The organism is Paenibacillus sp. LS-5 (assembly GCF_056121505.1).
The window spans coordinates 1-57,671 of sequence record NZ_JBWAVA010000020.1 but is presented as its reverse complement, the minus strand read 5'-3'; the positions used below and the strand labels follow the sequence as shown (position 1 = coordinate 57,671).

Here is a 57,671-nt window from a genome sequence, read left to right as displayed (position 1 = left end):
GTGAAATAGATATGGTTGGATTTTTTATCTTGGTAATTCGATAAGTGTTGTGGTTCTAAATGATCGCCAATGTTTAATTCGGCTTTTGTCCCGTGGAAAAATGGCCCCATATCCAAGACATCTTTCTTGTCCTCCATTTTAATACACCTCTTTTATTGGATTTGTATACAACAGTATAAGTTAGGAATTTCCAAAAGAGTAGTCTACAAATCATTGTTATAAAGCGTTATAATGAAAGTAGAGGAAAGGTTATCGGACGACGATAACGATTCAAACTTAATGAGTGAGGAACGAAAAGCACGGCGATGGAACCGAACCATTGCTTTTTTTTTGCGTTCTTTAAGGCGGCTCCGGCAAGCACCCTGTGCACATTTGGCAGATACCTGGGATATAGCAGGATAATAAAAAGCACAGGGCAGCTGTTATAAGCTACCTTGTGCTAATTGCAGTTGGAAATGAAGATACTATTCTTCCAATCTCCAGATATGCTTATCCGCCCGGAACGGCAGGCAAGAACATGCGCCAAAAATTCCGATCGCAAGAAATAGCAAGGCTGCTCCAGAGCCCTTTCCTGTTCCGACTAGTGCGACCCACAGGCTGTCTATCGGTTGCACGGCCATAAAGGGTTCAAACACCCTGTCAACCAACACACCACCGCACAGATATCCCACAGGAATGGTAAAGAACTGTAAGGTATTCCTCGCCGAATAGACACGCCCTTGCATCTCAATCGGGATTGTGGAGCGGAAAAGTACGTCCATGTTAGCGTTCATCACAGGAATGAATACCCATCCGAGGATGGCGCCCAAACACCACACAGGTGTACTTCTGCCGAAGGCAAGGATGAAATTCTCGGAGCTCATGGAGAAAAGCAGGCAATTCAAAATGACCCGAACCCGGCTTTTAGGCGGCGGTAGAATAGCAACCGAAAGGCTTCCGACCATCATGGCTATCCCAGTAACGGTGTTGACCATACCCAGCGCGAACTCGCCGCCGCCAACACGTGAGAGCATCATTGCGGGCAGGGCAGCATTGAAGATCGAGGCGGTAAAATTGATCACGGCCAAAAAAAGGATCAAATCCAGGATGCCCCGGTTGTCCCGGAGATACCGCAAGCCGCTTTGGGCAGATTGTAATATTGTCTCGCTTCCCGCGCTGCTCCGGGTTGGAACTGGCGGGATATGGACAAAGCATAGCAGCGCCATGAATGCCGTGGCAAACGTAATCAGATCAAACAGAATAACAACCCGGATACTGGTAAATGAAAGCACTGAAGTGGCGAGTATAGGCGTCAGTATGGTAACCAGCGAATTGGAAAAGGAGCGCATCCCGCTAACCTTCTGGTAGTGTTGTTGCGGAGCCAACAGGCTGATCGCTACATCCGACGCCGGCTGCTGTACAGTGTTCATCAGTCCAGTTAAGGTATTGATCAAATACAGATGCCAAATCTGGAGTGTACCCGTTATCAGTAGAATAAGGACCGTAATGGTACAAAGTGCAGCAAAGCTGTCACTGATCAGCATGGTGGCCTTCTTGTTCCACCGGTCGCTCAGTGCACCTGCGAAGATACTCAGCAGGACATAGGGTGCGTAAGAACAGATGGTCAAAAGCGAGCTGGTAAGAGCTGACCCTTGCTGCTGATAAGACCAGATCACCAAGGCGAAGGCGGTCATTGCACTACCCAGTGCTGAAAAAGACTGTGTAATCCATAAAATCAGGAAAGTCCGAAGCTCCCTGATGTTCGTTTTAAATGTTTGTATCATGACTCTGCTCCTCTTTCAAAGAATTCTTAACGATTCAATGAAAGTGCAAAGCCGAACGGACGAACTGTAATCCGCTCCGTGCAGTTTCGTCCGGTTCAGACCTTGCACGGAGCAGTGCCACTGCATATTTTCATGTGTATTCTCCTTCTTTATCGCCCGAATTTGAATTTACCTAATAGTAAATTCTTCTTTATTTTACCATGTGCAATCCCTGAAAATAACTATATAATTGCAATTCAAAAGATGCACATTTATTGGCTGCGCATGCTTCTCACGGGGTTATGATATACTTTGTTTTACAGGTTAGTTTACTACTTCGGGATAAAGAGTTGTCCCGGTATAAATAGAGAGGTTTTGAATATGACAAATAACTTTTGGCGTGATTTACCACGGCCATTTTTCATACTGGCGCCCATGGAGGATGTGACGGATGTGGTGTTTCGTCATGTCGTAAGTATTGCTGCCAGACCGGATGTGTTTTTTACGGAGTTTGCGAATTCAGAGAGCTATTGTCACCCGGAGGGGCACCATGCGGTACGCGGGCGTCTGACTTTTACAGAAGATGAACAGCCCATTGTAGCGCATATCTGGGGAGATAAGCCGGAATACTTCCGGCAGATGAGCATCGGTATGGCCGAGGAAGGCTTCCGGGGAATTGATATTAATATGGGTTGTCCTGTAGCGAATGTAGCAGAGAACGGGAAGGGAAGCGGCCTGATCTGCCGTCCTGAACTCGCAGCGGAGATCATTCAGGCCGCCAAAGCCGGGGGACTGCCCGTAAGTGTCAAAACAAGGCTCGGTTTCACGGACATCGACGAATGGCGCGGCTGGTTAACCCATATTTTGCAGCAGGACATTGTGAATCTGTCCATTCATCTGCGCACCAGAGAGGAAATGAGCAAAGTAGATGCCCACTGGGAGCTGATTCCGGAGATCAAGAAACTTCGTGATGAGGTGGCCCCCCATACCCTGCTGACCATTAACGGGGATATTCCCGACCGTCAGACTGGCCTGAAGCTCGCTGAAGAGTACGGTGTGGATGGGATTATGATCGGGCGCGGTATTTTTCAAAATCCGTTTGCCTTTGAGCAGGAGCCTAAGGAGCACAGTAGTGAGGAATTGCTTGATCTGCTGCGGCTGCATCTGGATCTCTATGATCAATACGCAGGACAGGCACCACGTTCGTTCAGCCCGCTTCAGCGATTCTTCAAAATCTACGTCCGCGGATTCCGCGGGGCCAGTGAGTTAAGAAATAGCTTAATGAACACCAAGTCGACTGGTGAAGTACGTGCGCTGCTTGATGAGTTTGGGAGTAGGGAGCAGGACGGGGCGGAGGAACTTGGAGATTAAGCTGCTGTATATTCAGCATTGTACTCGGAACGCCTCTACGAGAAGCTCTGCCAGCGGAGGTAAATAGTTAAATAATAGAGTCAGGGCTGTAGCAGCCTTGGCTCTTTTTACTTTTTCACAGAATGGTCTGTCTTAATAACATAAGATCGCCTACTCAGCGTTAGAATTATCTAAATTTTTATAAAAAATTTAAAGGAACACAAAGCTTTATGTCGAAACTGTAGACTTAGTTAACTATGAAAGGACGGATATCTATTAATACTATGAAATTTCTAAAAAAGTCATTGATGTTGCTCCTTTGTATGCTCATTCTATCTGGAGGACTCACTAATTTTCAAATGATGGGGGTTGTATCCGCAGCGGCATCAACAGTGACTTTTAACGCGACTGAAACTAACGCAGGCATATGGGACGACGGGATTGCTGAGGATGGCGATGGAGGTTCGTATAATATTCCTAACCTTACTTTACAATTTTTTAATATCAGCGATACTAACGGAACAATAATTCCAAAGACATTAGTACATGGAGATTCGTATGCGCATGACTTTTTCAATGCACTTTCAAGCTATGATATTGACTTAAGTAATAATGGCTGGAAAGGAATGGGGATAAAATCAGCAGATGGAGCAGAGTTTCAGATCAATGGTTTCCTGTATTCAAATTATGGTGAGATGACTCCGATTACAATTGCCGTAGTTGGATACCGCGACGGGATTATAGTTGCGAATGCTTCATTTCAAACAGATGAGATGATGGATGGATATGTAGCCAAGAATGTCTCCCTGAATGAGAATTTTGATAACGTAGATAAAGTCCTTCTGTATTCAAGTACTCCAAGTTGGCACGGGATTAATAATATCGTGATTGACGGCGCAGTTGTTCCAGTGCCAATTACAGACTTTGCAAGTATAGCGAAGACGAGTACAAGCGCAACGTTTGGCTGGACGGCAGCAAGTGGAGCGACAGGTGTAATCATTCAGCAGTCGCCAGCCGGAGCGAATACCTGGACCACAGCGACGACGGGTGCCATTGCAGTGAATGCGGGAACAGCTGCTGTGACGGGATTAAGTCCGGCAATGAGCTACGACTTCCGGCTGGTGGTCACAGGCGGGGCAAATGCGGGGAACTCGAACACGGCAAGTGCGACGACTGACGCAGCACCCATTACCAACTTCGCAAGCACAGCGAAGACAAGCACGAGCGCAACGTTTAGCTGGACGGCAGCGAGTGGAGCGACAGGGGTAATCATACAGCAGTCGCCAGCCGGAGCGAATACCTGGACCACAGCGACTACGGGTGCCATTGCAGTGAATGCGGGAACAGCTGCTGTGACGGGATTAAGCCCGGCAATGAGCTACGACTTCCGGCTGGTGGTGACAGGCGGGGCGAATGCGGGGAACTCGAACACGGTAAGTGCGACGACTAACGCAGCACCCATTACTGACTTCGCAAGCACAGCGAAGACAAGCACGAGCGCAACGTTTGGCTGGACGGCAGCGAGTGGAGCGACAGGTGTAATCATTCAGCAGTCGCCAGCCGGAGCGAATACCTGGACCACAGCGGCGACGGGTGCCATCGCAGTGAATGCGGGAACAGCTGCTGTGACGGGATTAAGTCCGGCAATGAGCTACGATTTCCGGCTGGTGGTCACAGGCGGGGCGAATGCGGGGAACTCGAACACGGCAAATGTAACAACTGACGCAGCGCCAATTACTGACTTTGCAAGCACAGCAAAGACGAGCACGAGCGCAACGTTTAGCTGGACGGCAGCGAGTGGAGCGACAGGTGTAATCATACAGCAGTCACCAGCTGGAGCGAATACCTGGACCACAGCGACGACCGGTGCCATCGCAGCGAATGCGGGAACAGCGACCGTGACGGGATTAAGTCCGGCAATGAGCTACGACTTCCGGCTGGTGGTGACAGGCGGGGCGAATGCGGGGAACTCGAACACGGCAAGTGCGACGACCGACGCAGCGCCAATTACCAACTTTGCAAGCACAGCGAAGACAAGCACGAGCGCAACGTTTAGCTGGACGGCAGCAAGTGGAGCGACAGGTGTAATCATTCAGCAGTCGCCAGCCGGAGCGAATACCTGGACCACAGCGACGACGGGTGCCATTGCAGTGAATGCTGGAACAGCGACCGTGACGGGATTAAGTCCGGCAATGAGCTACGACTTCCGGCTGGTAGTCACAGGCGGAGCGAACGCGGGGAACTCGAACACGGCAAGTGCGGCAACTGACGCAGCGCCAATTACTGACTTTGCAAGCACAGCGAAGACGAGTACAAGCGCAACGTTTGGCTGGACGGCAGCGAGTGGAGCGACAGGTGTAATCATTCAGCAGTCGCCAGCCGGAGCGAATACCTGGACAACAGCGACGACTGGGTCCATTGCAGTGAACGCGGGAATAGCGACCGTGACGGGATTAAGTCCGGCAATGAGCTATGATTTCCGGCTGGTAGTGACAGGCGGAGCGAATGCGGGGAACTCGAACACGGTAAGTGTAACAACTGACGCAGAACCAATCACCGACTTTGCAAGCACAGCGAAGACAAGCACGAGCGCAACGTTTAGCTGGACGGCAGCGAGTGGAGCGACTGGTGTAATCATTCAGCAGTCGCCAGCCGGAGCGAATACCTGGACCACAGCGACGACGGGGTCCATTGCAGTGAACGCGGGAACAGCGACCGTGACGGGATTAAGTCCGGCAATGAGCTATGATTTCCGGCTGGTAGTGACAGGCGGAGCGAATGCGGGGAACTCGAACACGGTAAGTGTAACAACTGACGCAGAACCAATCACCGACTTTGCAAGCACAGCGAAGACAAGCACGAGCGCAACGTTTAGCTGGACGGCAGCGAATGGAGCGACAGGTGTAATCATACAGCAGTCACCAGCTGGAGCGAATACCTGGACCACAGCGACGACGGGGTCCATTGCAGCGAATGCGGGAACAGCTGCTGTGACGGGATTAAGTCCGGCAATGAGCTACGATTTCCGGCTGGTAGTGACAGGCGGAGCGAATGCGGGGAACTCGAACACGGCAAATGTAACGACTGACGCAGAACCAATCACCGACTTTGCAAGCACAGCGAAGACAAGCACGAGCGCAACGTTTAGCTGGACGCCAGCAGGTGGAGCGACAGGCGTAATCATTCAGCAGTCGCCAGCCGGAGCGAATACCTGGACCACAGCGACGACGGGTGCCATTGTAGCGAATGCGGGAACAGCGACCGTGACGGGACTCACCGCAGCAACAGACTATGACTTCCGATTGGTAGTCACAGGCGGGGCGAATGCGGGGGACTCGAATACGGTAAGTGTAACTACAGCTACGATTCCAGCGGCCCCGACGAATGTATCAGCAGTTGCTGGAAATGGGCAAGCCGTAATTAGCTTTACAGCCCCAACCGATAATGGTGGAATGGCAATTACGGGATACGAAGTGACAGCTTCACCGGGAAACGTAGTTATGGGCGGAACTGCAAGTCCGATTACAATAACAGGCTTAACCAATGGAATAAGTTATACCTTTACGGTGAAGGCGATTAATGGAGTGGGCAGTAGTGTACCTTCTGGTGCATCTAATGCTGTTATCCCAACGGCACCAACACCAACACCAACACCAACACCAACACCAACACCAACACCAACACCAACACCAACACCAACACCAACAGCGACAGCGACAGCGACAGCAACAGCGACAGCGACAGCAACACCAGCAGCAACACCAGCACCAGCAGCAACACCGGCTCCAACATCATCACCAACACCAACACCACAGACCGGAACAGGCGTTGATGTGCTCGTTAACGGTAAGGTGGAGAATGCGGGAACGGCAACAACAAGTAACCGAAATGATCAAACGGTGACGACAGTTACCATTGACCAGAAAAAGCTGGACGACAAGCTTGTCTCTGAAGGCCTAAATGCGATTGTAACCATTCCGGTTAATGTGAAGTCCGACATAATTGTAGGCGAACTGAATGGTCAAATGGTTAAAAATATGGAGAATAAACAGGCTGTATTAGAGATGAAAACGGATCGGGGAACGTACGTCCTGCCCGCACAGCAAATTAATATTGACTCGATCTCCAATCAAGTTGGTAAGGCAGTTGCACTGAAGGATATCACCATTCAGATTGAAATTGCAGTGCCTACAGCAGAAAGTATGAAAAAGGTAGCGGATGCGGCAGCAAATGGATCGTTTACTTTGGTAGCACCACCCCTTGATTTTACAGTGAGAGCAACAAGTTCTGGTACAACAGTTGAAGTATCTAAATTTAATATTTATGTAGAACGCACTATCGCTATTCCAGAAGGAATTGATCCTAATAAGATTACGACAGGCGTTGTAGTTGAACCGGACGGAACAGTTCGTCATGTACCCACTAAGATAGTTACAATCGACGGTAAATATTACGCCAAGGTCAACAGCTTGACGAATAGTACCTATTCGATTGTCTGGCATCCGCTTGAATTCAGTGATGTCTCGGACCACTGGGCAAAAGCTGATGTCAACGACATGGGGTCAAGAATGGTGGTTGAAGGCACAGGAAACAGCATGTTCAATCCCGAACAAGATGTTACACGAGCTGAATTTGCAGCGATCATCGTTCGTGGACTGGGGATCAAGATGGAGAATGGTGTGAGTGGCTTCTCGGACGTGAAGGCTGCAGACTGGTTCAACAATGCCATAAATACAGCTAAGGCATATCACTTGATCGACGGGTTTGAAGATGGAACCTTCCGTCCGAACGACAAAATTACCCGCGAACAGGCGATGGTGATTATTGCCAAAGCGATGACGATCACGAATTTAAAAGCAAAGCTATCTACTCCATCGGTAGAAGCAGCACTTCGTCCTTATGCTGATATGGCCGAGGTTTCCAATTGGGCACGGAGCAGTATTGCTGACACCATACAGGCTGGCATTGTATCGGGAAGAAGCAGCACAGAGGTTGCACCAAAAGACTACATGACTAGAGCTGAGGTCGCAACGATCGTGAAGCGGCTTCTTCAAAAGTCAGAATTAATTTAGTATCCTTTCAAAAGCGGGGGTAATCCTATTGATGTCCTAAGAGACATGAAAGGATTACCCTTTTCTTTTTGTGGGAAAATTAACGTAGAATATAAGAGGATCGAGCTGAATGGAGAGGGAGAGTAACCGGGGCCAACAAACCGTTCATCTGTTTGTATATGGAGGGGGATCACATGTCCTGGAGCAAACTGAAGCAACAACTGGAGGGCTTTCTTAGTCCTGCGTTAGAGGGAAGAGTAGAATACCGTGCACCGGGTTACCGTTATCTGCCTGATAAATCAGGGATTTGTTATATCTCGGTAGATAAAAAGAACGTACTCAACATGAGTGATAAGACAAACCCTATTAGATGGTATCAATCGGAGCTGGACATTAAGAATGATCCGGATATCCAAATTCCTATCACTAGTGGCGACATTGAAGCGGTCAGACAAGCCACTAAGGGGCCAGTGCCAGAGGATCGCCTAATCGTAATGGCCAGAAGCAGGAAAAGTACAGAACACGCCAAAGAGCTAATGGCAGCCCAGGCTGCACTCGTTAAATCGAATTTTATCGTGGTGGCTAATAAGTTTCTGACTACTCCTATAGAGCAGAGCTTGGAGAGCAGTGATATGGTACTCAATATTCTGGCATTGATGGATCGACGGGTTGGGAAAAAGCGGATTGTAGGTATGGCAGAGAAGATGGAGTTGAAGCATCCGGTTGTGCGGTGGTTTTATGAGTTGCGGCAGGGGACGTTGTGAAGTGAAATGCGATGCAGCACCAGTAAGAGAATGGTTTGACTTAGGAACGGTATTCCATGGAATATTATCAGCTTTGATAGCTCTGCTGGCGGTGGATGTCAGTGGGGCTATTTGTTATGGCGGCAATCCGTTGAAGTTTATCCATTATGGAATTAATTTCAAAAATGACAATAAAATATAATGCTTTGTGGATCGTCTCATGGGCGAGACCCGGATAAATAAAATTTAAGGAGGTTTAAGAGATTGAATAAAAATGTTTCAGCTAGAGCCGTATCACTTTTGGTAGTAATTGCAGTATTTCTATCCCTATTCTTCACAGCCTTAACGCCGGCACACGCTGCCACCAGAGGAGCATGGGCTCCAAATACGGCATATGCAGTAAATGATACAGTAACCTATAGTGGAAGTACTTATACCTGTCTTCAGGCACATACTTCCCTCGTAGGCTGGGAGCCGCCTAATGTTCCTGCTCTGTGGAAGAGCGGAGGAACACCCACACCGACACCAACACCAACAACACCCCCAACAACAAACGGAGTCACATTCTATGCAGATATCAACTATGGTGGAAAGGCAGTAACCCTTGGAGTAGGCAATTATGTACTGTCTCAGCTGAATGCTTCAGGAATTCCGAATGACTGGATGTCTTCGCTCAAGGTCCCTGGCGGCTGGACGGTTGAAGTATATGAGAATGATAACTTTGGAGGAACCAAATGGACCTATACTGCAGATTCATCCTGGGTTGGCGACACGGTCAATGACAAGATGTCTTCGGTTAAGATTTATACGGGTTCACCCCCTACTTCTGTAACCAAGCCTTCCGAGGTTCCCAGCCACATATGGACCTATGTAATGAATGTAGACAATCAATTCGGTAAAGGCGGAGATTTTGCTTTATTGCTGAGTGCCGTGATCAAAAAGGAAAGCAGCTTTGGAGCAGGTCTGCCGGGCAGTCCATCAGCCGGTGACGGATTGATGCAGGTAGAACCCAACACACGCAATGCCTATCTATCTCAATTCAGCGCCAAATTTGGCCGCGCCTATAATCACAGCAGTGAACAGGATCAAGTTTGCATGGGTGCACTGATTTTGGATGGGAAGATTGTCAGGTTCGGAAATATATATAACGGATTGCTACACTATAACGGTGGGGACAACTGGTATCCAGGCGCTACAGATTCATACGGCCGTCCGATTCTGGCAGATCAATATGCAGATGCCGTTTATGCTACTTATAAGGGGTATGGCGGTAAAAATTAAGAGATTACATTCCAGCCACATCTTATTCTATTCTATTCGATGCAACTAAAAGAAGGCAGAAAGACGCTCGGGATTCCCCCTCGAAGCGTCTTTATTTTTATCCCGGAATAGTTGTTTTCGTGAAAGATAAGGATCGATAAAGGAGAAAGCATAAAGGTATAGAAATACTTTAGAAAATGATACGCCTAGCCCGTTCAGGAATAGCTCCACTTAAGGTGAAGGAGGACTTATTTTGACAAATGTAGTGATAACAGGAAGCACCCGAGGGATTGGGTTATCTATGGCAACGGAATTTCTGCAAGCAGGCTGTAATGTTATACTGTCCGGCAGAGGAGACCTGTTACCGGAAGCGGCTGAGGCAACCCTTTCGCCCTTTAAGGGGAAATACATCTATGTCCCATGCAACGTTCAGAAAAAGGCAAGCCTGCAAAACCTCTGGGACGCCTCTTTGGATAAATGGGGCCAGATAAATATCTGGATCAATAACGCGGGGCAGAACACGCCGCACTTGTTTGCCTGGGAAACGGGCGAAGCTTACACGGAAAATGTTATAAACACAAATATTACAGGCATGATATATGGCTCACAAGTTGCGGCAGCGGGGATGATCAAACAGGGGCATGGCGCGGTATACAGCATGGAGGGTCTAGGCTCCAACAACATGATCCAGCTGAAGACCATATTGTACGGTACTACTAAGCACGCATTAACGTATTTTATGAAAGGGCTTTCTAAGGAGCTGGAGGGTACAGGAATCATAGCGGGGCGGTTATCTCCAGGCATGATGCTGACTGATTTTATCACCAAAACGCCCGACGGTGGGCAGTCTGAGGTCGTCGCAGATGAAAAGTTCAAAAAGGTATTTAATATCTTAGCAGACAAGCCTGACACGGTCGCCAAATTTTTCATACCAAGAATACTCAGCAACACCAAGAATGGTGCGCTAATCGCCTGGCTGACAAACAGAAAGGCTGCATGGCGTTTTTTGACAGCTGGTTTTCGTAAAGACAGGTTGATTTAGAACAAAGAGACTATGCCACGGAGGGAAGGCTGTTCCAATTGAGGGAATCTCCACCTGGCGAGCGCCAGGCAATTTAGCTGCCTGATGATTTGCGCCGTTGATGACCTCAAGGATGCTGATCACGAGTGGGGAAGGGGGATGGTGGGGATTTGAACCGTGGAAGCGAATGAGGGGTTTCGGATGGAGTAAACGACAGAGAAGTTAACAGGGATCGCCCTCCCTTCAGTGAATAGGATTCCAGGATATGGTACGATGGGAAAGAAGTTTAGTTGGAAGTTGCGGACGAAAGGGGAAGGAAGATGGAGGGAGTACACTCTCATAACTGCAATCTGAATATATGGGGCCATCTGCCTGATGAGGTATGGGATAAGGTTGCTGATATCTATAAATCTATGCCTGGTTGGATAGGGTATCGAAATGGGATTCCATATTGGTTTGGGCAAGAGGATGAAGCTGTGTTTATTGAGGCATCCGTTGAGCCGAGTGGATTATCATTTTATGCACAGATGAATCAGAGTGATTGGAGTTCTTGGATTGAAAGGTTTAAATCAGAGGCAACAAAAACATTAGGGTTTAATGTTGGTGAACCTGAGGATGGGTTTATATGAATAAAGAAAAATAACAAGAGAGAAGGATTAGATGGCATTAGAACATGAGTTTTATCTGATTCCTATTACAATTGATGTGGAACGCTTTTGGATGAATAGAGAAAATAACCTTGAAGTTATCGATTGTGTGGTAATTCATGATGACATTATTCTGTACATTATTGATACCTTAAAATGGATTCCAAGTAGAAATCCAGCGTTACATGAAGCACCGATGAGTGCAGGGATAAACTATCATGGCGTGACCCTTTTTGATAAGAATTCTGCCATCACTTTAAAAAGTATATTTTCCTCTTGGAGAGACTTATTTCTGAACTCATCGAATGTGTTAGAACTTACTGGAGAATTTGTTAGGGTCGAAGGTAATACACAATCGGGTCATTATGAAAAGTTAGTTTATAATCGGGATGAGATTATTAAGCAATTTGAAAAGATGATTTCATTTGCTGATAGATTGTCAGAAGGCGGATTTTATTTATACCATTGTGGGATATAGCTCTTTGCTTCTGTTGCATTCTGGGCTTACATAATAAAAGGGGCAGTAGTTCATAGATGACTCGAAAGCTGGTGAAAATCAGTGGCGACCACACCGTCACTCATATTCGCCAGAATGGAGGCCAGCTTCTCCTTCTCTTCTTCATTCTGAGACAGAGCTTCCCGTAACCGGCCTGTCATATAATTAAAGGCCTGGCTTAGCTGGCCAATCTCATCATTGCCGAATACCGGTATTTTACGGTTGAAGCGACCTTCAGCCACTGCCGTCGCATGCCGGGTCATCTCCTTGATCGGATGCGTGATCGTATGCGCCAGAGCCAGCAGCAGTCCTGAGAGGAATACACTGTTAATCCGGCTCATAGTGGCATAAAGATCTTTCATATCAGCAGCAATATAGATCGAGAGTCTGATAAAGGGTGTAGCGGCAGTGAAATTTGTCTCTATGGTTTCATTTACGATGAGATGTCGATTCGGCATAGATCCGGAGCTTCGGAAAATCCACGCAGACGAGCTGGTTGTCTATGATGTGGAGCTAAGTGAGTATCTCTCTAGGAAGCTGATCAGTTTGAAAACAGGAACTCCTGAACCTCCTGTTTCTGCGGCGCAAGCCCAAATGATATACGATCAGTTGGTTCAGGCTAATATCACAGATGCTGAGGTTCGCAAGCTTCATGTACAGAAAATAAAGGGGGATTCACTATGAAAAATATGTGGCTTGTTCGAGCGGGGGAAAGGGCCTATCTTATTAATGAATTTAAAGAAAAGCAAGCTGTGGCGATAGGTTGGGCCCAATTGGGAGATATCGGTGCGGTAAGTACACTACAAGAGATGAAGAAGCTGTTGAAGGCAGGGTATCCTGGATATAAAGAGGGTAAGATTAATATTACTGCTGGCCAGATTTTTCGTTTTGTAAGTGAATTTAAAATAGACGACCAAGTAATCACCTATAATCCTGAAGAGCGTCTCTATTACATAGGAAGAATCAAGTCTAATTATGAATTTAAGCCAAATTATATTACGGATAAACCCCATATTCGCAGATTAGATTGGGAGGGAACGGTATCTAGAGATGTTTTGACGGCGAGCGCCCGGAATACTCTTGGTTCCATAATGACTATTATCTCTATCCCGAATGAGGTTCAGAAGGAATTGCTCAAGCAAATGGTAACCGGACAGACAGAAGGTAATCAACCAAGTCAACCCATAGAGTCTGTGCAAGCTGAGACGGAGGAAGAAGCGGAAGAATTAGAGCTGATCAAGGAAGACGTCATTGAGAAGTCCAATGAATTTATCAAAGATAAGATTGCTAAGTTAGACTGGGAGCAGATGCAGGAACTTGTTGCGGGCATCCTAAGAGGAATGGGCTACAAAACACGAATATCACCCAAAGGGCCGGATCGGGGAAGAGATGTTTTTGCATCCCCAGATGGTCTAGGGCTTGAAGAACCCAGAATTATAGTGGAAGTAAAGCACCGTTCAGGCAGTATGGGATCTAATCAAATACGTAGTTTTACTGGAGGATTAAGGGTAGGGGATCGGGGTATTTACGTATCTACTGGCGGATTCACAAAGGAAGCGAAGTATGAAGCGGAAAGATCTAATATCCCTTTATCGTTAATAGACTTGGATCTGCTCGCGGAATTAGTAACGCAATACTATGATCAATTTGATTCAGAGACACGGACATTAATACCTTTAAGAAAAATATATTGGCCGTTATAAAATTCGAATGTTTTTATATAGACGTTCTTTTGAAGAAGAGCACAAAGCTTTTCAAGCGTTGTTTTCCTCCATGGATTTTGCACGTAAGCCAGAGTTTGAGTATTGGGAGGATAAGCTTTTTTTAAAGCAATCCGTAATTTATGAACGTCTATATCTCCAAGGACTTAAGCATGGAATGCAGCTGCTAACGCCTTAACTGCTCCTTCAGTTCTCTCAGACTAAGGCATGCCCTGTGGCTGCCGGAAAAGCACGTAGTTATTGGAACCAAGGGGGATAAACGCATACTTTATTTTGGGACTGTCCATGCGACAGTCTTTTTCTTATGTATATGTTTGAAAGGGATACATTCCCATTTGTCGAATAACCTATATATTGTAAATCTAGAGGATGCGAGGTTTTACTATGTTTAAAGCGCTATTGTCTCTCTTCAAAAAATCCGACCCTAAGCCGACTCAAGCTGTGCGCAAGCCAACGACTCCCAAATCGAAACCAAAGGTAGCTCCCACACGAATCGGAGAGCTGGGCGAGCATAAAATCAATATCCAACTTGACCAGCTACCTAAGGAGTGTAAATCGTTAAGCGATCTATTGATCCCTAATCCAAAGTCCCGAACTGGGTACAGCCAGATTGATCATATCGTTATTTCCCCGTATTGCTTATTTGTCATTGAAACGAAGAACTACAATGGTGAGATTAAAGGTGGACGAACGGATCAACAATGGTCAGTGAGCAACCGTTACAAGATGTATAATCCACTGAAACAAAACTATGGACATATCAAGGCCATCGAGAGTCTGATAAAGGGTGTAGCGGCAGTGAAATTTGTCTCTATGGTTTCATTTACGATGAGATGTCGATTCGGCATAGATCCGGAGCTTCGGAAAATCCACTCAGACGAGCTGGTTGTCTATGATGTGGAACTAAGTGAGTTTATCTCTAGAAAGCTGATCAGTTTGAAGACGGGAACTCCAGAATCCCCCATTTCCGCAGCGCAGGTCCAAACGATATACAATCAGTTGGTTCAAGCTAATATCACCGATGCCGAGGTTCGCAAGCTTCATATACAGAGAATAAAGCAAAAGACAGAGAAGCATCTATAAGTTACCTATCCTTGGACTAAGGGAGTTAACAGAAATGATCAAACAACTACGAAGCTGGTGGAAGGATACAGGGATTCCTAACCTAACCAAAACTTTCAGATGCAAAGATACTCACCAAGCTCGAATACATAGCGATTTGCCAGTCCAGAAGCAAGGGCAAAGTAAAGGTGCAGCTGGATCATGTGCAGTATGTGGATCTGGGTAAGGTTGTGGAAGTACGAAATATTTAAGTTTAGGCTGAATTTAGCACAGGCTAGGACAAATATGCGCATGAATTATCAAGAAAATAACAAAGGATTATTGTATTATTCTACATACAAGAAAACAGGGAGTGGTGCGGGAATGAACTTAGAGGCAGTTTTTGGGCAGTTTCCGATCCTGCAGTCTGATGATATCGTATTAAAAAAGATTGAAGATGATCATCTGGACGAAGTGTTTGAAATCTATAACAATGACCATGTGTTTGAATACTGCGGCATCATCCCGAAGCACAATAAAGATACTGTGAAGAACATGATCGGGCACTTCGAGAGAGACTATCATAAGAAATCAAGGGTCAAGTGGGGAATCTTCTACAATTCCGAGCCCGGCCGGTTGTTGGGGATTATTGAAGCTCAAGATTTCAATCAAAAGGTAAACGTGGTGACGATTGGATACTTTTTGGCGGAATCGCATTGGGGAAGAGGGATTGCTACTGGAGCGGTAAATCGGTTGCTCGATTTTTTGTTCAGGGAGGTCAACGTCAACAGAATTCAGGCTGAAGTCATGCCTCCAAATGAGAATTCCAAGAAGGTCCTATTGAAGAACGGCTTCACCAAAGAAGGAACGCTAAGACAAGCCACCTTATGGTCTGGTAAAGGGATTATCGATATAGAAATGTACAGTATTGTAAGAGAAGACTATATAAAATGATGAAGATTATTATTCGAAAAAATATGAAGTACATTCTATCTTCCTTCAAACGGATAAGTTTGGGGGATTTTTTGTAGGCTGACTTTTATTGTGAAAGAGAACTTTAAGTTTCGTTATCTAATTGTTCATTGGTGAACGCAGTATAATTTCGATGGTTCCTATTCAATATAATCGTTATACAAATAGAAAAATCTCTTTTATAATTAAAATTGTAAATAACTAGCTGGTAAGCTGGTGAATGGAGTTATCGAAAACTTCGAGGGGGTTCATTATGTCAAATGAAACAGGAAAGTTGTCATCAGAACAACGTGAAGAACTGCTCAGTGCATTGAAAGCCCGATTCGAGAAACATATGAACCGCCATCCAGGTATGGAATGGGATAAAATACAACTAAAGCTGGAAGCGAATACAGACAAACTGTGGTCACTGCATGAAATGGAAAGAACCGGCGGTGAACCAGATGTTGTCGGTTATGATGAAGCGACGGGTGAGTATATATTTTATGACTGCTCAGCAGAAAGCCCTAAAGGGCGCAGAAGTGTTTGTTATGACAACGAAGCGCTGGAATCTAGGAAAGAACATAAACCGAAAGATAGTGCACTTAATATGGCGGTTGACATGGGCATTGAGCTGTTAACAGATGAACAATACCGGGAGCTGCAGAAACTTGGGAATTTCGATTCGAAGACATCGAGTTGGGTGAAAACACCTTCGGACATTAGACAACTCGGTGGGGCTATCTTTGCTGACTTCCGTTACGGCAATGTCTTCGTGTATCATAACGGTGCGGAATCTTACTATGGCGCTAGAGGGTTCCGTGGCTCGCTCAGAGTCTGATTTTGCCCACAAATTCTACCACTGAGTCCAAGATGTATGCCGCCGAGCCGATTGAATATCAGGAATCTTCCTGATATTCAATCGGCTTTTCGCGCTCATTCCCAGAACCCGATTACAAGTTGAAGCATGCCCGGTTTCCGGGGGGATTTACTGGTTGAGTGCAAATTGCAAGCTGCTTTGCCATTGTTCTTCTGTTTGCTCCATCCATTGCATTACTTTTACCATACCTAATGTATGGGATATAATGGATGGGGCGTAGAGATCAAGAAGTAAAGTAAAGAATCGGAGAACGGGTATGCACTTCATGAGGAAGAAAATAACTAACCCGAGAAAGGAAGTGTATGTTGTATGAAGAAGAACTTCACTGTTCTAATCGTTGTCTTTCTATTTGCAGCCGCTATGGTGCTGTTGTTCGGATGGGTGTTGCCTGCAGTTTTACAATTCTATCTGAATAACTACTACATAAGGGGAATTACCCTGCTGGTGATTTTTACCGGGGTCGTGCTTTGGAGACGATTCTCGTGGAGTCATCATATTGTCTATATCATCGCCGTGTTTGCAATAGTGGGCATGATGATGGATACTGCAGGCAACGCCATTTATAATAAGCCGCTTGAATGGATCGTGTCTCCTGTCGGGGAATTGCAGGTCGTGCAGGATGTAAATAATTATGCACCCGGCGAATATGCTATTTCTGATAACATATCGATTCTAAAGCAGGACGGTGAGAGGATCGCGCTTAACACGGCATGGTTGTATCTATATCGCTGTGTGCAGTATCTGGTTGTCTATTCCATGCTCGGGACCCTGCTTGGGGCGGTGGCTAGAAAAATGCCGGAACGTGGACATACGCTCATTCAGACTATAGATGAGACTCTACCGCCAGAGCTGGAACAGAAAGTAGCCGCTGAGATGAAACGCAGAGAAGAAGAAGGCAATGCACGGCGTATTCTCCCCGAAGACATTCAGGCCTCTGTGCGGCAATTGAAGAAAGAAGGAAAGCTCATACGGGCGATTCAATTGGTTCGTATGCATACCGATCTGCCGCTGGGCGAAGCGAAGGAATATGTCGAGAAGCTACAGGGCTGACAAATAGCACAGTCGTACTGTTGAGTGAGTGGATCACGCATAATGAGAATGTAATCTCCGGTAAATACCTGTGACGGTCCGTTACGGGTATTTTGTCAGCTGTAAAATGTAACAAATTCCGCCCCGATCCTTTATACTGGATAAAGTCAGAACACATCTAAGGAGTTGCCAAATCAATTATGAATAAAAAAGAAGTAGCACACATACGCAAACAGTTCAAGCTGGATCATGATTTGCTGAATCTCTACGATATTCTTAACGTGTATATTATGAAGGAGACTAACGAGATTTATCACTGGGAGCGGTTGCCGTTTGGCCTTGTGGACAGAGAGAAGCAGGAACTCTATATGGGCAATTTCAAAAAACTGCTGACCGGCGATCTGGACCATAAGCTGTTCGAGTTGAAGTTTCAGGAGGATGCGGAGGATCCGGCGCGGGTAATGCTTCACCAAGGCTTGGTGACAGGGGATCCTGAAGAATGGCAGGACCTGATGATGCTGCTAGTGGATAAAATGCTGGCGGATGCCAAGTATGAAAAGGATATGGTGATCACTTTCGTACGTGGTCAGTATTACCGCCCGACTAAGGCCAGAAATGAAGAAACCGAAGAGAGTGAGAAGAATGAGATGTTCGCGCATCCGTTCATTCTGTGCAGCGTAAACTCTACGGAACAGCAACGCAAAAACCTCATGTTCGATTATGTGGAGCGGGAGTTTAAATACAATATCATCGTAGATCCCATTGTGAAGCTTAGTACGCCGGAGCAAGGGTTCTTTTATCCGAGTGTGACGGACAATTATTCCGATGTGAACCGCATTCTGTATTGTACGGGAAAATCGAATTATCCAGATCCGCAGTTCATCGAGCAAGTCTTGACTGCTGAGAGGTCCATAACGGCTTTGGAAGAGAGATCTTACTTCGAGGACATCGTGAAGGAAGTGGCGGGCGAACAGCTTGATACGACTACCCTCGCCCAGGTGTATGAGCATATCCAGCAGGTCATTGAATCCGATGAAGGGGAGGAAGAACCTCCTAAGCTGGATTACAAGGATGTGGAACGGGTCCTGGCAGCAAGCGGCGTAGAAGACGTGACGGCTGAAAAGGTGGAGCGGGCGTTCGAGACGGTCATTGACGATAAGTATTATGAAATGAAGGCAAGTAGTGTTATTCCAAAATTCACTACCAAATCAATCAAGATCGAGACCAAGGTAGCTACCATTTCTGTTAGCCCGCAGGATCTACGGTATGTGAAGCAGGTGAATCATCAAGGGAAACGTTGTATCATGATCGAGGTTGACGAGGATGTTGTGATCGAAGGCTTTACACTGAGTACGGAGACGTTATAGTTCAGGATGAATCTGGTGTAGCCGTCCCTTAAGGGACGGCTTTTTGCATTGTGGGATTAATTAAAAGTGATGGTGTAGGATACAGAAGGGTATGGCGTAGTGGACCCGGGAACTCGTTCTACTACAGTGACCAGTGTTCCGGGTTCGTAGTAGCCAGATCCGCCGTTGTAACTGGTGCTGTTGACGATGGCTGTTCCCAGGTCGATCGATGTATTGTTATAGCTCCAGTAGTAGTGCAGGCGAAGTGTATTTGCAACGGACGTCGTGATTTTTATGCTTGTGCCGGATGTTTTGGCGTTGGGAAGAATGTAGGCGTAGCCCTGACCTTCGGTGAGTGTGTTGGAATAGGTACCCCCATAGCTTACAATGCTAGGATTCGCTGATGCACTCAGGCCAAACAATAGAGATAGGCCCATCATCATGATGAATACTATACTGCTACGTTTTTTCATAGATTGCTCATCCTCTCAAAATGTAATTTATGATAGCGTTTACATGTATGTCATCTACAATATATACCATTTTATTACAGGTGTAAATAGCAGAGTAAATGGTAGGATGATCTTGTGGATTACGTTAGCAAAGCTGCTTTTGGATTCATAGATATGGTTCATTGGATTAAAAGATAAGGAGTGTGATAAGACCTTATGAAATCAAAAATGAGTGTGATTAAATTTGGCGGCATTTCATTGATCCTTGCGGGTGTTCTCTTTTTTGCCCAGTATCTATTTGTTCTTCCGATGCCGGGTCCGCCGCTCCCGGATACAGAGCTGATGACCTGGCTGCAGGAATGGCGGTTCAATCTATCCATGGCAGACGAATTGATGTTTTTTGCGACAATATGTTTGATACCTTCTATTGTGGGATTGTACCAGGTATTAGTGAAGGTGGATACGATCCAAACGATGCTGGGATGTGGCCTGCTCGCTGTCGTTATCCCCATTAATCTGGTGTTGGTCATTGTTCTGGGACGGTTGGTCTATCCAGTGTATAATATTGAACTTTCACCTGATATCTACAAGCTGGTAATCAGTGAATATTATGGAGGGGTACACTTAGTAGCGCTCCTATTCAGCATAGCCACCATAATCCTGTGTCTCGCAATAAGAAAAAGTGTGATGGGTAAACCGGCAGCGTATATTGGATTAGTGGCAGGCCTACTAGACTTGATCGGCGCTTTTCCCTGGTTGATTGGAACTGCTATGGTATTGGTTACACAGTTGTTCTTCTCAGCCTGGTTTGTCATTCTCGGTGTAAGACTCTACAAGCACGTCAGACCCACCCTGTAAACTCAAGTATGGACGCTTTCGCCGACTGTGCCTCGGATTGTGCGCCTTTACGCCATTCTTTGGGCGACGTGCCCATCAGTCTGGAGAAGCAGCGGTTGAAGCTGGAGATGGAGTGGAAGCCGACTTGTTCGGAGATTGAGAGGATGGAATTCTCTGAGCTTTTGAGCTGCTTGCAGGCCTCCTCGATGCGGGTGCTGCTCAGGAAATCAAGCGGTGCCGTGCCCATGATCTCATGGAACTTTCTGCGGAAATGCGTGGTGCTTAAGTGGCACAGATCCGCCAGGAAGTCAATGGTAACAGGGGTCATGTAGTTGGTAGTGATATACTCTAGTGCCGGGGAAATGACAAAATCGCCTTTCAGGCTATGCACGGTGTCTTGTTCAGCAAGCGTGTCATTCGTGGAATGAATTCGAAGCAGTTCTATATACAGCGATAGCAACAAACCGTAGGCACTTTCCTTGTAGTAGGGAGGCTGTTGCTTCAATTCCTCTACGACCGATGTGGCAAGGGCATACACCTTGGGATAGTGCTCCTTATTCAGGATACAATTCATTCCCTTAACTGCCCATAGATTCGGCTCGAAATTGCTGTAAGCGCTTGTAAATGAATGCTGGAACAGGTCTTCTGGTGAGAAAAAGAGATAGGACCACAGACTGGCTGTACCCGGCGAGCTGTATGTTGTATGGGGGAGATACCTTGGGAGGAAGGTTACATCACCGGCTTTAAAAGGGACTGCTTCTCCTTGGATCTCCATGATACCGCCATCGGAATAGCAAATGCCAATCTCCAGATGGTTATGAAAATGCAGATGCTCAGATTTGATATCGGAAATCCTCCAGCGGTCTCCGCTTAACAGCAGGACAGGAAACTGGATTGGCAGGCTGTAGTGGCGGTACTCGATGACGGGTTTCTTTTTTCTGGGCATATTCGGGTGCTCCTTCGGTAGGTAAACTTCTACTATATAGATTGAACTTAAAAGCTTGAGATAAGGAAAAGGAGTGGCGGAGGAGAAGTTTGGAACTGGAGGAGCGGTAGCGACCGCCTTTGTCTGCAGATTTCACCCGTTATAAACGGTATACAATCAAGAAATCTGCAGACAACAGCGGCCGGAGGTCCAAATATTCTCTGTAGTGGCGACTGACCTGTACTCGAAAACCTTAAGTTCGATCTATGTAACACTCCACAATAAATGGTCGAAACTGCGCAGTTTTGTTATGAATATGCTTAGATACAGATAATTTTACTGCTTACAATAGAGTCTGTAAAGCGCTTGCATAACATGGACGGATATTAAGCGCCTTAGCGGCGTGCGCGACAAGAGAGGGGTAATTGAATGCTTCAAGTAGCGTATGACAGGGAAGAGATCTTAAGCGTCATCGACAAAGTGACCCGAAAGACATTGGCCATGGATTTAACGTGGGACTGGCCTTGCGGGGTGGCTTATTATGGGGTGTCGAGAGCCTATCAGACCACAGGGAATAAGGAGTATCTGAACATGCTGATCCAGTGGGCGGATGAATATATGGAGCTGGGTCTGCCGGACTGGACGGTGAACACTTGTGCCATGGGCCATATGCTGATTACCTTGTATGAAGAGACGGGCAACCAGAAATATTGGGATATTGTGATGAGTAAGGTGGATTATCTCCAGAATCATGCGCTGAGGTTCGGAGACAACGTGCTGCAGCATACGGTATCCATATCGAATGACTTTCCGGAGCAGGCTTGGGCGGATACGCTGTTTATGGCGGCATTTTTCCTGCTGCGGGTGGGAAGCAGACTGGAGGACCAGGCCATGATCCAGGATGCCCTGAATCAATATTACTGGCACATCAAATACCTGCAAAACCCCAGCACCGGGTTCTGGTACCATGGCTACAATCATGTGAAGCAGGACCACATGTCCGGATTGTACTGGGGCAGAGCGAATGCTTGGGGTGCCTATACCATGTCTCAGGTCAAACCTTTGCTCAATGACTGGTATTTGTATCCGCAGTGTATGGACGTAGAGTGTTCGCTACGGGATCAACTGGCTGCGCTGAAGCTGGTACAGACGGAGAACGGCTTGTGGCGGACGGTACTGGATGACGAGGAATCCTATGAAGAAGTATCTGCATCCTGCGGGATTGCGGCGGCTATGGTGGGTAACGGCAATCCGCTGCATACCAAATATGTGCAGAAGGCGCTGAAAGGTATCTTGAGCAATATCAGCGAAGATGGACGCGTGCTGGAGGTGTCGGGCGGTACAGCGGTTATGAAGGATCGGGAAGGATACCGTAATATCCCTAAGGATTGGATCCAGGGCTGGGGACAAGGTCTGGCGCTCGCTTTTCTGTCCGATATGCTTAAATAGGAGGGATTAAGGTTGTCCAGACAGACCACAGGAGCCTTTACTTTGCCGGGAGAATCCGGTTATGAGGCGCTGACCCTGGAACTCGCTGAACGGTGGGGTGCCGATGTCATCCGTGACAGTGACGGCACGAAGTTGTCTGATGAGATTATCAACGCGGGATATGGTATCTACTCTACAATCTGTATCATTCGAGATCATAATGAGTGGGCATCGCACAATACGGATAAGCTGCAGCAGTGTTTTTTAATCACGAACCCGAAGGTAGCTGTGCAGGATTATATATCCATCTATCTGATGGAGGATTTTTTTGCTGAACAATTCAGAGTGAATGATTCCAAAGAGGCGCTTAAGTATTGGCAGGTGGTTGACCGGACAACCGGGGAGGAAGTCCCCCGCGAACAGTGGAATTATGAACGGGAATCGGGAAATGTAGTTCTTACCGGCATTGCGCCTTGGCATAAATACACGGTCAGCTTCATGGCCTACCGGATCTGGGAAGAGATCTCCATGTACAATCACACCACGAATAACTGGGACAAAGAGCATTTGATGCAGATTGATCCCATGTATGCAGACACGCAAAAATATCTGCTGGACTGGATGGAGGACTGGTGTCTGCAGCATAAGGAAACAACGGTTGTCCGGTTCACTTCGCTTTTCTATAATTTTGCCTGGATCTGGGGCAGCAGTGAGCGCAACCGCCATCTGTTCTCGGACTGGGGTTCTTATGACTTCACGGTGAGTGCAAGAGGGCTGGATCTGTTTGCGCAGAAATATGGCTATTCGCTGACGGCTGAGGATTTCGTGAATGGCGGCAAATACCGGGTCAGTCATATCCCGGCGGAGCAGTGCAAGCTCGACTATATGGCCTTTATTAATGATTTTGTCATTGGATTTGGTAAGCAATTGATTGACATTGTGCATAAGCATGACAAGCTGGCGTATGTCTTCTATGATGACAGTTGGGTGGGTGTGGAGCCTTACAATGACTGGTTTCAGGAGTTCGGCTTCGACGGAATGATTAAATGTGTGTTCTCTGGTTATGAGGCCAGGTTGTGTTCAGGGGTCAAAGTGGATACGCACGAGATCCGACTGCATCCGTATCTTTTTCCGGTGGGCCTGGGCGGAGCTCCTACCTTTATGGAGGGGGGCAACCCCACGCTGGATGCCAAAAAATACTGGATCAACATCCGGCGCGCCCTCTTGCGCGAACCGATTGACCGGATTGGCCTGGGCGGATATCTGCATCTGGTGGAGCCTTACCCGGATTTCTGCGATTACATCGAGAAGATTGCGGGTGAGTTCAGAGAGATCAAGGAGCTGCATCAACAGGGTAAGCCTTATCATATTAAGACGAAGGTAGCTATTCTGCACGCTTGGGGGAAGGTGAGATCGTGGACCTTGTCTGGTCACTTCCACGAGACATATATGCATGACTTGATTCATGTTAATGAGGCTTTATCCGGATTGCCGGTTGAAGTGCAGTTCATTGATTTCGAGGATATCCGTCAGGGTGTTCTGCAGAGTGTTGATGTGGTGATCAATGCCGGCTCTGCCGGATCAGCCTGGAGCGGCGGCGACTACTGGAAAGACAGCAAGTGTGTGGACATTCTGACCCAGTGGGTGCATGAGGGAGGTACTTTTATCGGTATTAACCAGCCTTCGGCAGTCAACGGATACGACAGCTTGTTCAGAATGGCACATGTGCTTGGACTGGATGAGGATACTGGCTCCAGGGTGGCCCATGGAAAGTGGTCTTATGAAGTGAAGGCTGAACAGGGATTAGTACCTGAAGGGGCCAGCATAACGCCCAAGGAGAATATTTATCTTACTGACGGGTCAGCCACGGTGATGAATGAAACGGATGGCAAGATAACCCTTTCTACGAATACCTTTGGTAAAGGCAAAGGAATCTACCTTCCTTCTTTCGAATTCAGCTGGGAAAATACCCGGTTGCTGCTGAATCTGATCCGCTATTCCGGCAATGAGTCACAGGAGACGAAGTATATTACGGATAACGTATATACCGAGTGCGCTTATTATCCTGAGAGTAAAATGCTCGTTGTAATTAACAACAGCGACCAGCTGCAAAGGACTACGGTCGATACGGAGTATGGAGAACAGACTGTAGAATTAGCTCCGTTTGATACTGTGATCAGAAGGATAGGCGATCAGTAAAATCGCTGCGAATATAGTAAAGAGGGGCCTTCGCCCCTCTTTTTTTATGTGTATTAAAGGGAAAATATTGAAAAATGTCGAATGATTAACTTCAGAAAAAAGGGGGATAAACATGTTATTTGTCAGAAAAAAACGAAAACAGGCGGTTAGCGGCCATCGTGTGCGCAACTTGCCTTATACGCTTCTCTTCGTATTGCTAATGGGTGTTGTAAGTACAGGGTTATTCAGTGTAACGGGAACTGTGGCCGCAGCAGATGCAGCCAGTGAGAGAGCCGGGTATACCTCGGATCAGCTGGAGGGCCTGCAATTCCTCAACGAGGTGAGAGCCCAAGTGGGGGTTCCTCCCGTTCAACTGAATGCAGCGATTACTAAGGCGGCAATCTCACATGCTGAATTTTACAATGCCAATCTGGCTGATCTTCCAGGCCTTAGCGCCCACAGCGAAGTAGAGGGAAAACCCGGCTATACGGGTCAATCGGCATTGGAACGGATGAAGGCGGCTGGCTGGGTGTCGGGTTCAAGAGGTTATGCATACGGTGAGGTTATGCACTTTCAGCAAAAAAGCAGTACAGCAGCCATTCAAGGGTGGCTTGATACCGCGTATCACCGTGCTATCGTACTGAGCCCACGCTATACAGAGATAGGAATTGGACTGGTTAACGGAACTGCCGTATTGGATGCCGGAGGCCCTGGAGGGGTACAGCCTGTAGATGGGGGCATCTCCGTGTACCCGTATGATCAGCAGACCAACGTACCTGTCGGGTTCTATGGAGGCGAAATACCGGATCCGCTTAAACAATTTGATATCAAGTACTCGGGATATATTATATCTGCAGCTACAGATAAGGATATGATCTCGCATCATACGGTAATTACCGATGAGAAAGGAACGGAGGTTCCTTATTATGAAGAATTTAAAGGCCATGATACTCTTTTTCTATTTCCCAAGTCGGTATTAAAAGGGTATCACAAGTACACCGTATCCCTGGAATATCAAGTCGAAGGTTCTTTGGATACCCAGTCGAAAGTATGGTCGTTCACCACCGGGAAAGGGCATGTACTGACAGAACTGGTTCCAACCTATAAGGAAATCGTGATGAATGAAGGCGGGCAAGTCCAGCTTCAAACGGAAGGCAATTATGATGATGGAACAACGGATGTGCTGCTTAGCGATGAGGTGAAGTATTCCATTAACAAGATTAATGGTCTCCGTGTATCTTCTGACGGAACTATGGCGGGTGTCAAATCAGGGGATTACATCATCACAGCATCCTTAGGTGCCCTATCCTCACAACTGAAAGTGAAAGTATATCCACAATTAAAATCAAAGGTCTACCCTGCTGCCGACGCAGGCAAACTGACGGATATTGCGGGGAACAAGGCTTACCCGGCCATTGAATGGGCACTGAAGGCAGGCATCATGACCGAAGCTGGAAAGGGACTCTTTAAACCTGAGGCAGCCGTAAGCGAAGCTGAATTCTGGACCCTGCTCTTAAAAGCATACAATGTTAATATTGAAGCTTACCAGCCAGTAAAAGTTAAGCATTGGGCAGATGCCGCTTATATTATTGCCAAAGACCGGAATTTCCCGCTTGATGGTTTATCCAAATTGCCTGCAAGGGACAGTCGAATTACCCGGCTAAAGATCGCTGAGATTATAGCTGCAGCAGATGGATTGAATTTCAAAAATAGCGATGCTGTGAAGTTCGTGCTTGGGAAGGATTATGTGAGGGGTGTTACCGAGCTGTCTTTGTCAGGGTATCAAGGAGATAAGGGAATTACCCGTGCGGAGGCTGCTCAAATCCTTCAGTATTTGCGGCCCAAGCTTACTGAATTACGGGGACGGCCAACTAGTGAAACACCAAATTCAACTTTGCCAGAGCTTCCCCTAAAGGTAGTGTACATAAAGCCGGATACGTTCACCAATCGAACCCTCTTTGCAGACTTCCGTGCAGATCATACACTTACAGTTGAAGGGAAATTTACCCAATTTGCGGGTCAGAGCCTCAAAGTACGTGTGCAAACAGGGGGAAAGAATCCTAAACAGATTGAAGACGTGACGGTAACCTTAGACAGTGGTGGACAGTTCAAAGTAGATGCGGGTCCCTACGATCAAGCTTCTCTGAATCTGTATTTTGAAACTCCCGGAGTTAGTTACTATTTAAACGTGCAGTATAACACCATGAACGAGAACCAATATTCAAGTTAATCAAGTTGTGAAAAGCTGAAGTCTGCGGCTCTGCCGCGCCTGGGTAAAATATGATACGATAAAGTTGTATGTATTTTCCCCGCGGGGACAAGAAAAGGGAGCAGCATGAGAATCATTATATCGCCGGCCAAGAAGATGAAGACAGACACGGATTTCCTGGATTGCCGCCAGTTGCCGCAATTCGTAAGCGAGTCGGAGACTCTTCTGGCCTTACTACAACAGTTGAACTATGAAGAAGCCAAATCTCTGTGGAAATGCAATGATGCCATCGCCACGCTGAATGTGGAGCGGATTCGGGATATGGATGTAACCCAGAATCTGACGCCTGCTATCTTTTCCTATGAGGGTATTCAATATCAGTATATGGCACCCGGGGTGATGCAAATGGAGGAACTCGAGTATCTTCAGCAGCATTTGCGGATATTGTCCGGGTTCTATGGGATCGTCCGGCCATTTGATGGAGTTGTGCCGTACAGGCTGGAGATGCAGGCCAAGCTGGGCGGGCCGGGGTTCGGCTCTCTCTATGAGTTCTGGAACAGAAGACTCGCGGATCAGCTTTTTGCGGAGAGTGACTGTATTGTGAATTTGGCCTCTAAGGAATATAGCAAGTGCATCACCCCGTATATGGATGGGAACATTCGAATGGTTAGTGTTGTATTCGGACAGGAAGTGGGCGGTAAGGTGGTTGAGCGAGCGACCCTGGTCAAGATGGCCAGAGGTGAAATGGTACGCTTCATGGCTGAGCGGCACATTACCTCCGTGGAAGATATTAAAGGGTTCGCCGGGTTTGACTTCCGCTTTGCAGACGAGCTGTCAGATGAGAGCACCTATGTGTTTATCCAACAACGCGGGATGAAAGAATAAAATAGTAGAGTAAGCATTACAATACGGGTAATCCTAAAAGCTGTTGAATAAACGGTTTCGGGGTTACCCGTATTTTTTCTCATTTCTACAATTTCCTTAGTTTCGAGTCCCATATCATCCCTCCAAATCTATAAACTTCTTTTGATCATAACACATGTTATACTAGGAAATGGAAATAAGGACAGATGAAAGTGGGGAACTTATGATTTTCAAAAGAGATCCATTGAATAAAAAAAGTCTGCTTAAAGAATTGGATGTACTAGGATATTCAGACAGAGTGAGAAAAGTAGCCATTCTAGGTCGTGATCATAAAGGCTCCACTGAGTACTCCCAATTGCTGTCTTCATTACTGGAGGATGGTGTGTATGAAGCACGTCTTGCCTTAATCGGTGCGGATGTCACTCAAGATGCTAATGTTGTCTGGTCCGCCCTTCGGCATCCTATGGCAAGTGTCAGAAATACAGCTGCGGGGCTTTTGGCCAAAGTCGCTTCAGATCAGGATATTGAACGTGAACTTCCTAATCTGTCCTATGATTGCCGCCGGAAGCTGTTGCGCAGTGTTGCTTATATGGATCGTCAAGAGTTGGCAGAGCGATTGTTGCCTCTTGTGTATGCCGGGTGGGGCGCGGAGGAGGCATCCATTTTACTGCCGGCCTGCTATAAGGAAACGGTTAGTAAATGGCTTGCGGATATTGGATATGTCATTCATAACTGGCGTAAATTGGCTAGCCGTCATCTGGACGTGGTAGCGGAGTATTTCAGAACTGCATTGGAAAGCGCGCCCCCGAGGGAAAAGGGGTACATCTGGTGGAGATTTTCATCGGCTATCGAAAGGTTAGCCCAGTATAAGGCGGATCTGCTTTTAGAATGTGCTTTGATTCATGGACCCATGGGCACAATCTCTCCTGTGCTAAAAAAACAACTGGGCGTTTTGGTTCGCCTTCATCCTGATGCAGTGTATAGTCTTCTTACAAGTAACGAATCGCGCAGCGCTCTGCTTGCTTATGGCGTACCTGAAGGTGTTCTTAACAGAAGAAATTATCTGTCCCTAGATCAGTGGATTGCATTGGCTAGATTACTTGCGGATAACCCCGTGCATATAGCAAAACTGCTTCAATACATGGCTCCTTCCAACCGTAAAGCGATTTTTGAGTCCGTCTATGATGAGGATCGGCGCCAAGAGCGTATTTTTCCTGAAGTATTACTGCATCAGCTGCCGCATACCTTACGTGACCAGGAAGCCGCCCGGATGCTGGGCCTTCGTGAAATCTATGAGGACCGGGACCGGATGATTCGGATTACGGCTTGCCGTTCTATTCGTCACTCAAGAGAGAAGCTGGAGCAAGCAACACGTGTATCGAATGCAGACGAACGCGCAACGGCGCTTATGCAGCTGATCCGGAGTACGGTTCTGTCCAGACAGGGTATGAATGAGACTTTGGTGTTCCTCAGCCGGATCAAAAATGATCAGGATCCTGTTCGCGGCGCAGTGTTTAAGGAGCTTGCGGATAGTCCCGCGTCTGTGTTCACGGATGCCCATGTGCAAGAACTTACTGGGCTTGTTGATAGTGTGATGGATGCCAGAGATACTTCACACGGTACAATGTTTTGCGTGCAACAATTGGCATTTTCTATTTTGCGGCATAATGCGTTATATCCTCATGGGGAGCTGTTCAAGTTCTCTTTAGATACGATCCGGAAGCTGGGCAAGCAGAATGGTCAGCTGTCCCTTCCATCATTGGAGAAGAATCTCCCCCGGGGGATTGAAGAGAGTATCTTCGACGCCATTTATCCATTAGCTGTACAGGCCAGCCGAAGAGAGGACTACAATCTGGTGATTAGCCTGGCTAACGCATTCGGACAAAGAGGTTACGGCATCACCAAACTTCAAAATCTGTTAAAGGAAGCAATACAGGCGACAACAGATTCTATTGCCATACGAGCGGCCAGACATTGGCTTGCCCCCCATACAACACGTGATGCAAGAGTCACAGAATTACTGGCGTTGGACAAATCGTTCATTACCGTATATGAAGTGTTCCTGCATCTGCACCGGCAGCGTCAAGAGTGGCTGGATCCTTATATTTCGGGGGCTGTGATTAAGGGCAGGTTTTTATCGGGCAAAACGATTTATCTTCTGCCGGCTACGGACGGTTTTAACAGGTGGCTGCCAAGGCAGCAACAATCTTTTAATTCCTTATTAGAAAGAATAGCATTGGATGCCAAGCGCAGTCTGGCTGAGCGTTCAGCCATAATTAAGGTCATGGCCAGAATGCCTGATCTTTCCCCGGATAAGATCATAGGGCTTGTACAGGATAAGGAAGTAACAGTAGCAGAAGCTGCACTTCATGCACTTTCATTGATCGAAGAACCGGAAAAGGCACTTCCTGTTCTGCTGGAGAATCTGGATGGAGACCAGGCCCGTGTTGCCATGTACTCGATCCCCCGATGCATCCGCAGAGTGAATCCGGTGTTACTGGCTTCAATGCTGCAAGAGCTGTTAAAGCGGGACAAGCTGAAAATCACGGTCAGAAAAGAGGCCATTCGGTTACTGGGAGCCTATAGAAGCAGTGACAGCCTTCCGTTATTAATGAGCGAGTTCGGGAAAACAAACGTACACAAGGACGTAATTATTGCCATAGGGCATGCAGCGAGACAGCTTTTAGATGATGAGCGTGGATGGACGATTTTAGGGGCGATGGCTTCTTCCTCTGAAAGTGACATTGTGAGAAGTCTGTTGACTGAGCAGCCTAATGATCTCCCGCTAGACTATAGACCGCGCTATTTAGCCTTAATCATCGAAATTGCGGGTCATCCGGATGCGTTTGTTGGCAGATATGCTTTCAGTTGTATGATGCAGTGGACTAGTGGAAATGAGGCCGTCATTGCAGCCGCCACAGCTCAGGCGATTACGGATCTGGAAGACAGCACCCGGTGGGAATTTGCCATGAACACACTGGTAGAGACATGTCGCGATGGTAAGGTTAATGAGGTGGTAATGGGTGTGTTTAAGGATTTGGCCAGTGCTGTAATCCGTGAGGATTGGAATGCCAATGCCAAGAGAGATTTGCCTCACCGGCAGCGGCTTCTGAAATTTGCAGACCAACTGACATCATTGCCAATGTATACACGTAGTCGCCTGATTCCTTTGTATTTGGGGATTATTGAGGTTCTGGCATCAGAAGAGACGTTACAGCAAGTGGTGATGAATTTGTATATAGCAGCTATAGAGTGGAATGACGTGGAAGAATCCGTTAATTATCTGAATTGTATAGCGGTTGAACTATCGAAACAGCCCTATCTTTTGGGTGAGGTCTATAAGCGGGTTGCGCACAACTTAAGAGAGAGCAGAGGGCATTGGAGTCCAGAAATTCTTTTAGAAATTGTAGATGTATTAGGGTCAAAAGAATCTTACACATCCCAGTTTATTGGACTTTCTTTGCTTGAGGCTGCTGGAGTTGCTTCATTGTGGAGTCCGGAGTGTGCAGAGCGTTTGAGGTTATATAGGAATCATACGAATATTGCGGTTCGGTCCCATGCGCTTAACATTTGGACAGCGGAGGATTAGTGCGGTGGCAGCCACCGGCTGCCAATATAAGTTCAAGAGTTCAGTGCTAACAAGGGTTGTTAATGCGTATCCGTCCCTGTAAAGGGGCGGTTTTTTGTGTTGTGGGACCATCTATCTTGGAAGACTTTCCAAAAATTAGTGAAAAAAATAGGGGGTAAATCTTGAATTTGGTAATTTGAAATGTATGCGCTTACTTTCTATAATTTACTATATGTAGGACATGCTTGTCTTACATATAATAGATCATTTTTTTGCTGGGGATGGGGCTACAGTCAGAAGTTCATGGAACATGGACTTCCAAACGAAGGGGAGTGATGGATTAAAACAATAATGAAGCAGGTTGAGGTACCTGATTACAATTCAGAATATATGGGAGGTAATGTCATGTTTAAGTTTAACAAGAAAATCATCACGTTAGTTATGGCCGTTTCAGTGAGTTGTACAGGCCTGTTTGCTGCAACCGCAAGTGCAGCGACGGATTACTGGCAGAATTGGACCGATGGCGGTGGAACCGTAAATGCTGTGAATGGATCTGGCGGGAACTACAGTGTGAACTGGTCCAATACCGGTAATTTCGTTGTCGGTAAGGGCTGGACTACAGGGTCTCCTAACCGGACCATTAACTACAATGCCGGGGTCTGGGCGCCTAGCGGTAATGGATATTTGACTCTCTATGGATGGACAAGAAACTCACTTATAGAATATTACGTCGTTGATAGTTGGGGCACATATAGACCAACTGGTGCCTATAAAGGCACTGTGAACAGTGATGGAGGTACTTATGACATCTATACGACTCAGCGATACAATGCCCCTTCCATTGACGGCACACAGACATTTACCCAGTTCTGGAGCGTAAGACAGTCTAAGCGGGCTACAGGCAGCAACTCCGCTATTACTTTTAGCAATCACGTGAATGCATGGAAGAGTAAAGGAATGAATCTGGGCAGCAGCTGGGCTTACCAGGTATTGGCGACAGAGGGATACCAAAGCAGCGGGAGCTCTAACGTAACGGTGTGGTAACCGTCTTATAAACTATGGATATGAAGTCCTGCCGGTCTCACGGCCGGCAGGATTTATTTTAAAGAAGAGTGAAAGGGCTGAATCCATGAGAAAGCTGTCCAGTATCCTTTTAATGACGATTATGATGGTTCTCAGTGCTTGTTCGCAAGAAAAGCCTGACAGCTCGCAGGAAAAGCCGGATAACTTTGTATTGGTTCAAGGCGGGGCTTTTACGAACACTAAGTCCAGCTATTTCGGGAAAAGTGTAACCCTAACCGACTTTTATGCCGGGAAATATGAGGTAACCCAAAAAGAGTGGGCGGAGATCATGGGCCGTAATCCATCAGTTTTCAGAAGCGACAATTCTCCAGTAGAAATGGTGAGCTGGTATGACGCTGTTGAGTACTGTAATAAAAGGAGCATAAAAGAGGGGCTAAAACCCTATTACAATATAGATAAGAAAACAATAGATCCGAATAATAGAAGTGATAACGATGTGGTCAAATGGACAGTAACGATCAATGCCGGAGCGAATGGTTACCGGTTGCCGACGGAGATGGAGTGGGAATATGCCGCAAGTGGAGGTCAACTGAGCAAGAGTTACATATACAGCGGCAGCAATAATGCAGATGAGGTGGCATGGTATTGGAAGAACGCCGGAGATCAATACTTATCTGGAGACTGGAATTGGCCTGTGATCGAAAATAACCATAATCAGACTAAAGCTGTCGGTAACAAGAAACCCAACGAGTTGGGACTTTATGATATGTCGGGCAATGTAAGGGAATGGTGCTGGAACTGGTATGGGGACTCAAATAGTAATAGCGGCGGCTCTTTCCGGGTTCTAAAAGGGGGCGGTTGGATGGGCGATGTCAGCAGCAGCGAGTTGACTTATCAGGGCAAGTTCGAGGCTAATGGCGTAGGCCCGGATCAAGGGTTTCGCGTATTCCGCAGTGAGTGAAGGGGGATCAAGGCGGGATAAGAACCACCTTGATTCTGTACCTTTGGATTCTACCTATCAGTCTGTTCCGTCATAAGTCCCCAGCGAATCCCAAACCTATCGACCAGTGAAACCATACAAGAGCTATAGGTCGTACTGCATAACGGATGAATGATCGTACCTCCAGCCTTCAACACTTCGTAGGCCTTTTTTACCTGAGCGGCAGTATCAAAGGTGATCGTAAGGAATAGTGAGGTGCTTGCCGCTGGATTCCGTTCTAATTCATCGGATAACATAAGACGCTGCCCTCCGAGATAAGCCTCAGCATGATACACGTAACTTTGTTGTTCTTCTGTTAATTCGATATTCCAGTCATGCTTGTTAGCGTCGGTATAATGCAATATGAAGTCAATTCTGATGTCAAAAGCTTGCTGATATAGTCTGATGGCTTCTTCGCATTCTCCATGGAAATGTAACGTAGGGGTTATAATCATTGCTTCGTCTCCAGTCGTAAGGGATCTGCAGTTAATCCGAATCCATTCTAACCACGGTGCTCTAACCCTATCTTAGACGCCGAATATAAGAATTGCCATAGGCACATTAGAGCAGTTTGTAGATCCCAGGGAACAGGAAGTTATATCCATTAACCGGGACAAAAAAAGCAGAAGACCCAGTTTGGCGGGCCTTCTGCTTTTAATATATTCTTCCTACACATTAGTCACATATTCCGTGCCTTCTTTACGATTCTTTGCATATTCAGCGGTGGCGGTGAATAGTACATCCGAAGATGAATTCAGCGCGGTTTCAAAGGAGTCTTGCAGAACACCGATAATAAAACCTACCCCCACGACCTGAATCGCAATATCATTCGGGATGCCGAATATGCTGCATGCCAGCGGAATGAGTAATAGGGACCCTCCGGCAACACCAGAAGCACCTGCAGCAGCTACTGCGGATAGAACACTAAGTACAAGCGCTGTACCGAAATCCACTTCAATGCCAAGCGTATGCACCGCTGCGAGCGTTAAGACGGAAATGGTAACCGCTGCACCAGCCATATTAATCGTAGCACCTAAAGGAATGGATACCGAATACGTATCGGGGTCGAGCTTCAATTTTTCACATAATCTCATGTTGACGGGAATGTTTGCAGCCGAACTTCGGGTGAAGAATGCGGTAATGCCGCTTTCCCTAAGACAGGTGAACACAAGCGGATATGGATTTCTGCGAATATTCACGTATACAATCAACGGATTTACAACAAGTGCCATGAACAGCATACATCCAACCAGAACAAGAAGTAACTTCCCGTAATCGAGCAAGGAAGAAAGTCCATTTGCTGTAATGGAATCAAACACAAGTCCCATGATTCCTAGCGGTGCCCAGTTGATGACCCATTTGACAATCTGGGATACGGCATCTGAAAAGTTGGTAAGCAAGGTCTTGGTATTGTCATGGGCATTTCTTAGTGCAACGCCAAGCAGGAGAGCCCAAGCCAGGATACCGATATAGTTGGCACTGAGCAGGGCATTTACCGGGTTGTCGACCACTTTGAACAGCAGTGACTTCAGTACTTCCACAATCCCATCAGGTGGAGTCAGGTCGGTGGCCCCTTTTACCAGTGACAAGCTTACCGGAAAAATAAAACTGGCAATAACGGCAATCAGTCCCGCCAGGAAAGTACCTACCCCATAAAGGACAAGAATCCCTTTCATATTGGTTTTTTGGCCTTTTTTGTGTTGAGAGATGGCGGACATTACCAGGAGCAGGACCAAGAAGGGTGCAACCGCCTTTAGTGAAAATACAAATAAAGAACCAAAAAGAGTGATCCCTGTTGCATCAGGAACCAATAAAGCCAAAATAACACCAACGATAATTCCGATCATGATTCTTTTCACCAAGCTCATCCGGTTCCACTTATGCAGTACTGTTGTCATGTATTCCCTCCGGGTTCATTGTGGAAATATAACGGAGCCCAGCCGAGGCTGTTAAGTGGCTTGTTAATATTTTTGTTAGTTTATCATGAAAATTGCCGACTGTGGGCGTGTGGAAAGAATTGTACTAGAATAGTCACTTTAATCATTTAAAACATTAAACCGACATATCATTCGAGCCTGTAAAAGATGCCTATACAATAACTATACCTTGCTGAATTCCGCTTACAGGCCCACAATTTACCTATACTCTTTTAACAGGGGATGATCTTTGTAAATGAACGACTTTATTATTCGGCATCTGCTGGAGACCGATGGGGAGCAAATTGAAAGACTGGACTGTATTCTTAATCTGCTGGTGCGTTATCATGGCGATCTGGATAAAAGAAATATGTTCTGCGCGGTTAATGGGGATGAGGAGATCGTAGCCGTGGCTTATCTGATGGAGCATGATACCTTTCATGCGGTCCGGCCGGCGGAGGACAGAAGCTTTATCCGCTACCTGACCTGTGAGATTACCTTTGCGCAAGGTAAGGAGGATGAACGTCTCAAGGATGCTCTGACCGCTGCATTGATTGAACGGTCGAGAGCAATCAAAGCGGAGTATCCGGATAAACGTATTGTGATAGCCCAATATATAGACGCAGATAATATGAACGAATTGAGCTATTATCTTGCGCACGGATTTACGATCTTTAATACAATTGTGGTCTTCAAATTTGATCTGGAGCGGGAGATTCCCCGTTATCCGTTACCAGAAGGGATACGGGTGATACCTTATGCGCTGGATAACAATGAGTCTCTGGAGAAGTATCACCAGGCGGAGCTTGCTTCCTTTGACGGCGTGGCGTGGAGCATGAACCATTTGAGATGGATGCAGGGGGCGCAGGAAATGGTTAATTTCTGTGCGTTTCACGGCAGCGAGCTGATCGCTAATACCTCTACATGGAGAATATCTGAGGAGAGAAGTGCAACGGAGAATGTGTTTGTCATTCCGGAATGGCAGAAACATGGCGTCGCCCGGAGCATCATCTGCACCGCGCTGGATCACCTGAAAAGGCAAGGGAAAACCATAGCTACCCTGGGAACTCACGGGAATAATCAGAAGGCCATCCGCCTCTATACGCAGATTGGCTACGAACTGTTCGGATTCAGACTGACGGTTGGCTACGAAATCGATTAACCGGGCCGCAGAATCCAATGAATACAGGAAGACCCCGGTTCCAAGAACCGGGGTCTTCTTCTGCTATGGTAACTTTTCTGTATCTCAGGCTTCCATCTTTTGCGCAGAATACAATCTGTAATACAGGCCTTTGCGGGCTATCAGCTCATCATGTGATCCGCTCTCCGCAATGCCTTTGTTCGAGACATACATGATGCGGTCGCAGTTCCTGACGGTGGACAGCCGGTGCGCGATAATGAACGAGGTTCTTCCCTTGAGCAGTTCATTCAGGCCCTTTTGCAGCAGCCGTTCCGTCTTCGCATCAATGGAGGAAGTCGCTTCGTCCAGGATGAGAATCCGCGGATTGGCGAGCAGTGTTCTGGCAAAAGAGATGAGCTGCCGCTGCCCCTGTGACAGCTTGGAGCCGCGCTCATTGACCTCGGTCAGATAGCCCTGGTCAAATTCTCGGATGAAGTCGTCGGCACAGACCGCTTTGGCGGCAGCGATGACTTCTTCTTCCGTGGCATCCAGCTTCCCGTAACGGATGTTGTCCAGAATGGTCCCGGAGAAGATGAAGCTGTCCTGGAGCATAATTCCCATCTGACTGCGCAGAGACTTCAGGGTGATCTCAGAGATATCCTGTCCGTCGATCAGAATTCTACCTCCGGTCAGGTCATAGAAACGCGAGATCAGATTGACGACCGTTGTTTTGCCGGCACCTGTCGGTCCAACCAGGGCAATGCTCTCCCCGGGTTTGACATCGAAGGAGATATTCTCCAGGATGTTGAGCCCCGGATCATAGGCAAAAGTCACATTATCGAAGGTAACCCGGCCATCAACGGGCGGAAGCTCCAGTGCATCAGGAATATCGCTTACGGTAACCGGCTCATCCAGTGTCTCAAAGATACGCTCCAGATAGGCTACAGCATTGATGAAGTTGTTGTACAGGTTCGAAAGGTTCAGAATCGGCTGCCAGAAGCGGGCGGCGTAGCTGCTCATAGCCAGAATGACGCCAAAGGTTACATCCTTGGGATCCAGAGTTAGCAGACCCACCAGGAAAATCAGAGCTGTAACGATGGTGGACAGGTTATCTACCGAAAAAGGAATCAGCATATTGTAAGATACTGCACGCATCCATTCCTTGCGGAAATTGCCGGACAGCCGTGTGAATATCCCTTCATTCTGCTGTTCGCGGGAAAAGATCTGTGTCACACCAATACCGGTAATGCTCTCCTGCGTATAGGCGTTCAGATTGGAGCTTTTGTTAGATACGGCCTGCCAGGCACGTCGCTGCCGGGTTTTGATCAGCAGCATGATGCCCAGGAATACAGGCAGTCCTGCAAGAATGACGAAGGAGAGTCTCACATCCACGGCAAACATGAATGCGGCGATAAAGATGAGATTGACGATCTCCAGAATAAAGTTGATAATCCCGTTCGATAACACATCCGACACCGCATTGACGTAGTTCACGACCCGGATCAGGATTTTGCCCTGCGGACGGTCGTCGTAATATTTGAAGGGCAGCTCCTGCAAGTGTGCAAACAAATCCGTGCGGATGTCAAAAATAATATCCTGCCCGACGCTCGTCATAATCCTCGAGCGGATGGTAGCCAGAATGACGCTGACCACGATGGTCAGCAGCATCAGCAGTGACCACCATAGCAAGTGAAGCTTCTCTTTGGCGGGGATCGTAACGTCAACGACATGCTGCATGATCAGCGGGGCTGACAAGGCGATGGCTGCCGAGAGCGCACTTAGGATAAACGCCACAATCATCGGTGTCTTTTTCCGCCGGATATAGACCATTGCACGGCGGAAGTGCCTAATGTCAAAAGGAGACTCCAGATTCTCGTCGACGTCGAATTTATTCCTGGCCATGAGCCATCACCTGCCTTCCAATACCCTCGTTCTGCAGCATAAACACATCATAATAATAGCCCCGCTGTGCCAGCAGTTCGGCATGGGTGCCTTCTTCGATCAGTCGTCCGCCATCCAGGATGAGGATCCGGTCCGCTTGTGCAGTGGTAGATACCCGCTGCGCGATGATCAGCTTCGTGCAGGGATAATCCAGCCCGCGTAGACTGTTCTGGATGTGCTCCTCCGTCTCGAGATCCACCGCGGAGGTGGTATCATCCAGAATCAGGATGGACCGCCGGACGGCCAGGGCGCGGGCGAGCGCAATGCGCTGCTTCTGCCCGCCGGACAGGCCGACGCCGCGCTCTCCGACCACGGTATCATACCCTTCAGGCATACGGACAATGAAATCGTGGGCGGCTGCGAGTCCGGCATAGGCTACAACTTCATCCTCCGGAAGCTCGGGATTGCCATAGGCAATGTTTCCGTCGATGGTATCGGAGAACAGGAGAACATCCTGGGTGGCCATGCCGATATTGCCGCGCAGCTCGTCAAGCTCCAGCTCGCGGACGTCAACACCGTCTACCAGCACACGCCCGCCGGATACGTCATAGAAGCGGGGAATCAGATTGATCAGTGTTGTTTTGCCTGATCCTGTTGAGCCCATAATCGCAATCGTCTCGCCAGGTTCCACCGTGAAGCTGACATCGTCCAGAACGGTTGCCGTGTCGTATTTGAAGGTGACATGCTCAAATGTGATCCGGCCTTCATAACGGCGTGCGGTGAGGGCATTATGTTCGTTAACAATAGCGGGCCGGGCGTAATAGATCTCTACGATCTTGGTCAGGCTGGCGAAAAAACGCTGAATGTCATTGATAATAATGCCGATATTGCGCATGGGGTTCGATATAGCCCAGACCAGCGACGAGAAGGCTGCGAACTCTCCGAAGGTGATCCGGTCATTCATCAGGTACAGCCCGCCGACCAGCAGCAGGATGACGTTGAAGCCCTGGGCGAAGGTTTCCAGATACGGGAAGTAATCGAGCCATACCAGTGCTGCCTTTTTGTTCGCTGTGGAAAAGTTGACGTTCTTTTCGCTGAATTTCTTAATCTCATACTCTTCGCGGGCGAATGCCTTAACTACCCGGTTGCCTGAGATGTTCTCCTGCGTGGTTGTGTTAAGCTGGGACAGCCGCTCACGCAGATCCACATACATGGGGCGTACGTGCTTGGCAAATATGTAGGCTACAATGAAAATCAGCGGTGACAGGGTGAGCATCCACAACGTCAGCCCGGGGTCGATACTGAAAAAGTAGATGACGGCAGCCGCGAAAATTGTGAGCGATTCAATGATCGTTTTGAAAATCCAGGCCATGGAGTGGCGGACCATGTCCAAATCCCCTGTCATCTTGGTCATGAGATCGCCGGTGCGGTTATGGTCGTAATATTCCCGGTCCTGTCCTTGAATCTTGTTGTACAAATAAATGCGGACGCGGTACAGCATGTTCTGCGACGAGCGCTCATATTGCATAGTTGTAAAATAAGCCAGTCCTGTGCGCAGCAGGGAAAAGCCGATCATCCCCAGGACGAGCGCGATGAGCAGCCCGCGCTCTGTCGTCAGATTCTGTACGGCATCGTCTCCGGCTATGAACGTATCGACAATACGCTGGCTGAGGTACGGATTCACAATCGTCAGACTTGAGCCCGCCACCGATAGGCATAGCGCCATAATGTACCGAGCCCGGTTTCCCTCCAGATTCTGCCACAGCCATTTCAGTTCAAACATTTGATCACCTGTTTCTGCATGTTCTTTCCTCCTTGCCATGAAGGAGTGAATAAATCAAAGTGATTATAACACTTACATGCAGCCAGCAACGGGAATTGAGAAATTTTCTGTTACAATCGATTGAACTTTTGAATGCGCAACCAAAGATTTAACTTGAACTTGAAGAGGCAGCAGCAGCCGATGCGGCAGCGGCCGCTGCTATAGCGGTTTGCTGGGCAATTACAATGTTGGTAAGGCTGGAGGAGAGCATCGTGGTGACTACGCCGCTTTTGGCTTCATCTACGTATTTGAAAGCTACCATAGCAGCCGACAGCAGGAGCAGTTCCTGCTTCGTAATGGACCAATTGCCAAAGCCCTTTTGCGTGCGCAGATACTCATAAGTCTCCGAGACATCGTTCACGATGTCCGCCTCGCTGCAGGGCAGCAGCGATAAGACGCCAAGGGAGGACAGGGTGTATTCTTTATCCAGCCGCAGCCCTCTGGCGCGGAAGGCATCGCGCAAAGTAAGAACATGAGCCGCTGTATCCGAGGAGTCTTCCCCAAGAACCAGCACCTGCGTCAGCGCCTGTACGCTGTTACCGGACAGAAACTCAGGCTTCAGAGCTGCATAGAGCTGTTCCATGCGAGCCACACCGTTATGAATGTCGATATCGGAGAGGCCAAGCATGGCAGCGAAGATATAATCATCCTGTCCTGTAAGGAAACGGTGGTGTGCTTTCATGCTGTCGTAGAATGCTTTTGCCCGTTCAATGGTCCGCAGGTATTGATCTGGTGTAGTATTCGCTGCGATCTGATAGGCGGCAACGACGAGATAGTCAGAGGCTCTGAACTTGGCATCCTTAAGCATTTCATAGATAGCCAATGCGTCTATGAGCTGTCTCTCTTGATCTGCAGCCAGTGAGAGCAGGGCAGCAATGCTGATTGCGGTAGTGCCTCTAAATGAAGAGAAGCTTCCGGTATGTTCTTTAATCAGTTCAAAGCTGGCACGAATCGCGTCACTGTCGGCTATTTTGTTCTCGGCAGTATACAGCAGTGCCGCCAGGCGGTTGACCTGTGCGTTTTTCCAGGCAAATCCTTTTTTGACTCTCTGGGCGTTCTCTGCAAACAATTCAAGCCTGGCCGTATAGGGCTCTTTCATCGGATACACTCCTTATTTTAGACTGTGTGAATAGCATATGATCTCCTACGTAAGTTCTTTCTCCGCCGTTCCGGGTCTATCCTGCGAGATTTCATCTCACATTCAACTGATTTTCAGATTGGACTATTATACTTCTTCTATATATCAAGGCATGTGATGAAAAGAACACTGACACTGCCGCTAGGGAGGTTGTCCATGGTAAAGGGAATTCAACGAACATTGTATGTCATGCTGTCTTTAGGGATAAGCCTGTTTATCGCGTCCTCCTTTTTTCTCCGTGCGGAGTATAATTATTTTGCATACGGTGACGTGCCTATTCTGGAACAGCAGAAGCTGGTTCTGTATATTGTACTGATCGCTGCCGTTCTTGCCTTAAGTTTCGTGCTGTATAGAATGTGCCTGAAGCTTGATAAGTACAGCCCGAAGATCATCATTCCGGTGACGCTGCTTTTTTCCTGTGCCATCCAAGTCGTGATCATCTTCCTGTTTACCCGTATGCCGACAGATGATTCGCAAACGGTTCTTTCCCTGGCGATGGATATGCTGTACCAGAAGGATTACTCTTCTTTTGACACCAGTGGTTATCTGCATATGTTCCCGTTCCAATTCTCAATGGTTCTGTATCTGAAGACGCTGCTATATCTGTTCCCGGATAACTATCTGGTGATCAAAAGCTTCAATATCCTGTTCTCGATGGTCACTACGCTAATGGTCTACTTGCTGTACAAAGAGCTCAACACGACATCCAAGCGGAATGACTACGGCGTCCTGGTCTTTGCCGCCACTTACATTCCTTCATTGTTCATGAGTAATCTCATCTATAACGACGTGATTGCCACCGCTTTTCTCACAAGTGCCTTATATTGTGCTGTAAGATTCATCAGGACTACTTCGCTGAGGGATATCCTGTTCGCAGCGATTCTGCTGGCGGTCGGGAACTATTTCCGGAGTATTGGCGTCATTGTTCTGATTGCGGTGCTGCTTACCCTTCTGTTTCACATGCGGACCCTTGGGTTCACCAAGCTCATCATCGCGATAGGTATAACGGCACTTCTCTTCAATGTTCCGGCCTGGACGCAAAATGCTGTGCTTCAGGGAACAAATATTGTAGAAGAGCCGGTTAATACAAACTCAGCGCCTGTCTACATGTGGCTGAATATGGGGATCAATCTGGAGACTTTTGGCTTCTGGGATAACCGGGAAAGCTACAGTATTTATCAGCAGGATGCGGGCTATAACAAGGCGGAAAGTACGAAGCTGTTCAAGGAATCCATCGCAGATAAGCTCTCTGCCGCCACAGCAGGCGAGTTAGTGAATATGTATTATAAAAAGCTGATATGGACCTGGACCGAGGGGACGTACCAGATGGAGCGGTATGGGATGGGCAATGAAGGTTCGTCTAGTAATGGCGGAAGAATGAACTTCATCATGGACAGCTATGTCTACAATACGTTTGCTTCGGACTGGTTCAAGGGAGATTCGGATGCCAGAAGAGGATTGATCTGGATGATGTATGTCCTGAATATGGTGATATACGCTGGTATTCTGGTCCGGCTGATCGGTGGAATAAAAGCTGGGCGGTATACCGAGACCCCCCTGATCCTGGTGATTCTGGGGTTCATCGGATTCTATCTGCTCTGGGAGATCAAGTCGCGGTACATATATCCGGTGTATCCGCTGCTGATCGTATTTTCCTATATGGGATTTAAGGATGTACACGATTATATATTCAGAAAGAAGGTGTCATAAGGATGCGGACCAAGAGAAGGGATTTCGCCGTGCTGCTTGTAGTACTTAGCTGTTCCATGGTGCTTGTCTCCTGTGACGCCATTACCGCCCAGCAGATCACCAATACAGGCTCCGGCTCCAGGATGAACGGATTCCCGGGAATGAATGGCGGCACATTTAAGGGTGGAGGCCGGGGGGACGGTGGTTTTCCTGGTGTGAACGGCGGTACGCCAAGAAACGGCGGGACGCCAAGAAATGGCGGTCAAGGGACGGACGGCGGATCAAGTGGCGGAACAACTGACGGAACAACTGACGGATCTACCGGAACCCGGTGAACGTGTTTTTTCCACTTTCTGAGTTTTCTTCGAAAGCTTGTGAAGAGTGCCACCGAATGGATATGGATCCACCTTGCTTCAATTACCACACTACCTGATTACGTTCAATGAATACTCAGCTTCTAAGGTGAAATTATGCATGGGAAGCCTAAGGTATCCCGCTGGAGCCGTCCCTTGTCCAGATAAAGACATGCCCTGCGAGAAGGTATATAATACAGTAGAACTCACAAGTAGGGTAACGGATGGCGTTGCAGGAGGTTGAACGATCGATGGTAATCACGATGAAGGAGGTTGCGGAACGTGCAGGGGTGTCGAAGAGTACGGTTTCGCAGTTTCTAAGCAAAAGATATAACTATATGAGCCTGGACACCAAGCGGAAGATTGAGCAGGCGATTGAAGAACTGAACTACATACCCAATGAGGTGGCACGAAGTCTCAAGCATAAGAAGACATTCATTGTCGGCGTGATTTCTTCCACCATTTTATCGAAATTCACTACAGAAGTTGTGCGTGCGATAGAGGATGAATGCCAGCTCAAAGGGATCCAGGTCATTGTCTGCAACACCGATGATGATTCCCTCAAAGAGAAAAATTACGTCCAGTCGATGATTGCCCGGCAAGTGGATGGGCTGGTCATTTTTCCTACGGAGGAGAACAAGAAGCTGTATGTATCCCTGGTCAAGAACGGGTATCCCTTTGTGTTTGTGGACCGGAAAATTGATGATATCAGCGTTGATACGGTGCTTCTTAATAACGAAAAAGCCAGCGGGCTGGCTGTCGAAACCTTTATTCAGCATGGCCATAAGCACATTGGAATTATCACCTTCCCTCTGGGTAAAAAGACAATCACCACACGTATAGAGCGGCTGTCAGGTTACCGGAAGACGATGAAGCAGAACGGTATCCCTGTGGATGAAGGTTATATCAAAAACGGCAAGCTGGAAGAGATGCCAGCCCTTATCGATGAGTTGTTTCAAATGGAGCAACCCCCGACGGCGATCATCGCCACCAATGATATGATTCTGGAGCAGGTGCTGATCTATGCCAAAAACAACTCGCTAAGCATCCCCGATGATTTTTCCCTGATCGGGATTGATGATGTATCTTTTGCGGCTTTTTATAACCCGCCGATCACTACCATCTCCCAGCCCACCTTCGAGATGGGGAAGAGAAGCGCCCGGCTGCTGCTGGACAAAATCGACCAGAAGGAACAGGAACAGGAGCACCCGTCTGATATTATCCGTTTGGACCCTACTATCAATCATAGAGAGTCAGTACGAAGGTTAACTTGAGTGTTCTCTCTGAAACGAATACCGCCCCGTTAGGAGAGGGAGCCGTTTCTAATTGTCTTTTTGGAAACGGTTTTATTTTTCCTATTGCAAAATGGAAATTCCACGTTATAATGATCCTATGATTCGAGTCATGAATACCCTTGCATTCCCGGATACTCCTGTTTTTAACAATGATAGCGCTATATATGATCAGAGGGGAGGACTCTTGAGCTTAGAGGATTATATTTTTGAGCTTGGTTGTGATTTTGTTCACAATATTAGGTTTACGGTTTGTCTGTGACTCCCTGAGCGGGTGAAAATTTTTTGGATTGTTACTAAATCGATTTAGTAATTCGAAATTACAAAATAAATTAAGAAAGTAGTTGGAACACATCATGCATATGTTTATGAGCATTATCAGGGAACCATCCATTATTATTGCGATTGTAACACTGCTTGGTCTTCTTTTTCAGCGTAAATCAGTGCCTGAAGTCATCACCGGAACAACCCTTTCCTTCATGGGCTTCACCATGATCAAGGTCGGCGGCGGGATTCTGGGGGGAGTGCTAACCAATTTCAGCCAGATTTTCTCCTACGCTTTCAATCTCAAAGGGGTTGTACCGAGCAACGAAGCGATTATGTCCCTGACCATTGATCAGATCGGTGCGGATGCGGCACTTATTCTGCTGTTCTCCATGATTCTTAATATCGTGCTTGCACGGGTAACCAAATTCAAATACATTTATTTGTCTCTTCACCTCGTTCTGTTCATGAGCTTTGCAGCTACTGCAGTAATGAAGGGCCTCGGTCTTAGTTCCGTAGTTACGATTATCGTCGGTTCGCTGGCGATCGGCAGCTATATGGCGGTGTTCCCTTACCTGCTCCGGAATGCCAGCAGAAATATCATCAAGTCAGATGAATACACGATTGCCCATGCTTCCATGATTTCGTACATACTCGGTACATACCTGGGCAAAGTCTTCGGAAACAAAGACAATGACACCGAAAATGTCAAAATCAATGACCGGATCAGCTTTTTGCGGGACTCCAATGTGGCGACTACGCTGACCATGCTGGTGCTGCTGCTTGTATCCGGACTGGTTGCCGGACCTGACTATGTAACCAAATTAGCGGATGGAAAAGAATATATCGTCTTCATCCTTGAACAGTCTGCCATCTTTGCGGCCGGGTTGTATATCGCCAAAGCGGGTGTTAAGCTGTTCACAACGGAAATTGTCCCGGCTTTCAAAGGATTCTCGCAAGTGTTTGCTCCAGGCGCTATACCAGGCGTGGATGTATTGGTTCTTTTTGACAAAGCACCCAACTCGGCACTGGTAGGCTTCCTGACCAGCTTCTTCACTGGCGTAGCCTGTGTTTTCCTTTTCCCGCTTGTGGGCTTGCCGGTTATTGTTCCTGGGATTATGGCCTGCTTCCTGGCCGGTGGTGCGGCTGCGATATTCGGGAACTCCAGCGGTGGTTTCAGAGGGGCTATCATTTCAAGCTGTCTCAACGGATTCCTGCTCTGCCTGCTGCCTGCGCTGACCCTGCCGCTGTTTTCTTACTTGGGAGCCGAAGGGGTAACCTTCGCAGATCCGGATTTCACTACGCTGTCTGGTGTACTGTGGGCTATTTTTCATTGGTTTAACTAAATCGATTTAGTGGAGGAATTGTTTATGTTTTTCAAAGATCAACAGATTCAGACAGATATTGTCGACAGCAATACTACTCGTAAAGTCCTGGCGCATAGCGAGCAGATTATGTATGCCAAAGTGATGTTTGCCAAAGCTCAGCAAGGGGAGATACCGCTTCATAAGCATGTCCATGAGCAGGTAACCTATGTGCTGAAGGGCAGCTTTCAATTTATGATCGATAACGGCGAAACCCAGGATGTGCAGATCGTCAAGGAAGGCGACACTATTCACTTCCCGTCCGATGTTCTGCATGGCTGCATTCCGCTGGAGGATGACGGCATCCTGCTGGATGCATTTACCCCGGCACGTGCGGATTTCCTGAAGAAATAGTAGATGCGTGAGAAGAGAAGTATGAGAAGATACGTATGAGAAAATACGCCGTACCGTTTGATCAGTGTCAGAGGCTGATGAAATTGGACGGCGTTTTTTTGTTTTCCGGTAGGGTAGAAGGTTCCAGATTGGGGTGATCTTGTGCTGCCGGACAACCGATATAGAGGATATGGGAGCCGAAACGTCTTCTGTAAATCGAATAAACTCATGGAGGAAATGAAGGATGAAAAGGTTTTTCAGGTTACTGCTGGTCCTATTATTGGTTGCACCAGCACTAAGCAGGCCAGCGTTTGCCGGCAATACGGTGCAGGCTGTGCTGACGGACAGCAAGACATATTTTAATGGAGAGGAGCAGTCGCTATACGGCTTCAACATAGCGGGCAGCAACTATTACAGTCTGCGGGATATCGCCAAGCAATTATCGGGAACGGCTAGTCAGTTCGATGTGACTTGGAATAAACAGCAGAACGCAGTAGAGATTGTAACAGGACGGGCCTATACGCCTGAGGGGTCAGCCAACAGCAGTTATTATAGCCGCAGCAAAAAATACATAGCCTCACTCTCCGCTTCCAAGCTCCTGGTCGATGGAACGCAGCAGCAGATTACAGCCTATACGATTGGGGGCAGCAATTATTTTCAATTAAGAGATTTGTCGGGCAAGATTCCATTTGACGTTGAATACGACAATCAAGCCAATCGGATATCGGTCTTCTCGAAGATTCCTGACAATGCCTATCGGGTGAAAACAGCGTTTGCCGCCAAGGATAACGGGGAAACTTCCGATTTTCCAAGATGGAAAAGTCCGGTCACCTCATACCTGGTCAATAACCAGGATCAGACGGTGAGTGTCATAGAGGCCAATAAAGAGATTACCATTGAAACCTACAATGAGAAGTATGACTTGATGGCCAGCAACAAACTGGCTTATGAGCTTCCGTTGTTCGGGGCTTTTTATAGCGGCGCGAAATATAACTATATCGCTTTTGGGCAAGAGAATAAGGAAGAGAACAATGATAAAGAAGTGATTCGTATTGTCCGGTATGATAAAAGCTTCAATCGGATCGACAGTGTCTCTATTAAAGGCGGGGAGAGCTTTACGATTGAACCTTTTGAAGCGGGTTCCGGCCGGATGGCGGAGTACGGGGATACCCTGGTGCTACACACCGCACGTAAAAGATACACCACATCCGATGGATTGAATCATCAGTCCCAGCTTACGATTATGGTGAATACATCAACCATGAAGGTGACCAATGATCTGGGGCGATTCCAGAAAAACCATGTCAGTCATTCCTTCGATCAGTATGTATTGTTTGACGGCAGTACCCAGGTTCTTGTGGATCATGGTGATGCTTATCCCCGCTCGGTTGTGCTGCATAAAGGAGACGGTAACAGCTATAGCGAGGTAGATTTGTTTGAGATTCCAGGTAATATTGGAGCGAATTGTACAGGGGTTTCTATCGGCGGATTTGAAATGTCTGCGGGCAGCTATATCGTTGCCATGAACAGCGTGGACCATTCTGCAGTTACGGAATATACCTCATATGAGATGGTAGGACTGGAGATTGACCAGCGGGATATCATACTTAGTGTTCTCCCCAAGGCCAGTATGTCCAGTGCTTCTGTCCAGCACATCACTTTGGCTAAATATGTAGGAACAGACAAGATCGCATCGATCCCTAAGCTGGTTAAAATCTCGGAGGACAAGCTGATGGTGCTATGGCAGGAATTCGATAAGGAAGGCAAGCCAGGCGACCTGAAATATGTATATGTTGATGGCAACGGGCAGGCCACAGGAGGTATCCAGACCCTCGCGCATTTTGCCTTATCTGAGACCAATCCTATTATTGTCGGTGGTGAAGTTGTCTGGTACACCAACAACCAAGGCAGCCGGTTATTTTACTCGATTCCGTTGAAATAATGCGGGAGGCGCTTGATATTAGAATCGGCATTCAAACTGATCAAAGTTTGAGTGCCGATTTTTTTTATTATGCTGATATTAATCCTTATTCTTTTTTAGATAATAATTATCAAAAGGTATAAAGGGGTTATCCTTTAGCTTAATAAAATGGTTATCCTCTACGGCTTGAATTCTTTCGATATCATCTGTTGTGACTTTCGTAACAATATTGTCTATCCCAAAATCTATGTAAAAATGATCAGTTACTATTTGTAGAATCTCGGAAAAAATGGCCCGATCCTCAAAGGATGAAATTATGTCAATTCTCAGAATGCCTGATTGGCATACACCATCCAAAAACCTAGTTGTATTAGGGATGGGTGCTAATTCAATGGTTCCAATTACTTTATTTAGCTGCTTGTAACGTACACTCCATCGAATAAAAAATCTGGCGTCGAATTCTTTATTCCATGCATTAATCCCTTGTCTAACATTATCTATACTGGGACAATCCCATTCGCCGCCACAATTATCATTATTCATATGGCCTTTCGTTATCGGGTCGGAATAACATTCAAAAAGGTCTTTTGCATCTTCTTCTTTAACCTTTGTGAATACTAAATGATCGGTTTCATAGATTGGACAATGTTCAAATGGATTCATAATATTCATCTCCTTGAATCACCTTCCCCAGTAATGTAGATCTTTATTTTAGAACATTTGTTTGTATTTATCAATGTACAATACATTATTTTCATATTGAGCTTTTCCAATAGAGCGCATAGAAGGAACTGGGTTTTGAGTGTCTTTTAAGGAAGGATGAGGTTCTTTCGTTCTGGTTCATCGTCCAAGGATGAAATCGTACGGGAATAACGGTAGAAATGCCGTTGTTGAAGCCCTGAGGGCGGGTTTGCGGTGAAATAACGGCAGAAATGCCGTTGTTGAAGCCCCTGGGATAGGGTTGCGGCTTAATAACGGCAAAATGCCGTTGTCCATGCCCCAACCATCCTACTTCGTAAGCTCAATAAACTTGCTTGCGGCGGTCGTCAGCGGCATGTTGCGCATGGTCATCATGCCTACCTGGGCAGGGGGCAGCTGCACGTCGAGCTTAATCTCGAAGAGGGAGCCTTCTTCCAGCTCCTTGGACACGAATTCACGGGTGACGAAGGAGATGCCGAGTCCCTTGCGAGCGAATTCGATCAGCAGGCCAACGCTGCCGACCTCGAATTCAGGCTTCAGCTCGTAGCCGTAGCCCTGGAACAAATCTGTGATTGCCATACGCGCCCGGCTGCTGCGGGAGAAGAGGATGATGGGATACTGAAGCAGCTCCTCGATAGAGAGCACCTTCTGATTCAACTCCGCATAGTGGCAGCCTGCGATGAAGCAGTCTTGCAGCTGAAGCCCCTGCCGCACTTCAAGCTGGGGATCAGAGATGGGCATGCGAACTACTCCGAGATCGACGAGCCCTTCTTTTAAATAGGAAATGACTTCCGGTGTGGTTCCATGGATCAGATGCAGCCGGATGCCGGGGTAACGCTGATGAAAGATTTCAATAAAAGGCAGCAGATAATGCTTGAACAGGGAGTCACTGCCGCCGATACGCAGCTCACCGTTGTCGAGGTTCTTGAGCTCAGTCATCTTCTTCTCGGCTTGGGTGATCAGAATGTGCGACTGCTCGATATAGGAGTACAGGGTGGCGCCTTCCGGAGTCAGGGTGACACCTTTGGAATTCCGGGTGAAGAGATTGAGGCCAAAGCTGTCCTCCAGTTGCTTAATAGCATGGCTGACGCTCGGCTGGGTAATATAGAGGGATTTGGCGGCTTGGGTCAGGCTTCCGGTCTTGGCAGCCCAGTAAAAAACCTTGTACAGTTCAAAATTGTTCATAGACATGGTCTATAGCTCCTGTGAAATATATTAATTACTTGTATGGGTCGTATTTGTATTATAGTGTAACCAGGAAAGTTAAACCAGAGCAGAAGGAGAATGGAGATGGAGGCAACCACATTTGTTTTGTTTGGAGCGACAGGAGATTTAGCCCGAAGAAAAATCTATCCTGCGCTGTATAATCTGTTTCTCGATCACAAGCTGCACCATTCATTCTCTGTGATTGGTCTTGGAAGAAGAGAAGTGGCTGATGAAGCCTTTCAGACGATGGTAGAGCGGTCGATCCGGGACTTTTCCCGGCGGGAAGTAAAGGATTCCGCATCCGTGCGCAGCTTCCTGAAGGCCTTCCGATATAATGTGCTGGATGTCGGGCACACTGAGGATTATCTCAAGCTGCTGCAGCGCGTTGAACAGCAGGAAGTGGGTATGGGGAAATCCCCTAACCGGATGTTCTATTTGTCCGTTGGTCCTGAGTTTTTTGAACCGATTGCCTTGAATATTAAAGAAAGTGGTCTGGGTGCCGCCAAAGGCTGGAAACGTCTGGTCATTGAAAAGCCCTTCGGCCATGATCTGCAGTCTGCGCAGGAGCTAAATTTGAAGCTGAGTGAAGCTTTTTCGGAGGATGAAATTTTCCGGATCGACCATTACCTCGGCAAACCGATGGTGCAGGAGCTGGATGTGTTCCAGCAGACGAATCCGGTGCTTCATGCCCTGTGGAACAACCGTTACATTGCCAATGTGCAGATTACCGCAGCGGAAACTGTGGGCGTGGAGGAAAGAGCGGGCTATTACGATCATGTGGGTGCGCTCAGAGACATGTTCCAGAATCATATGCTGCAGCTGCTCATGATGCTGGCCATCCGGCTGCCGAAGGACAGCTCTGCAGAAGAGGTCCGTTTCAAGAAGAAAGAAGTAATGGAAGCACTGCAGCCGCTGAAAGAAGCAGATGTCCAGTACAATGTGATCCGTGGGCAGTACAGTGCAGGCTCTATACAGGGTAAACCGGTCCCAGGCTATACCTCTGAACCGGGAATTGCAGCAGGATCTAAGAACGATACTTTTATTGCAGCCAGACTGCAGATCGATGATCCTTTCTGGAAGGGTGTTCCTTTCTATATCCGGACCGGGAAAAGGATGAAAGAGAAATCGACACGCATTGTTATAGAGTTCAAAGAGCCGCTCAAGCAGAACTCGTCAGCGGCTGAGGATGATATCCCTAATCTTCTGGTGTTCGAGATCAGCCCGAACGAAGGCATCACCCTGCAGCTCAAGGCAAGAGATCCTCAGCACAAAGGAAAGTTCAAGGCAATGCACATTGATTTTCATACCAGCTCTATTGAAGTGCCGGAGGCTTATGAAAATCTGATATATGATGCTTTGCATGGAGATCCGTCGTTTTTCGCGCATTGGAATGAGGTGGAGTTGTCCTGGAAATGGGTGCAGCCGATCCTGAATGCTTTTGCCCAAAATACCGTTCCCCTGTATCCCTATGCTGCAGGCACGTTTGGCCCCGCCGAGTCGGATCAGCTTCTGGCAAAAGACGGGCATCACTGGTGGCTCGACGCTGCAATTGAAGAAGAAATTGAACTTTCTTTGCCCGATGCTTCAAATTTTTAATACTGTAATTCATTCAACTAAAAATGGAGGTTTGTGAATATGAAATTTTTTATCGATACGGCTAATGTGGAAGACATCCAAAAGGCATACCAGATCGGCGTCCTGTCCGGTGTTACCACGAACCCATCCCTGGTCGCTAAAGAAGGCGTGAAGTTCGAAGACCGCATTGCAGAAATTCTGCGTCTCGTGCCTGAGGTGGAGTCGGTATCCGCCGAGGTTACACCAGATGCGGTTACGGCTGAAGAGATGATCGCACAGGCTAACGAACTGATCAAGATCAATAACAACGACAAGAACATTACCATTAAGCTTCCGATGACGCTCGCAGGTCTGGAAGCCTGCCGCTACCTTACCAAAAAAGGTGTAAAAACCAACGTAACCCTGATCTTCACTGTGAACCAGGCGCTGCTCGCTGCCCGTGCAGGAGCTACCTATGTATCGCCATTCCTGGGCCGTCTGGATGATATTTCGGAGGATGGAGTCCAGTTGATCGTGAAAGTCGCTGAACTGTTCCGTATTCATAACTTGGGCGCGCAGATTATCGCCGCATCGGTCCGCCATCCGGATCACGTAACCCGCGTAGCGATGGCTGGTGCGCATATTGCCACTATTCCATTCAGCGTCATTGAGCAAATCTCCAAGCATCCGCTGACTGATCAAGGACTTGAGAAGTTCGCCGCCGACTGGAAAAAAGCACCGCAGGTCTAATACGGTCCAGCACATATATAGGGAGGTCTATTAACGATGGGTAAACAGCAGATTGGTGTGGTCGGTTTGGCCGTTATGGGCAAGAATCTGGCCTTGAATATGGAGAGCAAAGGGTTCTCGGTGGCCCTGTACAACCGTTCCCGTGAGAAAACGGATGAGCTGCTTGCAGAAGCAGCCGGTAAAAACTTCGTCGGTGCTTACAGCATCGAAGAGTTTGTTGAATCTCTGGAGACACCGCGCAAAATCATGATTATGGTCAAGGCCGGCAAGCCGACAGATGATACGATTCAGCAGCTGGTGCCGCATTTGTCGCCGGGGGATATCCTGATTGACGGCGGGAATGCCTTTTTCCCGGATACGCAAAGACGGAACAAGGAACTGCAGGCCCAAGGCTTCCGCTTTATCGGCGCAGGGGTATCCGGCGGTGAAGAAGGGGCGCTGAAGGGACCGGCGATTATGCCGGGCGGACAAAAGGATGCCTACGAACTGGTGGAGCCAATCCTGACAGCCATTTCCGCCAAAGTGGACGGTGATCCTTGCTCGACCTATATCGGTGAAGACGGTGCAGGACACTATGTCAAAATGGTGCATAATGGTATTGAATACGGCGATATGCAGCTGATTGGCGAAGCATACCAATTACTGAAGGATGTACTGGGCCTGGACACCAATGAATTGCATGAGATTTTCTCAGAGTGGAACCGCGGGGAGCTAAACAGCTATCTTATTGAGATTACAGCCGACATTTTCGCCAAGGCTGACCCGGATACCGGCAAACCGATGGTCGATGTCATCCTGGATTCCGCCGGACAAAAGGGGACTGGCAAATGGACCAGTCAAAATGCCCTCGATCTGGGCGTTCCGTTGTCCATCATTACTGAATCCGTATTTGCACGGTTCATCTCGGCGATGAAGGAAGAGCGCGTGGCGGCAAGCAAGCGTCTGAAGGGTCCTGAAGTTAAGGGCTATGATGGCGATGCCAAGGAATTCATTGAGGCGGTCCGCAAAGCGCTATATGCCAGCAAAATCGCCTCCTACGCCCAGGGCTTCGCTCAGATGAGAGTGGCTTCGGACGAGTATAACTGGAACTTGAGCTATGGCAGCATTGCGATGATTTTCCGCGGGGGCTGCATCATCCGTGCAGGCTTCCTGCAGAATATCAAAGACGCCTATGACCGCGACCCTGAACTCAAAAACCTGTTCCTGGACGAATACTTCAGCGGTGTAGTGCACAATTATCAGGAAGCCTGGAGAGATGTGGTTGCGATTGCCGTCAAAAGAGGAATTCCGGTTCCGGCGTTTGCCTCTGGACTGGCCTATTATGACAGCTACCGTTCCGAACGTCTTCCGGCCAACCTGCTGCAGGCGCAGCGGGATTACTTCGGAGCCCATACCTTTGAACGGCTGGATCAGCCGGGCAGCTTCCATTTTCAATGGATGGATAGCAACGAATAACATTCATTTCATTAATTATTTTATGGGTTAACCACGAGTCCGGACGTTTATGTCCGGGCTTTTTGGTGAAGAAAGAATGGAGCGGGAATCATCAGCAATCCAGAAGAAGTCCATGCCTTTGCTATGGACTATAATGTAGGAGACAAGGGGGCAAGCTAATGCATACATTCCTGTTCGTATTTCGTATGGATATCACCACCCCGGAAACGCAGCCTACACCGGATCAAATGCAAGCTTACATGGAGCAGTGGGGACAATGGATCGGCAGTCTTGCTGCACAGGACAGGCTTGCAGAAGGCGGGAATCACCTTTCTGCTGAAGGCAAAGTTCTGAGGCCCCGTTGCATAACAACGGATGGACCCTACACTGAGTATAAGGAATCCATGGCCGGGTATATCTTGGTTAACGCTGTGGATATGGAGGATGCAGTTCAGCTTGCGCAGGACTGTCCGATTCTGCTGGGTGAAGGGACCAGTGTAGAAGTGAGACCCATTGCCGGAAAATCCAGGAGGAATATATAATGCCGAAAATTGTAATGAATTTATGGTTCGATACGGAAGCGGAAGAAGCGGCGAAATACTATACCTCGATTTTTAAAAATTCCAGGATCTTGAATACTTCTTATTATGGAGAAGGCGGCAGACGCCCTGCCGGATTGGTAATGACGGTGACGTTTATGCTGGATGGACAGGTGTATACTGCACTTAACGGCGGCCCGGAGTTCAAATTTACGGAAGCGATATCGCTGATGGTGAACTGCGAAGGGCAGGAAGAGGTTGACGAGCTGTGGGCGAAGCTGTCTGAAGGCGGCTCGGAAGGACCGTGCGGATGGCTGAAAGACAGATACGGCTTGTCTTGGCAGATTTTCCCGACTGAAGCGGGGAGATTGCTTGGTGATCCAGATCCGGTCAAAGCGAAAAGAGTCATGCAGGCCATGCTCCAGATGGGCAAGCTGGATATTGCCGCGTTAGAGCGGGCTCGTGAGGGCAGCGGAGAACAACTCTAAGGAATGAACAACTGGAATGGAAGTGAACAGAGGGCTGTCCCGTGAGTAGAATTTTCTACGAACGGGGCAGTTCTTTTGCTTCAAAGCCGTAATTAGTGCTTGACGAAGTGACCAAAGGATGAAAATAGAAAAGTATCTGTAACAAAAAGGAAGTATACATCCCACCAGAACTGTCCACCCCACAGTTTTTCTTTACGGGATGACGGGCAAACATTTCTCTTGCCGGTACACCTCGGAAATCAAATCATTCCATACGTTTTGCTCAATTTTAAGGAAGATACTCCATAATAGGTATAGCGAACTTATCGGGTTTGATCTATCTTGTTAACAGAATGAAGAGATATGGGGGAAGGGTTAGATTATCTTGTAGGAATCGCTCGGCGGTTTAATCCCTCAAAATATATGAAAGGAATTTGTCGAAATATAGAAGGTGAAATCCAAGTACATAGAATTTACATGTATATATAACAGGATAAGGTGAGAAATTTTACCGAGCAATTTGGAAAAAAACCAAGTGTCAGAAGCAAGAAGTAGGGGGTTATGATCGAAGAGAAAGGCATCTAAATAACCCCCTTTAGGGGGAAACGGTAAAAATAGCTTGCGAAACCGCACCCTTAGGCGCTGCCCGAACCATGCCTCTTATAGGGGCTAAATCAAGCCACCCGTTACATGGGTGATACTTTGACTAACTTCAGTGGAGGTAATTATGGCTAATAATTTAAGGCAAAAAGCAAGAATTCACATTTCGCAAGTAAACTTTGTAAGGAAGGTCTTTATCCTCGTATTGGCTCTTATATTTGGAACGAACATGTTAATGATTGCAAATGCTGCTACCCCCATAACAGGTACTACAGATTTCAATAATGTTAGTGTATGGATTATTGAATCTGGATCGTCTACTGGTGCAGGACTAAGAGCTACTAATATTGATGGATATGATTTTCTGCTCAAGTCAAGTAGCGCAATAGATTGCTTCATTGCTGCAGAACCTCTAACAGGTCAAACCAATCTTATAGAGGGAATGAGCAATGATGGAAGTCCATTATCCTATATGGAAGTGTCTTCAAACAGCGGACAAATATTTGATCTTCAGTCTGTAGATATTGCAATGGCTGGTTCAAATACAGGATCAGGTGGAACTATTCAACTTATAGGATATCTAAATGGCTCAGCCGTTACTGGAGCAACGATGTCTCTGCCTGTTGCGGATGCAGTATTTGGAGGTCAACTTGTTACTTATAATGTGTCTTCCAATACTAAATTTGTAGGTATTGATAAGTTTCGTATCCAGACCGATGGATCTTATCAAGTTACCTATGCTTTCGGAATCGACAATATTAATGCGATTAATTTCAGAAACGCAAACACAGCACCTGCTTTTATTGGTGCAACAACCAGTTTGACCGTTAATCAAGATTCAGGTGCAACAGATATCAAAGGTCTGCTTCATGTAAGCGATATTGATTCCAGTCAGGTAGAGACATGGTCACAAAGTACGGCGCCAAATCATGGGACACTCAATGTCTCAAGCGCAACAGCAGTCAGTGGCAGTACTGATATTGCACCAGGAGGAACCATCACCTACACACCTGCCAGCGGATATGCAGGGACTGACAGTTTTATTATTCAAGTTAGTGATGGTACGTCAACTGCGACAAGGACAATTACGGTTACAGTGAATGCCAATCCGACCTACACCGTAACGTATAACGGAAACGGCAACACCGGCGGTGCAGTTCCGACTGACAATAGCAGCTATCAGCAGGGGAACACGGTGACGGTGCTGGGGAACACGGGAACGCTGGTGAAGACGGGCTATACGTTCGCAGGCTGGAACACTGCCGCTAACGGAAGCGGCACCGACTACGCTTCGAATGCCACCTTCAGTATGGGATCGGCGAATGCCACCCTCTATGCGAAGTGGACGGCGAATCCGACCTACACCGTAACGTATAACGGAAACGGCAGCACCGGCGGTGCGGTTCCGACTGACAGCAATAGCTATCAGCAGGGGGACACGGTGACCGTGCTGGGGAACACCGGAACGCTGGTGAAGACGGGTTATACTTTCGCAGGCTGGAACACTGCCTCTAACGGAAGCGGCACCGACTACGCTTCGAATGCCACCTTCAGCATGGGATCGGCGAATGCCACCCTCTATGCGAAG

The 57,671-nt window shown here is 47.4% G+C and carries 46 protein-coding genes and 1 pseudogene (1 of these 47 running past the window's edge); 35 read left to right on the top strand and 12 right to left on the bottom strand.

Going from position 1 to position 57,671, the window contains the following annotated elements:
* Positions 1-137, bottom strand: the 5' end (the start) of a protein-coding gene (gene arr, locus AC0MA3_RS22775) for an NAD(+)--rifampin ADP-ribosyltransferase (RefSeq protein WP_474657916.1). The gene continues 280 nt to the left of window position 1, outside the view; only the first 137 of its 417 coding nucleotides appear in the window; its start codon is at positions 135-137; its stop codon lies beyond the left edge, outside the window.
* A gap of 327 nt (positions 138-464) precedes the next feature.
* Positions 465-1,763: an MFS transporter gene (locus AC0MA3_RS22770; RefSeq protein WP_474657915.1), complete on the bottom strand. Its 1,299-nt coding sequence runs from the start codon at positions 1,761-1,763 to the stop codon at positions 465-467.
* A gap of 360 nt (positions 1,764-2,123) precedes the next feature.
* On the opposite strand from AC0MA3_RS22770, the gene AC0MA3_RS22765 reads away from it, so the two are divergent.
* The 8 genes from AC0MA3_RS22765 to AC0MA3_RS22730 all read left to right on the top strand — a co-directional run bounded on the left by AC0MA3_RS22765 (position 2,124) and on the right by AC0MA3_RS22730 (position 12,292).
* Positions 2,124-3,113 carry a tRNA dihydrouridine synthase gene (locus tag AC0MA3_RS22765; protein WP_474657914.1) on the top strand — a complete coding sequence of 330 codons (990 nt, stop codon included), beginning with the start codon at positions 2,124-2,126 and terminating at the stop codon, positions 3,111-3,113.
* 338 nt (positions 3,114-3,451) lie between these two features.
* The gene (locus AC0MA3_RS22760) at positions 3,452-8,164 is read left to right on the top strand and encodes a fibronectin type III domain-containing protein (protein ID WP_474657913.1); all 4,713 of its coding nucleotides are present in this window, start codon (positions 3,452-3,454) and stop codon (positions 8,162-8,164) included.
* A gap of 173 nt (positions 8,165-8,337) precedes the next feature.
* Positions 8,338-8,907, top strand: coding sequence for an SF0329 family protein (locus AC0MA3_RS22755; protein WP_474657912.1), 570 nt, complete (start codon positions 8,338-8,340; stop codon positions 8,905-8,907).
* A 1-nt stretch (position 8,908) separates the two neighbouring features.
* Positions 8,909-9,088 (top strand): hypothetical protein, encoded by a 180-nt coding sequence (locus AC0MA3_RS22750; protein ID WP_474657911.1) that lies wholly within the window; start codon positions 8,909-8,911, stop codon positions 9,086-9,088.
* A 62-nt stretch (positions 9,089-9,150) separates the two neighbouring features.
* Positions 9,151-10,167 carry a carbohydrate-binding protein gene (locus tag AC0MA3_RS22745; RefSeq protein ID WP_474657910.1) on the top strand — a complete coding sequence of 339 codons (1,017 nt, stop codon included), beginning with the start codon at positions 9,151-9,153 and terminating at the stop codon, positions 10,165-10,167.
* Positions 10,168-10,399: 232 nt separating this feature from the next.
* Entirely contained in the window at positions 10,400-11,188 is a 789-nt protein-coding gene (locus AC0MA3_RS22740; RefSeq protein WP_474657909.1) for an SDR family oxidoreductase, read from the top strand.
* A gap of 299 nt (positions 11,189-11,487) precedes the next feature.
* Positions 11,488-11,796, top strand: coding sequence for a hypothetical protein (locus AC0MA3_RS22735; protein ID WP_474657908.1), 309 nt, complete (start codon positions 11,488-11,490; stop codon positions 11,794-11,796).
* 31 nt (positions 11,797-11,827) lie between these two features.
* Entirely contained in the window at positions 11,828-12,292 is a 465-nt protein-coding gene (locus tag AC0MA3_RS22730; RefSeq protein ID WP_474657907.1) for a hypothetical protein, read from the top strand.
* A gap of 77 nt (positions 12,293-12,369) precedes the next feature.
* Here AC0MA3_RS22730 and AC0MA3_RS22725 read toward each other — a convergent pair.
* Positions 12,370-12,693 (bottom strand): annotated as a pseudogene (locus tag AC0MA3_RS22725) (HAMP domain-containing protein); the annotation flags it as partial.
* A 297-nt stretch (positions 12,694-12,990) separates the two neighbouring features.
* Here AC0MA3_RS22725 and AC0MA3_RS22720 point away from each other — a divergent pair.
* From AC0MA3_RS22720 to AC0MA3_RS22695, 6 genes are all read left to right on the top strand, one after another.
* Entirely contained in the window at positions 12,991-14,013 is a 1,023-nt protein-coding gene (locus AC0MA3_RS22720; protein WP_474657906.1) for a restriction endonuclease, read from the top strand.
* A gap of 402 nt (positions 14,014-14,415) precedes the next feature.
* Positions 14,416-15,114, top strand: a complete 699-nt coding sequence (locus AC0MA3_RS22715) for a nuclease-related domain-containing protein (protein ID WP_474657905.1) — start codon at positions 14,416-14,418, stop codon at positions 15,112-15,114.
* A 342-nt stretch (positions 15,115-15,456) separates the two neighbouring features.
* A complete protein-coding gene (locus AC0MA3_RS22710; protein ID WP_474657904.1) occupies positions 15,457-16,026 on the top strand; it encodes a GNAT family N-acetyltransferase in 570 nt (189 codons plus the stop codon).
* Between the two features lie 271 nt (positions 16,027-16,297).
* Positions 16,298-16,864: a DUF4256 domain-containing protein gene (locus AC0MA3_RS22705; RefSeq protein ID WP_474657903.1), complete on the top strand. Its 567-nt coding sequence runs from the start codon at positions 16,298-16,300 to the stop codon at positions 16,862-16,864.
* A 348-nt stretch (positions 16,865-17,212) separates the two neighbouring features.
* Positions 17,213-17,953 (top strand): hypothetical protein, encoded by a 741-nt coding sequence (locus AC0MA3_RS22700; RefSeq protein ID WP_474657902.1) that lies wholly within the window; start codon positions 17,213-17,215, stop codon positions 17,951-17,953.
* A 179-nt stretch (positions 17,954-18,132) separates the two neighbouring features.
* Positions 18,133-19,299: a DUF4317 domain-containing protein gene (locus tag AC0MA3_RS22695; RefSeq protein WP_474657901.1), complete on the top strand. Its 1,167-nt coding sequence runs from the start codon at positions 18,133-18,135 to the stop codon at positions 19,297-19,299.
* A gap of 56 nt (positions 19,300-19,355) precedes the next feature.
* Here AC0MA3_RS22695 and AC0MA3_RS22690 read toward each other — a convergent pair whose 3' ends face one another.
* Entirely contained in the window at positions 19,356-19,751 is a 396-nt protein-coding gene (locus tag AC0MA3_RS22690; RefSeq protein WP_474657900.1) for a hypothetical protein, read from the bottom strand.
* A 195-nt stretch (positions 19,752-19,946) separates the two neighbouring features.
* On the opposite strand from AC0MA3_RS22690, the gene AC0MA3_RS22685 reads away from it, so the two are divergent.
* A complete protein-coding gene (locus AC0MA3_RS22685; RefSeq protein WP_474657899.1) occupies positions 19,947-20,588 on the top strand; it encodes a hypothetical protein in 642 nt (213 codons plus the stop codon).
* Here AC0MA3_RS22685 and AC0MA3_RS22680 read toward each other — a convergent pair.
* Positions 20,572-21,513 carry a helix-turn-helix domain-containing protein gene (locus AC0MA3_RS22680; RefSeq protein WP_474657898.1) on the bottom strand — a complete coding sequence of 314 codons (942 nt, stop codon included), beginning with the start codon at positions 21,511-21,513 and terminating at the stop codon, positions 20,572-20,574. The genes AC0MA3_RS22685 and AC0MA3_RS22680 overlap by 17 nt on opposite strands.
* A 408-nt stretch (positions 21,514-21,921) precedes the next feature.
* On the opposite strand from AC0MA3_RS22680, the gene AC0MA3_RS22675 reads away from it, so the two are divergent.
* From AC0MA3_RS22675 to AC0MA3_RS22645, 7 genes are all read left to right on the top strand, one after another.
* The gene (locus AC0MA3_RS22675; RefSeq protein ID WP_474657897.1) at positions 21,922-22,941 is read left to right on the top strand and encodes a glycoside hydrolase family 88/105 protein; all 1,020 of its coding nucleotides are present in this window, start codon (positions 21,922-21,924) and stop codon (positions 22,939-22,941) included.
* A 12-nt stretch (positions 22,942-22,953) separates the two neighbouring features.
* On the top strand, positions 22,954-25,119 hold the full coding sequence (gene gnpA, locus AC0MA3_RS22670; RefSeq protein WP_474657896.1) for a 1,3-beta-galactosyl-N-acetylhexosamine phosphorylase: 2,166 nt from the start codon (positions 22,954-22,956) through the stop codon (positions 25,117-25,119).
* 112 nt (positions 25,120-25,231) lie between these two features.
* Positions 25,232-27,328, top strand: a complete 2,097-nt coding sequence (locus AC0MA3_RS22665) for a CAP and S-layer homology domain-containing protein (protein WP_474657895.1) — start codon at positions 25,232-25,234, stop codon at positions 27,326-27,328.
* Between the two features lie 105 nt (positions 27,329-27,433).
* Positions 27,434-28,192: a peroxide stress protein YaaA gene (gene yaaA / locus AC0MA3_RS22660; RefSeq protein WP_474657894.1), complete on the top strand. Its 759-nt coding sequence runs from the start codon at positions 27,434-27,436 to the stop codon at positions 28,190-28,192.
* A 202-nt stretch (positions 28,193-28,394) separates the two neighbouring features.
* The gene (locus tag AC0MA3_RS22655) at positions 28,395-31,760 is read left to right on the top strand and encodes a HEAT repeat domain-containing protein (protein WP_474657893.1); all 3,366 of its coding nucleotides are present in this window, start codon (positions 28,395-28,397) and stop codon (positions 31,758-31,760) included.
* A gap of 420 nt (positions 31,761-32,180) precedes the next feature.
* Positions 32,181-32,783, top strand: a complete 603-nt coding sequence (locus AC0MA3_RS22650) for a glycoside hydrolase family 11 protein (RefSeq protein ID WP_474657943.1) — start codon at positions 32,181-32,183, stop codon at positions 32,781-32,783.
* 85 nt (positions 32,784-32,868) lie between these two features.
* Entirely contained in the window at positions 32,869-33,723 is an 855-nt protein-coding gene (locus AC0MA3_RS22645) for a formylglycine-generating enzyme family protein (protein ID WP_474657892.1), read from the top strand.
* 50 nt (positions 33,724-33,773) lie between these two features.
* Here AC0MA3_RS22645 and AC0MA3_RS22640 read toward each other — a convergent pair whose 3' ends face one another.
* Together AC0MA3_RS22640 and sstT are read right to left on the bottom strand one after the other, a co-directional pair.
* A complete protein-coding gene (locus tag AC0MA3_RS22640; protein ID WP_379163103.1) occupies positions 33,774-34,196 on the bottom strand; it encodes a VOC family protein in 423 nt (140 codons plus the stop codon).
* Between the two features lie 213 nt (positions 34,197-34,409).
* On the bottom strand, positions 34,410-35,639 hold the full coding sequence (gene sstT, locus AC0MA3_RS22635) for a serine/threonine transporter SstT (protein ID WP_474657891.1): 1,230 nt from the start codon (positions 35,637-35,639) through the stop codon (positions 34,410-34,412).
* 274 nt (positions 35,640-35,913) lie between these two features.
* Between sstT and AC0MA3_RS22630 the strand changes: the two genes are divergently transcribed.
* Complete coding sequence (locus AC0MA3_RS22630) at positions 35,914-36,819, top strand: GNAT family N-acetyltransferase (protein WP_474657890.1); 906 nt, start codon at positions 35,914-35,916, stop codon at positions 36,817-36,819.
* An 84-nt stretch (positions 36,820-36,903) separates the two neighbouring features.
* Here the strand turns inward: AC0MA3_RS22630 and AC0MA3_RS22625 are convergent, their stop codons facing one another.
* The 3 genes from AC0MA3_RS22625 to AC0MA3_RS22615 form a co-directional block, all read right to left on the bottom strand.
* Positions 36,904-38,679 (bottom strand): ABC transporter ATP-binding protein, encoded by a 1,776-nt coding sequence (locus tag AC0MA3_RS22625; protein ID WP_474657889.1) that lies wholly within the window; start codon positions 38,677-38,679, stop codon positions 36,904-36,906.
* On the bottom strand, positions 38,666-40,441 hold the full coding sequence (locus AC0MA3_RS22620; protein ID WP_474657888.1) for an ABC transporter ATP-binding protein: 1,776 nt from the start codon (positions 40,439-40,441) through the stop codon (positions 38,666-38,668). The genes AC0MA3_RS22625 and AC0MA3_RS22620 overlap by 14 nt, the downstream gene beginning before the upstream one ends.
* A gap of 148 nt (positions 40,442-40,589) precedes the next feature.
* Positions 40,590-41,579 (bottom strand): DUF4003 family protein, encoded by a 990-nt coding sequence (locus AC0MA3_RS22615; protein ID WP_474657887.1) that lies wholly within the window; start codon positions 41,577-41,579, stop codon positions 40,590-40,592.
* Between the two features lie 195 nt (positions 41,580-41,774).
* Between AC0MA3_RS22615 and AC0MA3_RS22610 the strand changes: the two genes are divergently transcribed.
* The 6 genes from AC0MA3_RS22610 (at position 41,775) to AC0MA3_RS22585 (ending at position 48,855) form a co-directional block, all read left to right on the top strand.
* The gene (locus AC0MA3_RS22610) at positions 41,775-43,328 is read left to right on the top strand and encodes a glycosyltransferase family 39 protein (protein WP_474657886.1); all 1,554 of its coding nucleotides are present in this window, start codon (positions 41,775-41,777) and stop codon (positions 43,326-43,328) included.
* Between the two features lie 2 nt (positions 43,329-43,330).
* Positions 43,331-43,642, top strand: a complete 312-nt coding sequence (locus AC0MA3_RS22605) for a hypothetical protein (protein WP_474657885.1) — start codon at positions 43,331-43,333, stop codon at positions 43,640-43,642.
* Between the two features lie 269 nt (positions 43,643-43,911).
* Complete coding sequence (locus tag AC0MA3_RS22600; RefSeq protein WP_474657884.1) at positions 43,912-44,934, top strand: LacI family DNA-binding transcriptional regulator; 1,023 nt, start codon at positions 43,912-43,914, stop codon at positions 44,932-44,934.
* A 380-nt stretch (positions 44,935-45,314) separates the two neighbouring features.
* Positions 45,315-46,562, top strand: a complete 1,248-nt coding sequence (locus tag AC0MA3_RS22595) for a PTS ascorbate transporter subunit IIC (RefSeq protein WP_474657883.1) — start codon at positions 45,315-45,317, stop codon at positions 46,560-46,562.
* A gap of 24 nt (positions 46,563-46,586) precedes the next feature.
* Positions 46,587-46,934: a cupin domain-containing protein gene (locus AC0MA3_RS22590; RefSeq protein WP_474657882.1), complete on the top strand. Its 348-nt coding sequence runs from the start codon at positions 46,587-46,589 to the stop codon at positions 46,932-46,934.
* 223 nt (positions 46,935-47,157) lie between these two features.
* A complete protein-coding gene (locus tag AC0MA3_RS22585; protein ID WP_474657881.1) occupies positions 47,158-48,855 on the top strand; it encodes a hypothetical protein in 1,698 nt (565 codons plus the stop codon).
* A gap of 78 nt (positions 48,856-48,933) precedes the next feature.
* On the opposite strand, the gene AC0MA3_RS22580 is transcribed toward AC0MA3_RS22585, so the two are convergent.
* Positions 48,934-49,497, bottom strand: a complete 564-nt coding sequence (locus AC0MA3_RS22580; RefSeq protein WP_474657879.1) for a GNAT family N-acetyltransferase — start codon at positions 49,495-49,497, stop codon at positions 48,934-48,936.
* A gap of 345 nt (positions 49,498-49,842) precedes the next feature.
* Positions 49,843-50,724 carry a LysR family transcriptional regulator gene (locus tag AC0MA3_RS22575; protein ID WP_379163065.1) on the bottom strand — a complete coding sequence of 294 codons (882 nt, stop codon included), beginning with the start codon at positions 50,722-50,724 and terminating at the stop codon, positions 49,843-49,845.
* A 99-nt stretch (positions 50,725-50,823) separates the two neighbouring features.
* Here AC0MA3_RS22575 and zwf point away from each other — a divergent pair, with 99 nt between their 5' ends.
* The 6 genes from zwf to AC0MA3_RS22545 all read left to right on the top strand — a co-directional run.
* Positions 50,824-52,335 (top strand): glucose-6-phosphate dehydrogenase, encoded by a 1,512-nt coding sequence (gene zwf / locus AC0MA3_RS22570; protein WP_474657878.1) that lies wholly within the window; start codon positions 50,824-50,826, stop codon positions 52,333-52,335.
* A gap of 39 nt (positions 52,336-52,374) precedes the next feature.
* Complete coding sequence (gene fsa, locus AC0MA3_RS22565; RefSeq protein ID WP_074113640.1) at positions 52,375-53,043, top strand: fructose-6-phosphate aldolase; 669 nt, start codon at positions 52,375-52,377, stop codon at positions 53,041-53,043.
* 36 nt (positions 53,044-53,079) lie between these two features.
* Entirely contained in the window at positions 53,080-54,498 is a 1,419-nt protein-coding gene (gene gndA / locus AC0MA3_RS22560; protein ID WP_474657877.1) for an NADP-dependent phosphogluconate dehydrogenase, read from the top strand.
* Between the two features lie 158 nt (positions 54,499-54,656).
* Complete coding sequence (locus AC0MA3_RS22555) at positions 54,657-55,019, top strand: YciI family protein (protein ID WP_474657876.1); 363 nt, start codon at positions 54,657-54,659, stop codon at positions 55,017-55,019.
* Positions 55,019-55,504 (top strand): VOC family protein, encoded by a 486-nt coding sequence (locus AC0MA3_RS22550; protein WP_474657875.1) that lies wholly within the window; start codon positions 55,019-55,021, stop codon positions 55,502-55,504. The genes AC0MA3_RS22555 and AC0MA3_RS22550 overlap by 1 nt, the downstream gene beginning before the upstream one ends.
* An 814-nt stretch (positions 55,505-56,318) precedes the next feature.
* Positions 56,319-57,671, top strand: a 1,353-nt coding sequence (locus tag AC0MA3_RS22545) for an InlB B-repeat-containing protein (protein WP_474657874.1), incomplete at its 3' end; no start/stop codon positions are given.

Bases quoted from the DNA above. Each gene is read 5' to 3' on its own strand.
- AC0MA3_RS22770 (WP_474657915.1), bottom strand. From the start codon at position 1,763: ATGATACAAACATTTAAAACGAACATCAGGGAGCTTCGGACTTTCCTG.
- AC0MA3_RS22765 (WP_474657914.1), top strand. From the start codon at position 2,124: ATGACAAATAACTTTTGGCGTGATTTACCACGGCCATTTTTCATACTG.
- AC0MA3_RS22760 (WP_474657913.1), top strand. From the start codon at position 3,452: ATGATGGGGGTTGTATCCGCAGCGGCATCAACAGTGACTTTTAACGCG.
- AC0MA3_RS22755 (WP_474657912.1), top strand. From the start codon at position 8,338: ATGTCCTGGAGCAAACTGAAGCAACAACTGGAGGGCTTTCTTAGTCCT.
- AC0MA3_RS22735 (WP_474657908.1), top strand. From the start codon at position 11,488: ATGGAGGGAGTACACTCTCATAACTGCAATCTGAATATATGGGGCCAT.
- AC0MA3_RS22730 (WP_474657907.1), top strand. From the start codon at position 11,828: ATGGCATTAGAACATGAGTTTTATCTGATTCCTATTACAATTGATGTG.
- AC0MA3_RS22720 (WP_474657906.1), top strand. From the start codon at position 12,991: ATGAAAAATATGTGGCTTGTTCGAGCGGGGGAAAGGGCCTATCTTATT.
- AC0MA3_RS22715 (WP_474657905.1), top strand. From the start codon at position 14,416: ATGTTTAAAGCGCTATTGTCTCTCTTCAAAAAATCCGACCCTAAGCCG.
- AC0MA3_RS22710 (WP_474657904.1), top strand. From the start codon at position 15,457: ATGAACTTAGAGGCAGTTTTTGGGCAGTTTCCGATCCTGCAGTCTGAT.
- AC0MA3_RS22705 (WP_474657903.1), top strand. From the start codon at position 16,298: ATGTCAAATGAAACAGGAAAGTTGTCATCAGAACAACGTGAAGAACTG.
- AC0MA3_RS22700 (WP_474657902.1), top strand. From the start codon at position 17,213: ATGAAGAAGAACTTCACTGTTCTAATCGTTGTCTTTCTATTTGCAGCC.
- AC0MA3_RS22695 (WP_474657901.1), top strand. From the start codon at position 18,133: ATGAATAAAAAAGAAGTAGCACACATACGCAAACAGTTCAAGCTGGAT.
- AC0MA3_RS22690 (WP_474657900.1), bottom strand. From the start codon at position 19,751: ATGAAAAAACGTAGCAGTATAGTATTCATCATGATGATGGGCCTATCT.
- AC0MA3_RS22685 (WP_474657899.1), top strand. From the start codon at position 19,947: ATGAAATCAAAAATGAGTGTGATTAAATTTGGCGGCATTTCATTGATC.
- AC0MA3_RS22680 (WP_474657898.1), bottom strand. From the start codon at position 21,513: ATGCCCAGAAAAAAGAAACCCGTCATCGAGTACCGCCACTACAGCCTG.
- AC0MA3_RS22675 (WP_474657897.1), top strand. From the start codon at position 21,922: ATGCTTCAAGTAGCGTATGACAGGGAAGAGATCTTAAGCGTCATCGAC.
- AC0MA3_RS22665 (WP_474657895.1), top strand. From the start codon at position 25,232: ATGTTATTTGTCAGAAAAAAACGAAAACAGGCGGTTAGCGGCCATCGT.
- yaaA (WP_474657894.1), top strand. From the start codon at position 27,434: ATGAGAATCATTATATCGCCGGCCAAGAAGATGAAGACAGACACGGAT.
- AC0MA3_RS22655 (WP_474657893.1), top strand. From the start codon at position 28,395: ATGATTTTCAAAAGAGATCCATTGAATAAAAAAAGTCTGCTTAAAGAA.
- AC0MA3_RS22650 (WP_474657943.1), top strand. From the start codon at position 32,181: ATGGCCGTTTCAGTGAGTTGTACAGGCCTGTTTGCTGCAACCGCAAGT.
- AC0MA3_RS22645 (WP_474657892.1), top strand. From the start codon at position 32,869: ATGAGAAAGCTGTCCAGTATCCTTTTAATGACGATTATGATGGTTCTC.
- AC0MA3_RS22640 (WP_379163103.1), bottom strand. From the start codon at position 34,196: ATGATTATAACCCCTACGTTACATTTCCATGGAGAATGCGAAGAAGCC.
- sstT (WP_474657891.1), bottom strand. From the start codon at position 35,639: ATGACAACAGTACTGCATAAGTGGAACCGGATGAGCTTGGTGAAAAGA.
- AC0MA3_RS22630 (WP_474657890.1), top strand. From the start codon at position 35,914: ATGAACGACTTTATTATTCGGCATCTGCTGGAGACCGATGGGGAGCAA.
- AC0MA3_RS22625 (WP_474657889.1), bottom strand. From the start codon at position 38,679: ATGGCCAGGAATAAATTCGACGTCGACGAGAATCTGGAGTCTCCTTTT.
- AC0MA3_RS22620 (WP_474657888.1), bottom strand. From the start codon at position 40,441: ATGTTTGAACTGAAATGGCTGTGGCAGAATCTGGAGGGAAACCGGGCT.
- AC0MA3_RS22615 (WP_474657887.1), bottom strand. From the start codon at position 41,579: ATGAAAGAGCCCTATACGGCCAGGCTTGAATTGTTTGCAGAGAACGCC.
- AC0MA3_RS22610 (WP_474657886.1), top strand. From the start codon at position 41,775: ATGGTAAAGGGAATTCAACGAACATTGTATGTCATGCTGTCTTTAGGG.
- AC0MA3_RS22605 (WP_474657885.1), top strand. From the start codon at position 43,331: ATGCGGACCAAGAGAAGGGATTTCGCCGTGCTGCTTGTAGTACTTAGC.
- AC0MA3_RS22600 (WP_474657884.1), top strand. From the start codon at position 43,912: ATGGTAATCACGATGAAGGAGGTTGCGGAACGTGCAGGGGTGTCGAAG.
- AC0MA3_RS22595 (WP_474657883.1), top strand. From the start codon at position 45,315: ATGTTTATGAGCATTATCAGGGAACCATCCATTATTATTGCGATTGTA.
- AC0MA3_RS22590 (WP_474657882.1), top strand. From the start codon at position 46,587: ATGTTTTTCAAAGATCAACAGATTCAGACAGATATTGTCGACAGCAAT.
- AC0MA3_RS22585 (WP_474657881.1), top strand. From the start codon at position 47,158: ATGAAAAGGTTTTTCAGGTTACTGCTGGTCCTATTATTGGTTGCACCA.
- AC0MA3_RS22580 (WP_474657879.1), bottom strand. From the start codon at position 49,497: ATGAATCCATTTGAACATTGTCCAATCTATGAAACCGATCATTTAGTA.
- AC0MA3_RS22575 (WP_379163065.1), bottom strand. From the start codon at position 50,724: ATGTCTATGAACAATTTTGAACTGTACAAGGTTTTTTACTGGGCTGCC.
- zwf (WP_474657878.1), top strand. From the start codon at position 50,824: ATGGAGGCAACCACATTTGTTTTGTTTGGAGCGACAGGAGATTTAGCC.
- fsa (WP_074113640.1), top strand. From the start codon at position 52,375: ATGAAATTTTTTATCGATACGGCTAATGTGGAAGACATCCAAAAGGCA.
- gndA (WP_474657877.1), top strand. From the start codon at position 53,080: ATGGGTAAACAGCAGATTGGTGTGGTCGGTTTGGCCGTTATGGGCAAG.
- AC0MA3_RS22555 (WP_474657876.1), top strand. From the start codon at position 54,657: ATGCATACATTCCTGTTCGTATTTCGTATGGATATCACCACCCCGGAA.
- AC0MA3_RS22550 (WP_474657875.1), top strand. From the start codon at position 55,019: ATGCCGAAAATTGTAATGAATTTATGGTTCGATACGGAAGCGGAAGAA.